This window comes from Georgenia halophila (genome assembly GCF_039541595.1).
Genome location: NZ_BAABGN010000013.1, coordinates 167,194 through 223,698, shown reverse-complemented (window position 1 = coordinate 223,698; position 56,505 = coordinate 167,194). Strand labels below are relative to the sequence as shown.

Genomic DNA, 56,505 nt, shown 5'->3' with positions numbered 1-56,505 from the left:
CGACCGGCCGGTCCTGGCCGTGGCCGATGGTGATCGGCGCGGCGGGATTCGTGCCGTTCTGCCAGGCCTCGGTGGTGTCGTAGACGTACAGCCGCCCACCCGGGTAGGTGCCGGCGACGAGATGGTCGCCGTGGGCCACCATGTCCTCGGTCTGGCTCGGCCCGCGCAGCAGCTCCGTCTCACCGGTCGCGGCGTCGACGCGCGCGATGCCCGGAGGCGAGGCGTATCCGCCGGCGTACACGTTCCCGTCCGGGCCCGTCCCGAGGGAACGGATCAGGAACGGCGTCGGGGCGGCGTCCGAGCGGACGTGCCGCGTCTGGCCCGTCTGCGGGTTCCAGACGTGGAAGACCGCCTTGCTCGTGGCGGTCACGAGCGAGGCACCCGGGAAGTCCGCCAGGTCGATCTCCTGCACGGACCACCCGCGGGCAGAGGCCCCACCGAGGTCGACGGAGACGCTGCGCCGCTCCCGGGTGTCGAGGTCGTAGGCGACCATGCCGCCGCCGATCTTCGGGACGAGCACCTCCTGACGCACGGTTCCGCTGTCGGAGGTCTGCACCACCGGTGAGACGTCCAGCCCCACGGCATCGGTGATGGTGTCCACCCACGCACCCTCCGTCACGGAGTACACGTGGATCGTGTTCGCCGGCGTGGTCCGGGCGAACACGGTGTCCCCGGCCACACTGACGTCGTAGACGAACTCCTCGTCGGTGTGCTCCGCGGGCAGCTCGATGCGGGTGGTCTCCCGCGTCGCGGTGTCCAGGTGCACGAGGGAGGCGGTGGTGCCGCCGCCCACGTAGACGTCGTCACCGTCGACCGCGAGGCTGCGGGCGTACTGATTGCCCTCGACCATCGTGCCGAAGTCCTGCCACTCGTCGGTCACCGGGTCGTAGCCGAGGATCTTCCCGCCGGGATAGGTGGCGAAGAAGACCTCGCCCTCGGCGTTGGACCCCGCCTCCCAGAAGTATCGCTCCCCGAACGGCTTGTCGGCGATGCGGGTCAGGGTCAGGGCGTCGGGGTCGAATCGAAAGACCTGCCCCGAGGCGGTGGCGAGATACACCTGGCGATCCGGGGTGGTGGCGTAGGCCCAGGTGAGCGTGCTGCCCTCGATCGTCTCCGTCATCAGGCGCTCGCCGGTGACCAGGTCGACGGCGCTGAACTTCGACGGCGAGCCGCCGGCGACCACCACGCCGATGTCGCGGCCCTCGGCGTTCTGCGTGTATCCGGCGCCCGCGTTGGTGATGCCCCCGATGGGCTCCCCCAGGCTCTCCTCGACGCCCGGGGCCTCCTCCGGCAGCTCCGCGCCGAACCGGACGTTGTCCACCAGCCCGTCGGCGGTCGCCGAGATGCTGGAGTACACCAACGGCTGTGCCTCGACCGCTCCCGCTGGCGCGACCATCGTGAAGGACGAGGACTCCCACGAACCCGGGTCCGGCGAGAGGGTGGTGGACTCCTGCCCGACACGCTCCCCGTTCGCGTCGAGGAAGTAGACCGTGGGCTGCAGGGTGCCGCCGGAGAAGTTCAGGTCGAGCCCGTAGGCGTAGGACTGGCCGGCCTCGACCGGGACCGGCTCGGCAGCGAGCCCGTACCCGGCGCCGCTGCTGTCGTCCAGGATCCGCAGGCTGCGCTCACCGTCGCTCGCGTCGCCGTCGTCCGTGGAGAACGCGACGGCCGAGGACGCCCAGACCGGCGACCAGTCCAGCGGCTGACCCTGGTCGTCCACCTGCTCGAAGCTGTGGTTGGCTAGCAGATTCCCCGGCTCGCTCTCGGCGTCCGCAGCCCCGGTCGCGGCAGTCGACGGCAGCAGGGCGAGCACCCCGGCAACCGCCGCTGCCACCGGTATCGATAGTGGTGAGGTCATCACCGCTCCTCCTCGTGGTCGGGTCGAGGCCGCGGCGCCCGGCGCCACAGAGGGACAACCGTTGTCCCCCTGCCCACGGGTCGGCGGCTCCGCGCGATCCGCAGGCTTGCCTGCAACCGCTTGCACCGTATCGTCGTTGTCAACCCCGTTGACCGGAGCAACCGGTTGCAATACGTTCCCGCCACGGCGGCGGACTGCCGTCGCTCCGATCGAAGCAGAGGAGAATCCGTGAACACCTCACCACCACGCCGAGCCTTCTCACCTCCAGGGGCCGTCCTGTGCTCCCTGCTGGTGAGCAGCACGCTCGCGCTCGCCCCCACCGCGCTCGCCGCCGGCGACGCCGCGCCGTCCGAGCAGGACCCGGCAAGCCGCATCACCGATCTCGGCGTGGCGATGCACGCCCCGAACGTCCGCCTCTCCGACGTCGACGTCCTGGCGGACGGCACCCCAGTGGGCTACCTGTTCTCCGACGGCGAGCCGGTCAGCTTCAACGTGGTCGACCTGCGCACCGGGGAACTCATCGACACCCATGACATGGCGCCCTACTCCGTGGCAGCTTCGATCGACGTCGCCGAGGACGACACGGTCTACCTCAGTGTCCGCAGCCCCAACGACGGGACGCTGTGGCGCTACGACCCCGCCGCCGGGAGCATGACGCAGGTCGCCACCGGTATCGCGGGCGAGCAGATGCTGCGCACCCTCGACATCGATGGACGCACGCTCTACGGCACGACCTATCCTGGCGCGAGCGTCTACAAGATGGACCTCGACACCGAGGAGATCACCACGTTCGGCTCCATCGCGCCCGAAAGCGACTACGCCTGGGGCCTGGAGGCGCACCAGGGTCAGCTCTGGGCGGGGGCGGGACTGCCGGCCCAGCTGTACTCGGTGGACCCCGACACGGGCAGCACGGACCCGATCGAGCTGCCGACGGGAGTTCCCGAGAACGGGGGCTTCGTCCAGCGGATCGAGACGTACGAGGACGTCAAGGTCGTCACCCACCGGGAGGTCGACGGCGCGACCGCCCACGTCCACGACGGCAGCGGATGGGTGGACTCCCTCGCGATCTCGGGCATGTGGCACTACACCGAGCAGATGGCCGACGGCGCGTTCTACTACCTGGGCAGCGACGGCCGGCCCCGGGCCTACGACGTCGGCGCACGGGAGTCCGCGCCCGTCGACGTCAGCGGCTCCGGCATCGCCGGGGAGATCGCCGGCACCACCCGGCTCTTCCTCACCAAGCTGGGCACGGAGGAGTTCCCCGGGCAGACCCTGCTCGGCGTGCGCACCGACGGCCGGCTCTGGCGGTACAACCTCGCCACCGGCCACGCCGACGTCATCCTCACGCAGGCCCACGGGGCGCCCGTGACGACCATGTCCATCGCCGAAGGAGGCGACGGCGACGTCTACGTCGGCGCGTATCTCAGCCCCGGCGTCATGGCACGCGTGGACGTGGAGACCGGCGAGGTCGAGCAGCTCGACGGCCCGGAGCAGGCCGACTCGATCGCCGCGCACGGCGACCGGACGGTCGTCGGCACCTATCCCGGCGCCGGCTTCCACGTGGCCGACCACGACCGGCCGTGGGCGTGGGGAGAGAACCCACGTCACCTGTTCACGCTCGGTCGGGAGGAGACCGGCCAGGACCGGCCCCGCCACCTCATCAGCGCCGGAGACCTGATGGCGGCCGGCACGATCTCCACCTATGGCGAGCTCGGTGGCGCGCTCACCCTCTTCGATCCGGACACCGGTGAGCACGAGGTGCATCGCGACGTCGTTCCCGACCAGAGCGTGACCGACCTTGCCTATATCGACGGCGTCGTCTACGGCGGCACGACGATCCACGGCGGGTTGGACTCCACCCCGACCCAGGACACGGCCGAGCTGTTCGCCTGGGACATCGAGGACGGCCTGCTCGGCAGCGCCCCGGTGGTCGAGGGCGCGGAGGTCATCCACTCGCTGGCGGTCGACGGCCAGGGCCGCCTGTGGGGCATGGCCGACACCGGCGCGCTCTTCGAGTACGACACCGAGACCGGCGACGTGGTGCGCACGGTCGAGACGGGCATCGTGCACGCCAACACCTGGGGCACGAACAACGAGCTGGACCACAACCCCGCCGACGGTCACCTCTACGGCTCGGCCGCCGGACAGCTCTACCGCGTCGACCCGGAGGACGCGAGCGTCGAGGTGCTCGTCTCGTCGGGGGTGCGCAAGTCCACCGTGGCCGGCGGCGACGTGTACTACACCGACCAGACGCACGTCTTCCGCTACGACGTGACACCGGCCCCTCGGTGCGACGACGAGGTGACCGGCGCCCACGACGGTCCGCTCGCCGTGGACGAGGGGACCACGTGCCTCGACGACGCGACCGTCCGGGGACCGGTGAACGTGACCGGGGGCGCCTCCGTCGTCGTGACGGGATCGGACCTCACGGGCCCGTTCCGGGTCGACGGGGCGGCGTCCGTGACGGTTCGGGACACCACCGTGACGGGGCCGGTGTCCGTCACGGACTCGACCGGCCCGGTCCTACTCGCCGGCAACGAGATCGACGGGCCGCTGGTGTGCCACGGCAACGCCGAGCCGCCCGCCGACGGTGGTGAGCCCAACAGGGTCAGCGGTCCGGCGCGTGGGCAGTGCGCCGGCCTCGTGAGCGACTGACGGTCGCCCGCAGCGCGAGGGCCCGCCTCCGGCACGGAGGCGGGCCCTCTGCCGTACTGACTACAGCTGCGGGTCGACGATGTTCCCGTTGCCGCGGATGGCCTCGGGGCAGCGCTCCAGCCCCGCCTCGGCGCCGGAGCCGATCAGCCGCTGACCGGGCTCACCGGTGTACTGCCGACCGTCGGAGACGTTGTCGTCCATGCGGTTGTCCGTGCCGCACACCTCGCCTGCGTTGAAGCGCCAGAACGATGCCATCGCCCGGTGCGGCCAGCGCGAGCCGCCGCTGAGGTAGCTGCCGGACTCGCTGAACGTGTTCCGGGTGAAGACGTTGCGGTGGGTGTCGTGGCGAAGCCGCACCGGGTCGCCGGTGATCCGGTCGAAGACGCTGCGGGTGACCGTGTTGTCGCTGCTGCCGTTCGCGGCGTAGACGCCGTGCATGCACCCCGGGCAGTCCACGTTCTCCAGGTCGCGGAAGACCGTGTCACTGATCTCGTTGCCCGAGGAGCCCAGCAGGTGCAGGGCGGCGTATCCGGGCCCGTCGGGGACGTGAGCGTTGCCGATCTGCTCGAAGACCACGTCGCGCACGACGTTGTTGTCGGTGTCCATCCGGATGCCGCCGGTGCGGTAGTTGCGCACCCGCAGTCCGTCGACCTCGAGGCTCGGTCCCCCGGCGGTGTTCATCCAGTAGTGGAAGCTGCCCGTCGCCTGGCTGCCGTCGAAGACGGGCCGCTGGCGCTCGCTCGTGGACCGCAGTGCCACCGTGCTCTGGGGGACGCGGTTCCAGGCCACTACCGCGGGCTCGTGGTACGTGCCGGGCTCGATCCACACCGTCGCCCGCTCGGTGTCGCTCGCGGCGAGCAGCGACGCCGCCCGGGTCAGCGTCCGCACCGGCTCGTCGGCGGTGCCGCCGTTGTCGTCGTTGCCGGCGGGGCTCAGGTGCACCACCGCCGCACCGCTGCCGGCGGTGGCAGCGCCCGCCGCCACGCCGGCGGCCGCGGGACTTGTCGCCGTCAGCGCGAGCGCGGCCATGCTCACGCTCGCCAATATGTGTCGAATCCTCATCTGTGTCCTCCTGTGTTGGTGTCGGTGTGCTGCCCGCTCGGCGAGCTCCACGCGGCTCAGTCGAGCCGGTAGACGTCGACGTCGGTGGCGTAGTACACGCGGCCCTGGCCGTCGAGAGCTGCCCGCCGGACCCCGGAGGGCACGAGGACGTCGTGCTCGGCCGCCCCTCGTTGCACGGTGAACAGGGCGCCACCCGCCACGCCGTAGAAGGCGTCGTCGGCCTGGCGATAGTGCAAGGCGGTGCCCAGGCCCCAGGCGTTGCTCGTCGCCAACCCGGTCTCGACCTCACCGAGGACGGCGCGCGTCCCGGGGTCGAAGGTGAAGACCACGCCCGTGTCGGTCAGGCCACGGAGCAGACCGTCCGGGCCGAAGGCGAGCTCACCGATGACCTCGGCGCCCGGCACGACCACGTCGCTGAAGACCCGGGTGCCGGAGGACACGTCCCAGACGAAGAGCTCCGCCTCGTCCCGGGAGGGTTCGGTGGAGAGACCGCCGTGCACGGACGTGCCGCCGTAGACGAAGCCGTCGCGGTAGGCCAGCGACACGACGCTCTGGTCGGTCACGACGTCCCGGTGGAACTCGTGGGCTCCGGTCTGCGGGTCCACGATCGTCAGTGCGCCGCCGAGCTGGCCGTAGTCGGGGACGCTGCCAACCGCCACCCGATCGCCCACGGAGGCCATCGCGACGATCCGGTCCTGGTAGTTCGGGGCGCCGCGCCCGAGCTCGAGCACCTGGTCGAAGGCCTTCCACTCGGTCCCCGGCTCGCCGACGTGCACGACGGCGCCGGGGTAGGAGCTCACGACGAGCTGGTCGCCGTGGCTGATGATCGTGTCGCCCTGCTTCGGCCCACGCAGCTGCTCGATCTGCTGGGTCAGCGGGTCGATCCTGCTCAGGGCGCCGCTGCTGAGGTACGCGCCCATGTACACCGCGCCGTCGGGGCCGACGCCCATGCTGTGCGCGCCGGCCGGGGAGCCGAGAACGTCGGCGGGAACGAGCTCGCCGCGCTTCGTGGCCATGTTGTAGCGCCACAGGTTGCCGTCGGTGTTGATGCCGACGACGGTGTCTGCCGGGTACCCGGGCAGGTCGAGCACCGCGATGCCGTAGGTGCCCACCGCGTCGGACATGGCCCGGTGCAGCTCGGAGCCCTCGAACCCGGTGGCGAAGACGCGTTCGTCGCGCAGGTGGTAGCCGGTGAGCACGTCTCCCTGGAGGAAGTAGGCCCTGTTCCCGCGAGCCGGCTCGGTCAGCGCGGTGTCGAACGTCCCCTCGACCACCCCGTCGAGCCACCGGCCCTCCGCGCGGTGGTAGACCGCCATGTCGTACCTGCCGCGCGGTGACAGCCTGACGAACACCAGGTCGTCACGCGGCTCGATCGAGATGAACCAGTCCGCTCCCTCCATCACGTGCTCCGGCGGATGCATCTCGGTGCGCTCACCGGTGTCCGGATCGATGCGGTAGAGGTGCGGGACCGGCCCGGTCCCTGCCCAGATCTCTCCGTCCACGATGCCGAGGCCGAAGACGTAGGCCGCCTCCTCGGTCTGGGTGCCGTAGTCGCGCAGCTCGCCCGTGCCGGGGTCGTAGGAGACGACCTTGGCGTCGGGGTAGGTACCGAAGTAGAGCGTGCCGTCGTCGTCGAAGGTGCCGTCGTAGAGCACCCGCTGGCCGAAGAGGTCGTCCGCGATGTGCGTGACCTCGTGGCTGTGCGGGTCGAAGGAGAACAACCCGCCGTTCATCGGCGACCGGGCCGTGAAGTACACCGTGCCGTCCGGAGCCACCGCGATGAACCCACCGAGCGTCGCCCGCTCGATCGTGGTCGCGAACAACCGCTCACCGGTGAGCACATCGATCATGTTGAAGCTCGCGGGCTCACCGTTCGAGGTGGCGTAGACGACCTGCCTGCCGTCGGGCAGCTCGGCGAAGGCGGCGCTGCGCACGTTTACCGTCTGCAGCGCCGGTCCCAGGTTGGTGGCAGGGATGTCCGCGCGTGCCGTGGGTGCGGACACCGTTGCGCCCAGCAGTGCCGCGAGCGTCATGGCGGCGGCCGCGAGCAGCGCCACCGCTCGGTGTGGGACTGTCCCGCTGGATCGGGCGGTCGCGGTCATCTCGAACTCCTTCTCGGGCTCGCCGTGTCGTCGACGGCGCTCATCGTGATCGGCGCGGTAGCGGGAAGCGGGCCAGATCGGTCCCGTACATGCCCCAGGTGGCCCTGCCGGCGGGGCTCAGGTTGAACGCCGGGTCGTTGTACCAACCGATGGGGACGTCGTCGTACAGAGTTCTGGTGCCCTCGTCGGTGCCGGTCAGCTCGCAGATGTCGCCGCTCCAGTGGACCCAGGAGAAGACCCGGTGGCCGTCACCGGCGAGCTGCCCGTAGCCGCCGAGATCACCCTGGGCGACCATCTCCCCGTCGTGGAGGTCGTAGGCGTACCAGAAGCCACGGGGTCGGCGGGCCATGGCGTAGAGCCGGGATCCGACGACGTGGACGCTCTCGTAGGAGGCCCAGTCCTCGATCTCCTCGCGCCACAGCAGCTCACGGCTGTCGATGTCCACGGCGGCGACCTGTGCCACGGGCCGCAGCGGCCCGCTGGTGGCCTCGCCGTGCGTGTCACCGACGAGGTAGGCGATTCGACCGGCGACGGCGATGTCCATCACGCTCTGCTCCGGCAGGTAGTCGCGGCGGACGTCGACCTCGCCCGTTCGCAGGTCGAGGAACGTCAGGGCACCGGTGTGCTTGGTCGCTGCCGGGCCGGAGGCGACGAGCAGCTGGCGACGTCGCGGGTCCACGTGCATGGCGCGGATGCGCAGCTGTTCGTGCCCCAGGGTCGCCAGCACCGTGATCTCGTAGCGCTTCGGGTCGATGGAGACCACCTGGGTGCTGGGATACAGCCCCGCGTAGATCTCGCCGCCTGGCCCCTCGGCCAGCGCCTTCGGTTCACCGTTGATGTCGAACCGGTCGCTGGTGCCCCGTGCGGGGTGGTGGACCGTCATGGCGTAGTGCCCGCCGATCCAGACCCGCTGCCGGCCGGACAGCAGCATGGACTGCACGACCTCCGGGTAGCCGAAGCCGCGGGTGGCGGTGTGCCATACGTCAACGGTCCCGTCGGCGACCATCGTCCAGACGTGGCCGAGGCCGCTGACCCCTGCGAGGCCGCCGGAGGCGTCGGGGGCAAGCAGCTGGTTCTCCACGTCGTCGAGAGGACGGGCAATCTTCCGCAGGCCAGTCGCGGTGACCTCGTAGAGATTGGTCGTCAGCCTGGCGAGGGCGTAGACCTTGCCGTCCGCCCCCAGCGTGAGCCGGTCGATGTAGCGGTCCTCCCTGGGAATCTGCCGGGAGACGCGCCCCGAACCGTCACGCTCGAAGCTGATGACTTCCCGACCGCTGGCCGCGTAGACCGTGCCGCCGCTGACGACCAGGTCGAGGATGCCGACCGGCGAGTCGCTGAGATGGGCCGAGAGGTCCGTGGGCTCGCCCCCGTCCTTGGGCCAGCGCAGCAGCGTGCCCGGCGCGCCGGAGCCGCCATAGACGTCGTCGCCGTCGACCGCCACCGCGGTGGCGTAGCGCGAGCTGGAGACCCGGCCGTAGGTGGAGACGCTCGCGTCCGAGAGCCGGATGCGTCTGATCGCGCAGTCGGGGTAGGTCCCGACGTACAAGGAGTCACCCGCGACGACCATGTCGTAGTACCAGGTGGTGCTCGAGCCGGCGAGGGCCCAGGTCCGCAGCTCCTTGGTGGAAGGATCGAATCGCCACACGTGCGGGCTCCCCGCGGGCCCGATGTAGAGGTAGCGCCCGTCACCGGCGAGCGTGTGTCCGCCGCTGCTGTCGATGTCGAGGTCGTCGACAGCACGCGCCTGGCCCGTGCTGAGATCGAACTCGCCGAGACGGAGCTTGCCCTCGGGCGTGTTGTAGCGGGAGCTCAGGAAGACGCTGCCACCCTGCACCGCGGCTCCACGCACGGCCGCCGTGAGCGAGGCCGGGCCGAACAGCTCGACATCCGGGCCAGGACCGCCGAGCAGGCAGGCGTCGTCGAAGGAGGCCGCACCGGTGTTCGAGGCGCCCTGGTACATCAGCACGGTGGCACTGACGGCGTCGTCGGGTGCCACTGCTCCCACGTCGATGCGCTGCCAGGTGCCTAGCTGGGTGCTCACCCGGAACTCGAACCGGGTACGGGCCCCGCCGGCATCCCAGAACTCCAGGTACAGGCTGGCCTGGCCGTCCTCGACGAAGGCGAACACGGAGGCCTCGTACATCCGTCCGGGCGTGACGGGGACCTCGGAGCTGCGCATCCCGACCCCGAGGCTGGTGCTCGGGTCCTCGATGCGCATGCTGCGCCGCCCGCTTCGCACCGGGTCCAGCGCGGACGTGACCCCCGAGGCCGAAGCGGTGCTGAAGGGATGCCAGCGGGCCGGCAGGGCCCCGTTCAGCTCTTCGAAGCCCGGGTTCGGGATGAGGTTCTCGCTGCTGCCGGACGGTGCGGCCTGCGCCCGGGTGCCGAGCACCCCGACGGCAAAGCCCGCGCCGAGGGCTCCGGACAGCAGCGCGCGGCGGCTGACGCCGCGGCCGGTTCCGGCGACCTCGGCGGTCACCGGGCGGGGGGTATCACGGTCGATGGTCATGCTCGTCCTCCTCGACGGCGAGACACGGCTGCGGTGGTAGACTGGTTTGCAACCGCTTGCATGCTAGCGGTTGCAGATTCTCCTGTCACGACCCCTGGCTCCCCGGCGCGTCCCGGGACCGCCGCCGGAGGAGCCGCCGAGCTCTCGTGCCCTACACCTGCGCGGACCACTCCCGCGGTGCGCCGCCGGTGCGCGCGCTCTCCTGGGCCAGCAGCGCCACCCGCGTCGCCAGGAAGCTGGCGTCGTTGGTGATCTCCGGCTCCCTGCCGGCGAGGAGCGCGTCGAAGAAGTACTGCGCCGGCCGTCGCGGTGGCCCGAGCGGCTCGTCCCACGTCCCCCGGTCGTGCGTCGCGACCCGAAGCTGGTGGTAGGCCCAGTCCAGCTCGGCGGTGCCGTTGGAGCCGGTCAGCCGCATGCGGTAGTGACCGTGCACGTCGGCCGCCTCGGGAGCGAGCCAGCTCGCCTCGATCGTGGCGGTCACCCCTCCCGCCCTTAGCAGCACCGCCACGTGGTCGTCGAAGTCGGGGTGGTCGCCCGAGCGGGCGTTGCCCGTCAGCGCGCTGACGGTGCCGCCGTCGGCGCCGCTGAGCCGCAGCACGAGGTCGATGTCGTGGACCGGCAGGTCGGCGGCGATCCCGCCGTACGCGCCTTCCCGGAGGAACCACGGCGGCCGGGTCTCCTGCTTGAGCTTGTGCGGCCCGGTGCTCGCCACGAGCGCCAGCTCGCCCAGCACGCCGTCGGCGAGCAGCCGCCGCAGCGCGATCGTCGCGGGGTAGAAGCGTTTCTCGAAGACGACGGAGACGTGCCGGCCGGCGTCGCGAGCTGCCGGCTCGATCATCGTCAGCTGGTCCAGCGAGGTGCACAGCGGCTTGTCGGCCAGCACGTGGGCGCCGGCTCCCAGCGCGGCGAGGACGGCTTCCGCGCGCTCGGCATAGATGCCGGCCACCAGGGCGACGTCGACGTCGTGCTCGGCCAGCAGCTCCTCCACGGCCGGGTAGACCGGGACGTCGTCGAGCTCGCCGAGGTACTGGCGCCGCATCTGCGGGTCCGGCTCGGCGCCGGCCACGAGCTCCAGCTCCTCGCGCTGGGCGACCTCGTCCAGCGCGTACTGCACGTGCGGATGGGCCGCGCCGAGGATCGCGACCTTCATGCGAGCTCTTCGGGCCGCACGGCACGTCCGCTCTCCGCGGCCTCGTAGACCGCGCACATGAGCCGCACGACGGCGGCCCCGTCCTCTGCGGAGATCTTGGGCGTCCGTCCCTGGTGCAGGGACTCGAGGATGTTCTGCCACTGAGCCACGTGCCCGCGATGACCGATCGCTGCCGGATCGGCGGCGCCGCTCGCAGCTCCCGATCCGGCCTCGCTCGGCGCCGGCAGGCCGTCGACGTCCCAGCGCAGAACCTGCCCCTGCCCGAGCTCGATGGCGCCTCTCGCGGTGTGCAGCGCGACGGTGGCCGACGAACCGGGAGGGGTGGCCGTGCTGGTGCTGAGCAGGCCGAGGGCGCCGGAGGCGAAGCGCAGCGTCGCGACCGTGGTGTCTTCGGCGTCCATCCGGTGCGCGAGGGTGCCGTACTGGGCGGTCACCTCCGCAACGGGCCCGCACAACCAGAGCAGCAGGTCGACGTTGTGTGCCCCCTGATTCATCAGCGAGCCGCCGCCGGCGGCCATGCGGGCGCGCCAGGGGGCGCTCGCGTAGTAGGTCTCGTCGCGCCACCAGTGCACGTGGGTCGTCGCGAGGCGGAGCGCGCCCAGGTCGCCGTCGCTCACCAGTCGCTCGACGGTGGCGTACTCCGGCTCGAACCGGCGCTGCGAGATCACCGAGGCGCTCAGGCCGCGGGCCCGGGCCGCCTCGACCACACGTTCTGCCGCGCCGACCTCGAGCGCCATCGGCTTCTCCACCACCACGTGCCGACCGGCCTCGAGCGCGGCCAGCGCCTGGTCGGCGTGCTGGTCGCTGGGCGAGCACACGGCCACCAGGTCGATGTCCGGCCGGCGAGCCACCGCCTCGGGTGCGACCTGGACGGCCTCCGGCCAGCCGGCCTCGGCCGCCTGCTGCCGGGAGCCGCCGCTGAAGGCACGCAACTCGGCCAGGTCACCGAGCTCACGAAGCGCTCGGGCATGGGTGATCCCGATGCTGCCCAGGCCGAGGACGCCGATACCGAGGCGTGCGGGCACTCTTCATCCTCCTTGGGGACGGAAGGGAACGACAACCGACAACCTAGGCCACGGACCCTTGACCTGCAACCGCTTGCATAGCAAGGTGGGACCGCAACCCAGCCACGACCGAAGGACGCGCCCAGTGCACCGGATCGGCTTCATCGGGACCGAGAACTCCCATACCGACCACTTCATCCGCTTCCTCAACACCGAGGGCCGACACCCGGGCTTGCGCGCCGCCGCACTCGCCGGCGGTCGGAACCAACGCAACGAGACGCTGGCGCAGCAGGGCGACGTCGGTCTCGTCGTCGATCGTCCGGAGGACCTGCTGGGCCAGGTCGACGCGGCCATCATCTCGAGCCGCGACGGCGCGCGGCACCGCGGCGAGGCCGAGCCGCTGCTGCGTGCCGGCATGCCGGTGCTGGTGGACAAGCCGTTGGCGACGAGCGTGCGCGACGCCGAGGCCATCCTCGCTGCGGCGCAGGAGGGCGGCGCACCCCTGGTGTCCGCCTCTGCGCTGCGCTTCGTCCCCGAGGTCGCCGAGCTCGCCGACCCGCAGGACCGTGGGGACCTGAGAGCTCTCCACATCGTCGGGCCGGCCGACCCGGACAGCGAGTACTCCGGTCTGTTCTTCTACGGGGTCCACCACGTCGAGACGGCGCTGGAGCTGCTGGGCAACCCGGCGGTCGAGCCCGGCTCTGTCACGGTCACCGCGCGCCGCGACGGAGACACCGTGACCGCGCTGCTGCGCATCGGCCACGTCGACGTGCATCTGACCTTCATCACCCCCGACGGCGACACGCGCGTCCCGTTCTTCGCGCTGGCCGTCGGCACGTCCGGGGTGGTGGCCCGTGAGCTCACCCTCGGCCCCGACTACAACGCGCCGGCGCTGGAGCGTTTCGCCGTCGCCGTGGAATCTGGCACCACGCCGATGGACGCGGCCCAGCTGCTCTCCCCAGTGGTCGTCATGACCGCCATCACCGAGGCACTCGGGAAGGACCATCGATGAGTACCGCAAGCTTGCGCATGGGCGTGATCGGCGTCGGCGTGATCGGCAAGGCCCACGTGACGCGCCTGAGCTCGGCGAGCTCCCCCGCCCGGCTCGTCGCCGTCGCCGACGCCTCTGCGGAGGCTGCTGCGGCGGTCGCGGCCGAGCACGGTGTGGAGTCGGCCGCCTCGGTGGACGACCTGCTGGCCCGGACGGACGTGGACGCCGTCGTCGTCGCCGTGCCCTCCGGGCTGCATGCCGACGTCGCCGTCGCGGCCCTGGATGCGGGCAAGCACGTGCTGCTGGAGAAGCCCATCGAGATCTCCGTGGCCGCCGCCGACCGGATCCTGGCCGCCGAGCGGCGAACGGGGCGCACCCTCTCGGTGGCGAGCCAGCGCCGGTTCGCCGCCGAGAACCAGTTCCTCCACCGAGCCGTCCGTGAGGGGGCCTTCGGCACCGTCACCGCGACCACGGTCGAGGTGGCACTCTGGCGCAGCCAGGAGTATTTCGACTCCGGCGCCTGGCGCGGGACCTGGGAGCTCGACGGTGGCGGCGCCCTGATGAACCAGGGCGTGCACCTGGTGGACCTGGCCCTGTGGTTGCTGGGTGAGGTCGAGGAGGTCTACGCGCACGCCGGCACCCTGGCGCACGAGCGCATCGACGTCGAGGATGCGGTCACCATCACAGCCCGCCTGCGCAGCGGAGCGCTGATGACGTTCCTGGCCACGACGGCCGCGTACGGGGACCTACCCATCCGCATGGCGGTCATGGGCGACGGCGGTGCGGTGGTGACCGAGTCCGAACGGATCACCCGCTTCACCACCCGCTCCGAGATCGAGCTGCCGGAGCTCGAGCCTGTGGACCAGCCGCTCGCCCAGCTGCGTGACTTCGTCACCGCCGTCGAGACCGGTGGCCGCCCGTTGGTCACCGGTGCCGAGGCACGGGCAGCGGTGGCCTTCATCGAAGCCGTCTACGAGTCCGGGCGCACCGGCCGCCCGGTCCGGCCCGCCGGCCTACCGGCTGCAGTGCGGTGACCGACGCGCCCGGGCTCGCTCGCGACGAGCGGGCCGGCGGCGCCGTGCTCGCCCAGGCTCCCCTGGCGTGGTCGTTCATCGGTGACAGCGTCACGGCCGGCAGCTGGCACACCTGGGGCGCGCGCGGATACCCCGAGCTGTTCCAGGAGCGGCTGCGCGAGATCGAGCGCCGGCGTGACGGCGTCGTCAACACGGCGGTCAGCGGCTGGCGGGTGGAGAACCTGCGCGACGAGCTGGACCAGGTCTGCCTGCGCTACTCCCCCGACGTGGTCGTCATCGGCACCGGCCTGAACGACACCAGGGGCGGGGCAGAAGGCGTCGGCGCCTTCGGCGAAACCTACCGCGACCTGGTGGATCGTGTCCGCTCGGAGAGCGGCGCGATGGTCGTGACCCAGACGCCCAACGGCACCCTGCCGACGGCCCCTCAGCACGTGGTGTCACACACCGGCGCCTACGCGCAGGAGATCCGCGAGATCTCGGCCGAGCTGGGCACCGTGCTGGTGGACCACCTGTGGGTGTGGGAGAACACGGGGTCGGACACCGTCTACCACTGGCTCGGGCACGGGTGCCACCCGAACGCCTTCGGACACCGCGCGATGGCGCGGAGCCTGCTGCAGGTCTTCGGCCTGTGGGACCCGGCCGGCTCCCGCACCTGCCGGCTCACGCTTCCCTGACGACGGCGTCCCGGCGTCCTTCCTCGGTCAGGTCCCCAGATCTCCCGGGACCTGCCTGCCCTCCCCGGGCACGTCCGGCACGCCGTACAGACCGGTGTCCGTGATCCCCGGGACCGTGACCGCACCGGCACGCACCGTCGTCAGGGCGGGGTGCCGCCGCGCGAGCTCCGCCTGGCCGTCGGGAGCGTACTGGCGGCTGTTGTACTCCAGGTGTGACGAGGACAGCCGGAGGGTGCCGACCAGCCGGGCGGAGTGGAGGAAGGCCAGCCCCACGGTCGTCAGGTCCTGGACCGTAATCCAGCCGCCGGTGGCCCGCGCCCAGGCGTGGGCCAGGAGGGTCGGGGTCTGCCCCTTCCCGGCCTTGACGACGACGCCGGACCAGCCCCGGTCGGCGAGGTCGTGCAGGGCGGAAAGGTCGGTGAACCCCTCGTCGAGCAAGGTCGGTACCTCCTGAGCAAGGGCGCGCATCTGGCGCTGCCCGCCATCGTGTCCGCGCGGCACCGGCTGCTCGAGGTAGGTGACGGCCGACCGGGCTGCCGGCCAGCGACCGGCCAGCTCGGTCAGCATCTCCCGGGCGACGTCACCGTCGGCGTAGCCCTCGTTGGGGTCGATCGCCAGCTCCGGCCGGCCGACGTGCCGGGTCGCCAGCTCGTGGACGTCGGCGACTCGCCGGGCGTCCGCGGACGGGTCCGCGCCGGTGAGCTTGATCTTGAGGTGACGCACCTGCTCGTGGTCCAGCCATCCGGCCAGCCCATCGGCCCCGTCGAGGGGGTCGGTGACGCCGACGACGTGCTGGACGGGCAGGCGCCGCCGGTCGTCGAACCCGAAGGAACCGGGGTAGGCGCCGCGCAGGGTGCTCGTGAGCCAGCCCAGGTCGGAGCTCAGGAAGGACTCGTCGTACATGCTCCAGGCGGGGCGGCCGGCCGCCCGGGACCAGGCGTCGTGGAGGGCGTTGTCGAGGGCGCCCAGCGCCAACGACCCGGCCAGGGCGGGGATCGGTCCGGCCTCCTCGGCCTGGCCGCCGAGGTGCACCGGCAGGTGCGCGTGCTGCTCTCGCCACAGCGCGACGGGATCGGCAGGTCCGGATCCGACCGCCCCCTGCGCGATCTCCTCGGTCAGCCGGCGCAGGACGACGTCGCGCGCAGCCACGTCGGCGCTCTCCCCGGGCCAGGCCCAGGGCACGGACAGCACGCTCGCCCCACTGCCGTCGGCGACCTGCCCCGATCGTGACCGGACGCGGACGCCGACCTCGGCAACCGTGAAGCCGTCGATCAGACGTCCGCTGATCGACAGCGGATGGGCCAGCCGGACGGTGCGGAAGTCGACCCGTGCGGCTCGTACCTCGATGTCGGTGTCGCGCATCAGGCCAGCCGGTCGTACCGCTCGGCGGTGACCTCGTGCTCGAGCGTGCCGTCGTCGAGGAAACGGGAGACCTCGCCGGCGACGACCCGGCCCTGCGTCCACCGTGCCTCTCGGGTGCCTCCGGCGACGTGGGGGGTGAGGATGACGTTCTCCAACCCGAAGAACGCGCTGTCGGACGGCAGGGGTTCGGTGTCGAAGACGTCCAGCCCGGCGCGGAGACGGCCCGAGGAGAGCTCGGCCAGCAGTGCGGCCTCGTCGACGATCGCCGAGCGGGCCGTGTTGACCAGCACCGCGCCGTCCGGGATCCGCGCCAGCTCCGCCGGGCCGAGCATCCCGGCCGTCTCGGGTGTCGCGGGGGCGGTCACGGAGATGACGTCGCTGCCGGCGAGCACCTGCTCCAGGGGCAGCAGCTCGACGCCGAGCTCGTCGGCCAGCTCGGGCGAGACGTACGGGTCGAAGGCCGTCAGATGCTGCGCTCCGACGCCGCGGACCATCCGGGCGTAGTCGGCCCCGACGCGGCTGAGGCCGACGATGCCCACGCGGCGCGCGTGCAGGGCCTGCCCGAGCATGCCGTGGCCGCCGGCCTGCCAGTCGTGCGTCGCCTGCAGGCCCCGGTCGTGGATGTGCAGGTTGCGCAGCACGGCCAGGGTCAGCGTCAGTGCCATCTCCGCCACCGCCGTCGCCATGGCGCCGGCGCCGCCCTGGGCCAGGCGGATGTCCTCGAGCACCTGCCGCGGGTAGAGCCCGCGGATCGAGCCGGCGCAGTGCACCGCGAGCCGGAGGCGGTCTCCCCGCAGGGTCTCCGGTTCGAACGGCGCGGTGCTCCAGGAGGTGATGAGGACGTCGTAGTCCTGCCCGACGCCCGGCGGAACCGGCACCTTGCCCGTGCCGCTTGGTGCGAAGTCCACCTCGGCGGCGTCGCGGAGCCGGGCCGCGACCTCGGGCTCGAAGAGCAGGTCGAACTCTTGCGGCTGGACGGCGACGTAGATGCGAGGCGTCATCGGTTCCTCTCGAGCGTGTGCGGGGCGGGTGGTGCGGGCGGACCGGCTCGGTCAGGGCGTGAACCGGTAGATGTTCGTCTCGTCCGCGAGGTAGATGGCGCCGTCGGACCCGACCATCGAGTGGCGCGCGCCGTCGGCCGCCAGGGTCACGAACTGCTGCGTGTCCGGGTCGAAGCGGAAGAGCCGACCGTCGGCGTTCCCGTACAGGCGGCCGTCGGGGTGCAGGTACAGCTCGCTGAGCCGGCCCCAGTCGTTGCCCGCACGCGCCGGCGTCGCCACGGTCGTGGCGACCTCCCCGGTGTCGGTGTCGTACTGGAAGAAGACGCCGTTGTCGGCGAAGCCCCACAGCCGCCCGCGGTCGTCGAAGGCGAGGGCATGGATGACCTCGGCACCGGGTACGACGACCTCGGAGGTGACCAGCTCGTCGCGCCGCGTGTCCCAGACGAACAGCTCGGCCTCGTCCTGCGTCGGGTCGCTCGAGAGGCCGCCGTGGATGCCCGTGCCGCCGTAGACCAGGCCGTCGCGGTAGGCGAGGGTGGTCACGCTCTGGTCCGCGACGACGTTGCGGTGCACCTCGTAGTGGCCGCTGTCGGGGTGGAACAGTGTCAGCGCCCCGCCGAGCTCGCCATAGTTGGGGATGGTGCCGGCGGCGATGCGGGGGCCGGCGGAGACCATGGTCAGCGGGCGGTCCTGACCCAGGTCTCCGCGTCCGAGGCTGAAGAGGTGGCGCGGGTTGGTGCCCCACTGCCAGTCCTTGTTGGCCTGTCCGACGTAGAACTCGGCGCCCGGGTAGGTACCGACGACCGTCCGGTTGCGATGGGCGACGACGGCGTCGGCCTGCTTGGGACCGTCGAGCTGCTCGAGCGTGCCGGTGGACATGTCCACCCGCGCCATGACTCCCGCACTGAGGTAGGCACCGAAGTAGACGTCGCCGTCGCCGCCCGTCCCCACCGAGTGCACGGTGGCCGGGGCGCCGGTGATCTCGGGGTCGATGACGTCGCCGTGGCCGGTGGCCGGGTCGTAGCGCCACAGCATGCCGTCGTTGCGGGCGCCCACGACCGCCGCGCCGGGGAAGTCCTCGGTGCCGAGCTCGACGAGGCCGAGATCGTAGGTGTTGTCGAGCTCACCGACGAGCGGGCTGGACCCGAAGCCGACGTCGACGCTCTGCCGCGCCGCCACGTCGTAGGCCTCGACGGACCCATCGGCGAGGTAGAACAGGTTCCCGTCGAGCCGGGCGGAGGTCCGCTGGGTCATGCTGAGGTTGCCCAGCCACTGCTCGGCGGTCAGGTCGTAGATCACCGTGTTGCCACCGGCTGCCGGCGAGTAGGTGACGAAGACCAGGTCTTCGTGCTGCTCGACGCCCGTGATGAAGTCGGCGTCCTGCTGCACGTCCGCGGGCAGCGCCCGCTCGATCGTCTCGCCGGTGACCGGGTCGAGCTCGATGAGGTGGGGGGTGGTGCCGGTCCCCACCCAGAGCGAGTCCTCGACCATCTCGAAGCCCCAGGCGTACGAGCTGCCGTCCTCGACCACGCTGCCGTAGTCACGGACGTTGCCGGTCGCGATGTCGTAGGAGAACACCTTGGCGTTCGGGTAGGTGCTGCCGTAGAGGACGCCGTCGTCGATGACCAGCGTGCGCAGCATCCGCTCGCCGACGACGCGGCCGGCCAGGCGCTCCACCTCTTCGGCGGCGGGGTCGTAGCGCCACAGGGTGCCGTCGTTCGGGCCGCGGACGCTGAAGTACACGCGGTCGTCCTCGTCGACGGCGATGGAGGCCCCGATCGAGTAACCCGTCATGTCGTGGCTGTCCAGCAGCTCACCGGTGCGCAGGTCCACGGCGTTGAAGCTGACCGGCTGGCCGTCGGAGAAGACGTACGCCACCGGGGTGCCGTCGGCGCGGACGTCGACCTCGGCCATCCGCACGTTCGGGCTGTAGAACGCGGCGCCGAGATCGGTCGTCTCCAGCGGCCCGTGCGTGTGGGTGAGGGTGACGTCGTCGACGTAGTAGGTCGAGATCCGGGCGATGTTGGAGTACAGGTAGATCGCCGCGGTGGCGGCTCCTTCGGGGGCGGTCGCCTCGAGCACGATCTCGGACCACTGGTCGTGGGGCTGCTCGGTGAAGTGGGCGAACTCGATGTCGAGCTGGGTGCCGGCCTCGTCGTAGAAGTAGACGTAGACGGTCGGAGCTCCGCGCTCGACCCGCACCTGCATGCTGGCCTGGTAGGAGTGGCCCGCCTGGACGGGCATGGTGTCGCTCATCAGCCCGTAGGAGCGCACGTCCTCGGGGTCCTCGAGGCGCACCGCCTGTGTGCCGGCGTAGACGGGCTCGTCGACCACGCTCGAGCCGCCGAGCGTGCCGCCGCGCTGGGTCCAGCCCGGGATCTGACCGTCGGCGGGCTCCTCGAAGCCGCCGTTGACCGGGCCGACCACGTCGCCCGCACCCGCGCCCGTGGCGCCCGTCGCGCTCGTCGTGGGCAGCAGGGGCACGAGCAGGGCGAGCGTGGCGAGCGCCGCGATCAGACCCCGCCGGGTGGGCACGTGTGGTGGAACTCGGACATCCATGGCCGGGCCTCTTCGGATCGATGTGCGTGAGCGGGTGCCGCTCGAGGTGCGTGAGTGGGTGTCGCGACCGTATTGCAACCGCTTGCACTCGTCAAGGACCCGGGAAGCCTGTCACGGCTAGCGGAGCCACTCGTCGCGGTGAGACGCCACGAACTCCTCGTCCATCGGCCCGGGATGACGCTCGCGGGCCCGGGCGATCGCCTCCGACTGGCCAGGGGAGAGCAGGTCGGCCGCTCCCAGGCATGTCGCGGTGGCGAGGAGCCCTTGTTGGCGGAGCACCTCGTTGACCCCGGGAACGGCACCGGCGAAGTCGTGGTCGACGTCGAAGACGGCGGCATTGACGTCGACCAGGTCAGCGCCCTGGCGCAGCAGCTCCAGCGGGACGGAGCCGGCCGCGGCCGCCTCCTGCGCGGCGGTCTGGGCCTCGACGGCGGCGCGCGTGCCCACGGCCCACTGCCCCAGCAGGCCGCCGGTCGCTCGTACCTCGCGGGTCCGACCGCCCACGGTGCGGCGGTAGGGAGTGATCAGGTCCTGGACGATGGTGTCGTCGTTGCCCGTCATCAGGGCGACCTGGTCCCATCGGTCGTGCTCGAGCAACGTCTGCGCGACGTCGTTGGTGCGGTACCGGTCGAAGGGAGCGGCCTTGACGCCGATCACCGACTCCAGGTCGAACAGCCGCTGCCAGTACGTGCGGCCGAGCCGTCGACCGCCGACGCTCTCCTGGAGGTAGAAGCCGATGGTGGGCAGCACCTCACCGACCGCGCGGGCGCGGTCCAGGAGCGCCTCCTCCGTGACCTCGGTCATGCCCCACGGGCAGAGCAGGGCCGCCTGGTACCCGGCCGCGCGCGCCATCGCTGCCTCGGCCACCGCGTCGGCGGTGTCGCCGGTCAGCCCCGCGACGAGCATCGGCTCGGGGCGACCCGCGCGGGACTCGGAAGCCGTGGTCGCCGCCAGCGACCACACCTCCTGCAGCATGCCGCGATCCTCGTGGAGCTCGAACTGGGTGGTGTGCACGCCGATGGCGAGGCCGTCGGCCCCCGCCGAGAGGTAGTAGCGGGTCAGGGCGCGCTGAGCACGCAGGTCGATCCCGCCGTCGGCGTCCAGCGCCAGGGGGTGGGCGGGGATGACCATGCCCGAGCGCAGGCGGGCTGCGGCGTCGTCCGTCATCAGAACTTCCCCTCCCGCTGCTGGAACTTGGTGGCCTTGTCGAGCTGGCGGCCGCCTCCGGCGACCCACTGGCCGACCCACCGCACCAGGCGGCGCAGGGGCACCGTGGGATAGCCGTAACGCTCGTGGCACTCGCCGGCGTCGTTGAGCAGGGCGTCGTCGGCCTCGGTGCCGACGATCTGCACCTCCAGGCCCATCTCGTCGGCGAGCAGGGTGGCCAGGCGCCGCACCGAGACGGTCTCGGGGCCGGTGGCGTTGAGGATGTGCGGGGGCACGGAGGCCAGCTCCAGGCTCCGCAACGCCCAAGCCGTCACGTCGCCCTGCCAGGCGACGTTCACGGCGGGCATCGAGACGTCCACCGGCTCTCCGCGTGCGATCTTCACGGCGATGTCCGCCACGACGCCGTAGCGCAGCTCGCACGCGTAGTTCAGCCGGAAGATCGTGGTGGGGCTGGCCCAGGTGTGTGCGGCGTTGGTGAAGATGCGCTCGCGAGCGAGGCAGGACTGGGCGTACTCCCCCACCGGCTCGGGCGCCTCGTTCTCGATCGAGCCACCGTGGCTCAGCGGCGTCAGGGGGTAGACGTTGCCCGTCGAGTAGACCACCGCCGGCACGCCGCGATAACGGTCGGCGACCATGGTGGGCATCGCCGCGTTGGACCACCAGGTGCGGTGCTCGGCCCCGGTGGTGCCGAACTTCATGGCGGCCAGGTAGAACATCGCGGCGGCGTCCGGCAGCTCCCGGTAGGAGGCCGGGTCGGCCAGATCCGCGGCCTGGACCTCGATGCCCTGCTCCCTCAGCTCGTCCCGGACCGCGGCGTCGGAGAAGCGCGAGACGGCGATGACACGGGCCGAAGAGCCCACCTCGTCCAGCGCCCGGCGGGCCATGCGGGCCATGGTGGGGCCGATCTTGCCGCCGGCGCCGAGCAGGACGATGTCGCCGCCGGCCGCCGAGAGCGCCTCCCCTACGCCCGGCACCGGACGCGACTGGAGCTCGTCGAGAGCCGCCTCGTCGGTCGGGGCCTCCAGGGACGCGGCGGACGATACGGAAGTGGGGGTCACAGCAGGTTCCTCACGTAGGTGATGGCGAGCACGAGCAGGAAGAGCAGGCCCAGGCACGCCAGGACCAGCTCGGGCCAGGAGATGAGCAGACGGCCGCGGTTGCGGTGACGGGCGAGCACGACGACCGCCAGCCCGATCAGCGGCACCAAGAGGATCGTCACCGCCTGGGCGGTGATGATGAGTTCGATGGGGATGCCGCCGAAGCTCACGGCGACCACACCGCCCAGGATCATGACGACGGTGATGCAGACCTTGACCCGTACCGATCGCAGCCCGCCGCGTTCGATGCCCAGAGCCCCCGCCAGCATGGAGCCGCCGATGGTGGAGTTGCCGACGAGGGAGGAGAAGGCGGCGGCCCACAGCCCGACCGCGAAGAGCACCGACGCCCACTGGCCCACGCTGGGGCCGAGCACGGAGGCCATGTCCGCCGGGGAGGACACCTCGATCCCGGCGGGCTGCAGGACCGCTGCGCCGGCGATCATGATGACGAAGGAGAGCCCACCGAGGATCAGCGAGCCGGCCATCGCGTCCCGCCGCGCCACCGAGTAGTCCTGCGGTCCCCAGCCCTTCTCCCGCACGAGCTGGATCTGGAAGAAGGCCCCGACCACCGAGAACGTGGTGGCGGCCAGACCCACCACGAGCGCGGACGAGCCGCTCGGGAAGGAGGGCACGAGACCGGCCAGCATGGCGCCCACGTCGGGCCGGGCGACCACCGCCGTGATGACGAAGATGACGAACATCGTCAGGATGATGACGATCATGACCCGTTCGAGGTGCCGGTAGAAGGACGGCAGCCACAGGAACCCGATCGCCAGCGCGGTGAACAGGGCGGCGAAGACCGCGACGTCGCCGTCGAAGAGGACCTGGCTGGCAGCGCCCGTTCCCACGGAGTTGCCCGCCTGGAAAGAGCTGGCCACCAGGAAGGCCCCGAGCCCCACGAGCACGCCGATCACACGGCCGAGGCGCGCACTGACGGTGGCCACGGGACCTCGGTCGCTCGTCAGGCCGATGCGTACCGCGAGGTCGACGAAGCACAGCATGAGCACGGTCGCGATCACCGGCACCCACAGCAGCGTGTAGCCGAACTGCGCCCCCATGGCACTGGCGGTCGTGATGCTGCCCGGGCCGAAGACGAGCGCCGCCGTGACGAAGGCGGGGCCGATGCGCCCGCCGACCCGCGTCGATGCGTTACCCATGGAGAAACCCTTTTCTTGGAGGCTGTGAGAGACGAAACTAGGGCATGGGTCACAATCGGTCAACGCAGCAGAGAGGAGACGTCCATGGCGGTCAACCTTCGTGACGTCGCCCGTCTGGCCGGAGTCTCGGTGCCGACCGCCTCCCGGGTCCTCTCGGGCAGCGACTACCCCGTGGCCGAGGACCTGCGCGCACGGGTGGCGGAGGCGGCCGAGAAGCTTGACTACGTCCCGAACGCCCAGGCCCAGGCCCTGCTCCACGGCAACCGCAGCACCGTCGGCGTCCTCGTCGGCGACGTGGGCGACCCGTACTTCTCGGAGATCGTCAACGGCGTGCACACCGCGGCGGCCGAGCAGCGGCTGCTGGTGACGATCTGCAACACCGAGCGCGACGTTGACCGCGAGCTGGAGTACTTCAGGATGCTGCAGGCCCACCGCACGGGCGCAGTCATCGTGGCCGGATCGGATCTGCTCGATGAGCGCTATCGATCCGGCATGAGGGCACGGATCGATTCCTTCTGTTCCGGTGGTGGTCGAGTGGCGGCGATCGGCGCACCGTCGTTGGGCGCCGACCGGGTCGAGGTGGCCAATGCCGCGGGCGGCCGGAGACTGGCGGAGCATCTGGTGGGCCTGGGGCACCGCCGGATCGGCGTGCTGGCGGCGCCGGCCACCGTGGCCTCCACCCGCGAACGCGTCGCCGGGCTCCGCGAGGTGGTCGAGGCGGCCGGGGGTGTGCTGCACGTCCGCCACGGCGCTCCCAGCCGGGAGGAGGGCCATGCCGGTACGCCGGAGCTGATGGCGTACGGAGTCACCGCCCTCGTGGGCACGGCCGACCAGATGGCGCTCGGCGCCCTGGCCCGGCTGCGGGAGCAGGGCCTGACGGTGCCGGGCGAGGTGTCGGTCGCCGGCTTCAACGACATCACGGCGGCCCAGGACGCCTGGCCGGCCCTGACGAGCGTTCGTCTGCCGCTGCGTGAGATGGGCGCCGCCGCCCTACGCCTGGCGACCAGTCTCCAGGCGGACGCGGGGCCTCGGGTCCGCCGGCTGGGCACCGAGCTGGTCGTACGGGCGTCGACCGGCCCGCTCCCCCGCGATCAGTCTCCCGACGGCGGCGATGCAGCCGGGTCGGCGGCGCGCACGGATTCATGAAGGGCGTGCAACGTCCGGACGAACGCCTGCCGATCACCCGGAGACAACACCTCCAGCAGGCGCTCCTCGGCACGCTGGATCGAGGCCTGGGTGCGGTCCCGAAGCCGCCGCCCCTCGGGGGTGATGCGCACCAGGCGCACGCGGCGGTCCGCCGGGTCAGGACGCCGGGTGATCAGGCCACGGTCCTGCAGGTCGTCCAGCACCGGGATCAGCCGGGACTTGTCCGCGCCGATCGCCGACGCCAGCGCGGCCTGGGTCCGCACCGGCTCGTCGCCGAGGCCCAGCAGCACCGCATAGGCCCACATGCTCAGGCCGTTCGTGGTGAGGATCGGCTCCTCGATCGCGATCAGGGCTCGGCCCAGCGGGAACAACATCGCCGCCAGGTCCGGCCTCCGGGACTTATCCATGCGCCAAACATATCGACCCGTATCCGATGCTATCCCGCTTACCGTAGGCGCCATCTTATGGTATGCTCATGCACATGGAGACCCTTCAGAACGCCCACGTCCGCGCAGTCGACCTCACCGTCGATGCCGTGCGCCCGATCACGACCGACCAGCTCGCCCGACGGACTCCCTGCGCGGACTGGAATCTCGCCGAGCTCCTCGACCACATGACCGTGCAGAACCACGGCTTCGCCGCCGCGGCCGCCGGTGCCGGCGCGGACGAGGACCTCTGGCGCACCGGGGCGGCACGCGAAGACCCGGTGTCCGACTACCTGAAGTCGGCGAGGGTCGTCACCGCGGCGTTCGCCGCGCCCGACGTGGCCGACCGCTCCTTCTCGCTCCCCGAGCTCTCCCGCGACCAGGAGTTCGCCGGCTCGCAGGCGATGACCATGCACATGGTCGACTCGTTCGTCCACGCCTGGGACGTCGCCCGCGCCGCCGGCCGGGGGCTCGACCCCGACCCCGAGCTCATCGATCGGACGCTCAGCATCGCCGAGCAGATCCCCGACGACGAAGCCCGCCGCCGGCCAGGCGCCCCGTTCGGGCCGCCGCTCGCCGTCCCGGCCGGCGCCCCGCCGCTGGACCGGCTGCTTGCCCTGTTCGGCCGCTCCCCCGCCTGGCCGAACGAGGACCCTCGTACATGACGGTCACTCGCGCGCGAGCAGGCTGCGTGCCTGCACGCCGTCGAGGATGACGTCGAGCCCCTCGTCGAACCAGTCGCGCTCACGGTCCCGCAGCGGTTGATCGATCAGCTGACGCAGCCGTGGGAACTCCGTCAGATCCACCTCGCCCAGACGCTGCTGCCAGCTGCGGCCGGGATCGTCGTCGGCGCCGGGCCGCCGGGCCCCGAGGACGACGCGCGCGCTGCCCTGCACGTAGTTGTTCATCGTCATGACCGCCCTGGCCGCCTCCTGCTGCGGCAGGCCGAGCGGTTCCAGCGCGGTCAGCGCCCACTCCATGGCGGCCAACGAGGCGGTGCCGAACGGAGGCGTCACGGTCGCCGTCGCCGTCAGCATCCACGGATGGGCGAGGTACGCCGACCAGTCATACCTGGCCAGGGTGTGCATGGACTCGCGCCAGGTCATCTCCGCAGCATCGGGATAGACGTGCCCGGCATTGACCTGCTCGACCATCGCCACGACGAGCTCGTCCTTGTCTGCCACGTGCCGATACAGGGACATCGCCCCGGCACCGAGGCGCTGGGCCACGCGGCGCATCGACACGGCGTCGAGCCCGTTCTCGTCGGCGATCTCGATCGCCGCGGCGACGATCCGCTCGCGCGAGAGCGGCCCCGACGGGCCGGTTCTGGGACTCACTCGGCCACCTCCTGGCAGCCATCCTAGCGGACCGTTGGGTACAGTGTACGCTCGGAACGTTGCGTACGCCGTACCCAAGGAGGAGGGGCCATGCCGTTGTCACCCCGCTCAGGAGGGTCGCGCTCGAGGTGGCTCGGGCTCGCCGTGCTGACCCTGCCCGTCGTGCTGACGTCGATGGACATCACGATCCTGCACATCGCGATCCCGACGATCACCCGGGAGCTGGCTCCCGGGCCGAGCCAGACGCTGTGGATTCTCGACGCCTACGGCTTCCTGCTCGCCGGTCTGCTGATCGTCATGGGCAACGTCGGGGACCGCATCGGCCGCCGGCGCCTGCTGGTGGTCGGCGCCGGGTTGTTCGGCGCCGCCTCGACGCTGGCCCCATTCGCCCCGTCTCCGGAGGTGCTCATCGCCGCGAGGGCACTGATGGGGACCGGCGGCGCGACGTTGATGCCGTCGACTCTCTCGCTGATCCGCAACATGTTCACCGACCCTGCCGAGCGGACCCGCGCGATCGGGGTCTGGACCGCGAGCCTCTCCGGTGGGATCGCGCTCGGACCCATCGTCGGCGGCCTGCTCCTCGAGGCCTTCTGGTGGGGCTCGGTGTTCCTCATCAACGTGCCGGTCGTCGGGCTGCTCCTGGCGATCGCGCCGCGGCTAGTCCCGGAGTTCAAGAATCCGGTGACGGCACGGCTGGATCTGCTGAGCGTGGTGCTGTCCTTCGCCGCGATCCTGCCGACCGTGTGGGCGATCAAGACGACGGCGGAAGAGCTTGCCGTCACACCGCCCGCGGCGGCCGGGGTGGGTGCCGGCGCCATCGCCGGCGTGGTGTTCCTCGTGCGCCAGCGACGGCTTTCCGCGCCGCTGGTCGACACCGGCTGTTCACCAACCCCCGCTTCAGCGGCGCCGTCCTCGGCTCCGGGCTGGCGATGTTCTCGCTCGTCGGCGTGATGCTGTACAACGCGCAGTACCTGCAGCTCGTCGTGGGACTCTCCGCGCTCGTCGCCGCCGTGGCGATGCTGCCCGTCATGCTGGCCGTCGGTGCTATGGCGGTTGTCGCATCCGTGCTGGTGCGCCGCCTCGGCCACCCCGTCGTCTTCGGCGCCGGAGCCGCCGTGGCCGCAGTCGGCATGCTGGCGTTCAGCCGGGTCCCGATCGACGACGGGCTGGTCCTGTCCGTGACGGCGTCCGCGTTCATCGGGGCCGGGATCGCACCGATGATGACACTGGCGACCGATGTGGTGGTCGGTTCGGTGCAACCGGCCCGTTCCGGTGCGGCGTCCGCGTTGTCCGAGACGGCCAGCGAGCTGGGGGCCGCTCTGGGCATCGCCGTGCTCGGCTCGATCGGCACCGTCCTCTATCGCTCACGGATGATCGACGGCGTGCCTGCCGACGTCCCGGCCGAGGCCACCGAGACGCTGAGCTCGAGCCTGGGCGCCGCCCTCGGCATGGCCGAGCAGCTACCGGACGAGATCGCCGCCCACCTGGGCGACCTCGCACGGTCGGCCTTCGTGGACGGTCTGAGCCTGGGCACGTCGGTCGGAGGATGCATTCTCCTCGCGGCCGCGATCGTCTGCCCGCTGCTGCTCCACCGCGGCGAGACGCACACGCCGTGCGCCCCGGATCTCGCCCGGGACTCCTCGGACGCCTGAGAGCTGATGCTCGGCACGTGGGCGCAAGCACTCGAGTACTCCCAGACAGTCGGTGGCCCGGGCATGATGGGACGCCGTCGGACTTTCAGCCGTCGGGGAGAAGCTGGCTGACGACCGGAGCAGACAGGAGCGACAGATGCGGGTCTTCACGGAGACGGTCGGCACCAACGGTGCTCAGCTGACCGGTTACGTCCAGAGCGACTCGGAACAGCTGAGCAACGCCGCCGTCCGACCAGCAGTGCTTGTCCTGCCCGGCGGCGGATACCAGCACTGCTCGGACCGGGAGGCGGAGCCGGTCGCGCTGGCCTACCTCGCCGAGGGCTTCAACGCGTTCGTGCTGCGGTACTCCGTCGGCCCGGACGCCACCTTCGACGACGCCCTCGCAGATGCGCGCGCGGCACTGATGACCCTGCAGGAGCGGGCCGCCGAGCTCCGGGCCGACCCGGTACGAGTCGCCGCCGTCGGATTCTCGGCCGGTGGGCACCTCGCCGCCGCGCTCGGAACCACCGGCGACCTCCAGCCGGGCGCGCTCGTGCTCGGCTACCCGGTCACCCTGGCCGACATGGGTCCGAAGATGGGTACCCAGATCCCGGAGATCGGGGAACGGGTCACGGCCGAGACGCCCCCGACCTTCGTGTTCTCCACCCGGGACGACGCCGTGGTCCCGATCGAGAACAGCCTCGCCCTCGCGGTGGCCCTGGACCGGGCAGGCGTCGACTTCGAGCTGCACGTCTACGCCTCCGGCGTGCACGGCCTGAGCCTCGCGAAGCCCTTGACCGCCAACGGCCGCGCCGACTACGTCAACGAGCCGGTGCAGGCGTGGCTCGCGCAGAGCGTGGCGTTCCTGCGGCGCCTGTGGGGAGACTTCCCGGTCCCCGTCGAGACGGCGGACTTCCGCTAGCCGCCCTGCCCGAAACCCATCAGCTCGGGCGGCGGCGCGCCAGCACACGAGCAAGGCTCCCGACGACCCCGATGGCCGCGGCCAGCAACACGTACTCCAGCGTGACGCCTGCCGGCCCGACCGCTTGGAAGAACACCTCTACCGCGACGGCGCCCATCTCCTCGAGGTCTCCTGCCAGCACCCGGGACCCGGCGGCATGGCTGACGGCGGTCAGCGCAGCTGGAACCATCCAGAGCAGCGCGAGGTCGACCAGCCACGCCGCGACCTTCCCGACGCCGCCCGTCCCGCACCAGACCAGGGCCGCACCCACCAGCACCGCGGGGACCCAGCGGGCGTAGCCGAGCACGGCGATCTGGACGGCGGACGCGACGTCCCCGAACGGGACGATCAGCGCGTTGAGCCAGATGCCACCGGCGAGCGCGGCCACTGTCGCACCCGCCGATGCCGCGGCCCGTGGTGCGCGAGCGAGCAGAATCAGCACGCCGAGGCCCACGGCGACGGACCCCACGATCACAGCCAGCACGCCGCCGAGGTACAGATCGGCGCGGGGGTCGTCGGGGCGCAGCCCGTCGGAGACCACCACCGCGCTCTGTGCCGTGGCGGCGCCGGTGACCAGGAGGGTGCCGAGGGCGGCGAAGGACGCCGCTCTGCCGCGGGACTCCAGCGGGGCTCGGCGTGCGAGCAGCCCAGCCACGGCGGGACCCCAGACGAGCATGCCGAGGAGGAGCGTGAGGGCGTACTGGTTGAACGGCAGCAGCGCGAGCGGCATCTCCTCCGGCATCACCTCTGCCGCCCAGAGGTTCTGCAGTGGCAGCCGCAGGCCGGTGATCAGCCACGGCAGCAGCCCGAGGAGGCCGGCGCCGAGACCTCCGGCCACAAGCTGCCAGGCAGGTCGTCGGGTAGCAGCCAGTACGGCAGTCCGTGTGGTCACTCGCGGCATCCTGCCACGGTGGCCGCGCCTCAGTACGTCACAATGGTGCGCGCCCGCACCCCGAACAAGGAATCCTGCCGTGACCCCGAGCGAACCCGCCGTCGTGGCCCGGTTCGACGATCTGCGGTCCGGGCAGGCCCTGCAGTTCGACGCGTTCGAGGGCGAGATCGTCGCGCGCACGCCGGAGGAGGTGCTGCCCGCCCTGGCCGAGGTCGAGCGCGCCACGTCCGACGGGATGTGGGCGTACGGGTTCGTGGCCTACGAGGCGGCGGCCGGTCTGGACGACGCGTTCCCCCGGCGCGATCCGCCGTCGGGCCTGCCGCTGGTGTGGTTCGGGCTGGCGCAGCACCCCGGCGATGCCGGCGGGCCGGACGCCGCCCGGCTCCCCTACCGAGCGGAGCCGTGGACGCTCGAGTGGTCCGAGGCGGAGCACGCCGAACGCGTCGGTACGGTACGTCGCGCCATCGCCGACGGCGAGACCTACCAGTGCAACCTGACGACCCGGATGACCTCCACGGTCACGGGAGACCTGTTCACCTTCTACCGCGACCTCGCCGCACGCCAGCGCGGCGGCTACAACGCGTTCCTCGACCTCGGCCGGTGGGTGATCGCGAGCGCCAGCCCGGAGTGCTTCTTCGAGTGGTCCGGCGGCACGCTCGCCAGCGTGCCCATGAAGGGCACAGCACCGCGCGGGTTGAGCACCGCCGCCGATGTCGAGGCGCGGCGGCTCCTGCGTGCGAGCGGCAAGGACCGCGCCGAGAACGTCATGATCGTCGATCTCATCCGCAACGACCTCGCACGAGTCGCCGATCCCGACTCCGTCCGGGTCACCGACCTGATGGCCGTCGAGCGCTACCCGACGGTCTGGCAGCTGACCTCGACCGTGTCTGGTGAGACTCCGCCTGACACCACCGTGCCGGACATCTTCCGGGCGATGTTCCCCTGTGGTTCGGTCACGGGTGCGCCGAAGATCCGCACCATGGAGCTCATCGACGAGCTCGAGACGAGCCCTCGCGGGGTCTACTGCGGCGCGATCGGCTATGTCGCGCCCGTCGGCAGCCCCACGCGTGCCCGTTTCAACGTCGCCATCCGCACCGTCGTGGTCGACCGGTCGGACGACTCGGCCGTGTACGGCGTGGGCGGCGGCATCACGTGGGGATCCGCCGCGGACGACGAGTATCGCGAGATCCGGGCCAAGTCCCGGGTGCTCGATCCGTCCGGCGAGGCGGTCTTCGGTCTGATCGAGACCTTCGCGGTCACCCCGGACGGCCCGGTGAACCTGGACCGGCACCTGGATCGGCTGCAGACATCGGCGGAGTACTTCCACTTCCGTCTCGACCGTTCGGCCGTCCTCGACCGCGTCCGTGCCGTGACGGGGCCGGTTCCCAGCACGTGCCTGGTCCGCGTGGAGCTGGCCCGTGACGGCACCGCGGACGTGCGGACCCGTGATCTCCCACCCGACGACGGAACGCCCGTCGGCGTCGTCATCGACACGACGCCGGTCGAGGTGTCGAGGTTCGTCTATCACAAGACGACGATCCGCGACGCCTACACCGATGCCCGGCGGCGCCACCCGGCGGCCGACGACGTGCTCCTGGTCAACGCGGACGGCCGTGTCACCGAGTCGACGATCGCCAATCTCGCCGCCCGGATCGACGGGACGTGGTTCACGCCGCCCGTGGAGGACGGGTGCCTGCCGGGCGTGGGACGGCAGCTGCTGCTCGAACGCGGCGCACTGGCCGAGCGCTCGCTGAGCGTCGAGGACGTCCGCACCGCGGAGGAGCTCGCGCTCGTCAGCTCGGCACGAGGGTGGCGCCCGGCCCGGGTCATGGCCTGACTGGACCGCGCTCCCGGCGGACGGCACCGGCGGCGGCGCGGACTGCGAAGAAGCCCGCGAACTTCCCCAGCGCCGCGATCCGCCGCCCCGCCGTGAACCCCTCGCCCCGCAGTGACAGACCCAGCCGGCGGACGTCGTGGGCGTCGAGCACGAGGACGGCTCGCCGCGATTCCCGTCCCGGGCTGCTGAGCTGGAGGTGCAGTCTGGTCAGCGCGCGGAGGCGCGCGGTCGGTCCCCGGCGCAGTTGTCGCTTCGTGCCCGTCACGGTCCAGGGCCGCCCGTCGTGATCAGTCAGTGCGAGCTCGTAACGCATGAGCACGGCGTCCTCGTGCGGGAACAGGGCGAGCGTGCCGTCCACGCCGTGCGCACCGCCGAGCACGTCGAGCTCGAGCGTCCCACGTACGGGGATGCGGTGCTGCGGATCGGCACGAAACCGGTCCAAGCTGCGGATGTGGCCGTCCAGTCGCAGGGCCGGACCGCCCACGTCCAGAGGCCTCATCCGCTCGGCGAAGCGCACTCCGTCCCCGGCCGTGGCAGTGCGGCGCTCGGCCATCCACGCGAAGGCGGCGTCCTCGGGCACCGGGCGGGGGCGCACGTCGGGCCACTCCGGTGCCCGCCAATCGGGATCGCCCGTCATGTCTCGCACGATCCTCTCGATCGAACGTTCCGCGGACGCGAGAATCGTCGCGGACGGATTGACGCCGGTCGATGCCGGAATGACCGAGCCATCCATCACGTACAGACCGGGATAGCCATGCACCTGCCGCTTGCCGTCGACGACGGCGCTCTCGGCATCCGGACCCGACGGCACGCCGCCGAGCGGATGGACGGTCACCGCACGTCGCAGCAGCGACCAGGTGAGCGCCGACCGGACGGGTGAGCCGAAGAACCGCGCGACGGCGGGACCGACCCGCTCCTCGGCCCGATACAGCCGCGCCTGGCGGCGGTTCCGCCACCGCAGGTTGACCCGATTGCGCTCGTCGAGCGCCAGCACACCCTCACCCGCGTCGTGCCCCATCGACAGCAGGGCCATGTTCTTGCGCACGTCGTACCGACGCACCGCACGCAACCACCGTCGGAGACGCGGAAACGGCAGCAGGACGTCGAGCAGGCCCAGGACGGCGGGTGGCACAGCGCCGTCCTGCACCTGGAACCACACCGGTCGGGACCGCTCGAACACGTCCAGCACCGTGGTGGTGGTGATCGTCGGGCCGGTCGTGAGGTCGCCCGTGGCGCCGCGGATGTTGCTCAGGGCGAGGAAGTCTCCGTTTCCCGAGAACCCGTGCCCGAGCCGCCGGGAAAGCAACGGCATGGTGCCCTCCGTATCGCGGGCCTGCAGCAGCAGCTCGGTGGTGGCCACCGCGCCGGCAGCCAGGAAGAGGTGCCGCGCCGTGTGTCGGACGAGCGGACGACCTGGCTCCGCGGGGTCGCCCACCAGCACGGCCCAGCCGTCGCCGTCGGATTCGATGCGGCGGACCTCGGCGTCGGTGACGGCCTGCGTACCGGCGCGCTCCGCGACCGCGAGGTAGTTGAGGTCGAGCGAGGCCTTCGCGCCGTGGTTGCAGCCGAGCACGCATTCACCGACGAACGCGCAGCCCCGCTGCTGTACTCCGTGGCGGTTCGGCGCCCAGGTCTCCGGGTCACCGAACCGGACCGCCACGTTTGGACGCACGGTGGAGGGCGAGATCTCCATCTGCTCCACGACGGAGTCCCACAGACGGGTCCGATCGGGCAGTCGCCCCGTGCCGGGATCTTCGGGCACCGGACGGACGTCGAGCATGTGGGCGGCGAGGTCGTAGTAGGGATCGAGCTCGTCGCGGCGCAGCTCAGGCGGCCACCGTCCGGCGAGCGACGACTCGGCCGGCCGGGCGAACACGTTCGCGTAGACCAGCGACCCGCCGCCCCACCCCGCGCCTTGGACCGTGCCCATCCGGTCGAGCCAACGGATGTCGTACAGACCGCCGTCGACCTGCCACAGCCAACCGGTCTTGAGGTCGGGCTTGCGGGGGAACTCTCCCGGCCGCCAACGCCGGCCGCGCTCGAGCACCGTGACCGAGAATCCGGCCTGGGCGAGTCGTGCGGCGGTGACCGCGCCACCGAACCCGCTGCCGACGACGATGGCGTCGACCCGGTCAGGTGTGGCGTTCACCCGGCCGACGATACTCACACGACAACCCGGCACCTCGGCGTCCTATGTCCTTGTCCGCGCACGCGAACCCGACAAAGTGGCCGTTGCCAGCGGCCCACGGGACCTACTCACCTCCTCCCTGAGGAGGAGGCGGACGGCGCCCGATCTCGTCGTCGGGGACGTTCTGTCCGCCACCGAACGCTCCTAGCGTCGTCGACGTCGCCGGCCCGACCGTCGGCGGGAACTGGAGCTGGACTCATGATCGAGGTGACACACCTGTCCAAGCGCTACGGCGCCACGGCAGCGGTGGACGACCTGACCTTCGCCGTCCGACCAGGCGCCGTCACCGGGTTCCTGGGGCCCAACGGCGCCGGCAAGTCGACGACGATCCGTGCGATCGTCGGGCTGGATAGGCCCACGTCCGGCACGGCGACGGTGAACGGGCGCCGGTACGCCGACCTGAAGGCACCGCTGCAGGAGGTCGGCACGATGCTCGACGGCCGCAACGCCCATCCGGGCCGGACGGCGTTCGGGCATCTGATGGGGCTCGCCCGCACCCACGGCATGCGGCGGGCGCGCGTCGAGCAGGTCATCGGCCTCGCCGGCCTGGAGTCGGTCGCTCGGCGGCGCGTCGGCGGCTTCTCCCTGGGCATGGGTCAGCGGCTCGGAATTGCCGCCGCCCTGCTGGGCGACCCACCCACCCTCATCCTGGACGAGCCCGTCAACGGGCTCGACCCGGACGGTGTGCGCTGGATCCGGCACCTGCTCCGCGCGCTGGCCGAGGAGGGCCGCACCGTCTTCCTCTCCTCGCACCTGATGAGCGAGCTGGCCGAGACGGCCGGCCGGGTCGTCGTGATCGGGAGGGGAAAGCTGCTCGCCGACGAAGACGTGGCGACCCTGGTGGCGGAGACCGCCCGCGCGGGCTCGGTCCGCGTACGCGCGACCGATCCCGGGCGGCTGGCCCAGGCGCTCAGGACCGCCGGAGCCGCCGTCGCCGTGCCCGAGCCGGGGACGCTCGAGGTCGCCGGCAGCACCGCGGGCGAGATCGGCGCGCTCGCCTCCCGGCTGGGGGTCACCCTGTTGGAGCTGTCGACCACATCGGGAACGCTGGAGGACGCCTACCTGAATCTGACCGCCGACGCCGTGCAGTACCGGGCCAGCACGACGACCGACCAGGCGGACGCCCGATGACCGCCGCGGCCCTTCCCGTCCCGGTCGGGCTGCCGGCTCGTCGAGGTGCCACCTTCGGGCGCGTGCTGACATCGGAGTGGTTCAAGGCCTGGGGGCTGCGCTCGGTCCGCTGGACGGTCGCCTGCATGGTGCTGCTCGGCACCGGCATGGCCTTCCTCAGCGGCAACGACCCGCTCGTCGGGGCCGATGGCTACGGCAGCATCGCCTACTTCGTCACGAGCACGCTGCCGATCACGCAGTTCCCGCTGCTGCTGCTCGGGGTGCTGCTGGGAAGCGGGGAGTTCTCGAGCCGCAGCGCCGGGTCCACGTTCGTCGCCGTCCCGGACCGGACGCTGGTGCTCGTCGCCAAGACCGCCGTGACCACCGCCATCGCGGCGGTCACCGCGGTCACGGCGCTCGGGCTGTCGGCCGCCGCCACGCTTGTCAGTGGGATCGGCCCGGCACTGTCGGTCACGCTGACGGCGGAGACGACGCGCATGTGGGTCGGCAGCGCCCTGTACCTGGTCGCCGCGACCGTGTTCTGCTTCGGCCTCGGGATGCTGCTGCGCCGAAGCACGGCCGCCATCCTGGTGGCCTTCATCATCTACGTCCTGGACTTCGCCCTCCTCGCCGCGCCTGATGGGGTCGGCATGGTTGCCGACCTACTGCCCGGACACACCGGTCAGGTGGTCACCGCGACCGATGAGCAGATCGCCCTGATGCAAGAAGTCGGCTCGCTCGCTGCGGACCCGTGGACAAGCCTCGCCGTGGCGGCGACGTGGGCGGTCGCCATGACGCTGGTAGCCGGACTTCGGCTGCGTCGCCATGACATCTGAGTGTCGGCCGGAGGATCGAATGCCGAGTCGGACAGTGCGCACGACGTTGGCCGCACCGGTGGGCCTGCCCGGCCGCCGTGGCGTGACGTTCGCACGGGTGCTGAGCGCCGAGTGGGGCAAGACCGCGTCCCTGTCCTCGACGTGGTGCAGCGTGCTGGCGGCAGTCGTCGTCAACGCCGCGGTCGCCTGCTTCGTCGCCTACGACGCGGGCTACGACCTGTCGGCGGAACCGCCCGGCCTGCTGCACCTGCTGACCATGGCCCTCGTGGCCACTCAGCTGCCGGTGATCTACGTCGGTGTGCTCGTCAGCTCCTCGGAGTACTTCACCGGCAGCATCCGCGCGACGCTGCTCGCGGTGCCCCGCCGGCTCCAGGTCATCGCCGCCAAGACCATCACGGTCGGCGTGGTCGCGGCGCTGAGCGGGATCGCGGCCCTCACCGTCACCTACCTGGCCGTGCTGCCGTTCCGGCACCGGGTGGACCTGACGCTGGACTTCTCCGACGGGGAGACGACGCGGGTGCTGGGGGGCTTCGTCCTCTACCTCGTGGCGGTGGCGCTGCTCTGCACCGGAGTCGGCACCCTCGCACGCCGTCCGGCCGCGGGCCTCGTCGTGGCCGTGGGGCTGCTGTTCCTGCTGGAGCAGGCGCTCACCATGATCGGGTCGACGGCCGCGCTCGCGGTCCTCCCAGGATGGGCGGGTCGGTTGGTCGCGACACCCGACGTGGGCGTCGCCGCGACGGTGGCACCGCTCGGCACCGGCCTGACACCGTGGCAGGGCTACGGCGTGCTGCTGGGCTGGACCGCCCTCGCACTCACGGCCGCCGCGGTCAGGTTGCACCGCAGCGATGCCTGACCGCGGCCTGGCAGTATTCACGGGTGGCACCCGAGCGCGTCGAGCATCGCACAGGATCGTGCGGGAACGGCTGAGGCGGGTCCGCCTGGCGCTCGCCGCCAGGCCGGAGCTGGCCGACCGGATCGTCTGCCTCACGTACCTCACGATCGCGGCCTTCATGACCGGCGCCTACCTGGTGCCGACGGTCATCTGGTACACGCATCCGCCGGGCTCCCCCACGGCGTTGCTGGTCGCACTCGTCTCGGCCGTCACCGGCGTGCTGGGCACGATCGCCCTGTGGTGGCGACGACGTCGACCGGTCCTCGTGGTGGGGGTGATGACGGCGCTCGCCATCGCTGCGCTCGCCGTGACCGGCGCGCCCGGCGCCACCCTGGTCGGCCTGGCACTGGCGCTCTATGCGCTCGCCGCCGGCTGGCCACCGGCGCCCACCTGGCCCACCGTCGTCGCCGCGGTCACCGCCATCACCGTCACCCTGATGTCGTTGCTGAGCCTCGACGCGTTCGATGTGGTCGCGGGCCTGAGCCAGTTCGGCACGGCGCCCGATCATCCACCCGGCTCGTGGCCGACCTCGACGTGGACCGGCCACGACAGGGCACGGCTCGCCTCCGACGCCTCCCGTGTGCTCGATTCGACCATGGCCGCAGTGCTGCAGCTCGGCGCAGTCGCGATCGGGCTGGGTGTGCGCAGTCGGCGTCAGACGCGAGCCGCGCTGGCGTCCCAGGCACGAGCGCACGCTCGTGAGCGCGAGCAGGGCATCCTGATGGCCCGGGTCAGCGAGCGCACCAGCATCGCCCGTGAGGTGCACGACGTCGTCGCGCACAGCATCTCGGTGATGGTGGCCCTCTCCGACGGCGCGGCCGTGGTCGCGGCCCGGTCGCCCGAGCAGGCGCAGACCGCCATGCGGGAGGCGTCGGAGACGGGGCGGGCCGCACTGGCTGACATGCAGCGTGTGCTCTCTGCACTGGAAGAGCCGGTGCCGGACCCGAGCGACAGGACGGCGGATCTGACCGCGCTGGTGAGCCGGTTCCGTACCGCGGGTCTACCGGTGACGGCCTCGGGTCTCGACGTCGAGGCGCCGGGGCCCGTCGTCCTCGCGACGCAACGCATCGTCGCCGAGGCGCTGACCAACGCCCTGCGCCACGCCCCTGACGCCGGGCGGGTCCTGCTGCGCATCGCCCGCACCCGGGACGCGGTGGAGATCGAGGTGCTGGACGACGGTGCCGGTCAGGCAGCAGCGTCGGCGGTCGATCGGACCAGCGGCAGCGGCCGTGGCCTGATCGGGATCCACGAGCGTGCTGCGATCCTGGGCGGGCGTGCGGAGGTGGGCCCCATGGCGGCTGGCGGCTGGCGGGTGGCCGTGAGGTTGCCGGTCGATCGGTCCGCAGAGCAGCGGCGACGGGAGGGACAGTGACCAAGATCCTGCTGGTCGACGACCATGCGCTCCTGCGCAAGGGCTTCCGGATGGTGCTGGAGACGGAGCTGGAGCTGGAGGTCGTCGGCGAGGCCGCGGACGGCCGGATAGCGCTCGAGCAGGTGGCGTCCCTGTCGCCGGATGTGGTGCTCATGGACATCCGGATGCCGGGCGGCGACGGGATCGACGCCACCGAGCGGATCGTGCAGGCGCATCCGGCCACGCGGGTGCTCGTGCTGACGACCTTCGACCTGGACGAGTACGCCTTCGGTGCCCTGCGGGCCGGGGCCAGCGGATTCCTCCTCAAGAACGCCCAGCCCGCCGAGCTCGTCGCTGCCGTGCGCGCGGTCGCTGCCGGTGACGCCGTCGTGGAGCCCCGGATCACGCAGCGGATGCTGGAGATGTTCTCCGGACGGCTGCCGGCCGCCGGAACGGCACCGGGTCCCGACGGGAGCGACCCGCGGTTGACCAGCCTGACCCCGCGCGAGCTCGAGGTGCTGCGGTTGGTCGCCGAGGGGCTGTCGAACGTCGAGATCGCGGAGCGCCTGTTCCTGTCGACCACGACGATCAAGACCCACACCGGCAACCTGCTGGCCAAGCTCGCCCTACGGGACCGCGTGCAAGCGGTGATCTTCGCCTATGAGAGCGGCGTCGTCCGTCCCGGCAGCATCGACTGAAGGGAAGCTCGACCTCGGGCGTCGCCGGTGAAGACGCTAGGGGGCGGCGGTCGCTCCGCGGTCGGTGACGCCGAGACCGGCGGCTGTGCGGACGAGCGCTGCAACGTCCCTGGTGCGGTTGCCGGGAGCCGAGGCGAGCACCGTGGTGACCGGTGGTGCGTCGGCGACCGGCACCGCGACGTGCTCAGGCCATTGCCACGCGCGGCTGGAGGCCGGGATGACGAGCAGGGTCCGGCCGAGGGCCACCAGCTGCGCGAGCTGGGACTGGGTTCGGACCTCCGGTCCGGGGCCGTCGGGATAGGTGCCGTCCAGTCGCGGCCATCGTGCGATCGGCAGGTCCGGAACGTTCTCGACCTCCGCGCGAGTCAGCTGATCGTGGGAGGCCAGCGGATGCGCTGCGGGAAGGATCGCCACCTGTCCTTCCGTGAGAAGGTCCTCGGTGTCGAATCCGGCGAGGTCGTCGAACGGACGATGCATGAGTGCCACGTCAGCGTCTCCTGTGCGCAGGAGACGTGCCTGCTCGCCGACCTCGCACAGGAGCACCTGAACCGATGCCGTACCGGCTGCGTCGGCATGTGCATCGAGCAGGGCTCGCAGCAGCTCGTGGGATGCTCCCGCCTTCGTCGCGAGCACAAGCGGCCGCCGCGAATCACCGGCACGCCGCGTGCGGCGCGCGGCTGCAGTGACCGCGTCGAGAGCCGCTGCGGCCTCTCGGCGCAGGACCTCACCCGGTTCCGTGAGTGCGACGCCGCGACGGTTCCGATCGAAGAGCCGGACGCCGAGACGACGCTCCAGCTGGCGGATCGCCCGCGACAGCGGCGGTTGCGCAATCCCGAGTCGCTCGGCGGCCCGTCCGAAGTGCAGCTCCTCGGCCACCGCGAGGTAATAGCGCAGCTCCCGAGTCTCCAGCTCCCGCATCAGTCGAGCCAACCGGTCATACCCCATGGGTATCACAGCTGATCGAATCGGTGTTGGATCCCGGGGACGTGTCTGGTCGAGCATGGACGGCATGAGCGACAGAAGAACGGCGCTGGTGACCGGCGCCAACAAGGGCATCGGTTTCGCTATCGCCGAGGGCCTCGGAGCAGCCGGGTTCCAGGTCGCCGTGGGCGCCCGTGACGATGCCCGGCGGGAAGTAGCTGTCGAGCGCCTGCGAGCGGCAGGTGTCGACGCGTTCGGGGTCGCCCTCGACGTCACGACCGACGACAGTCCGGCCGCTGCGGCGAGGTCGATCGAGCAGGAGACCGGGCGGCTGGACGTGCTCGTCAACAACGCCGGCATCGCTGGTCGGATCGAGGACGACGCACAGGATCCAACCACGCTCGACCTCGACGTCGTCCGCACCGTCCTGGAGACCAACGTGCTCGGCGTCGTCCGGGTCACCAATGCGATGCTCCCGCTGCTGCAGCGGGCGGAGTCACCACGGATCGTCAACATCTCCAGCGACATGGGCTCGCTGACGCTGCGGACCGGCCCGATCCTGGCGGCGTACGCACCGTCGAAGACCATGCTCAACGCCCTCACCGTCCAGTACGCGCGCCGCTTGGCCGAGACGAAGGTCATCATCAACGCCGCCTGCCCCGGCTACGTCGCGACCGACTTCACCGGCCACGACGCGCCCCGCACGCCCGCGGAGGGTGCCGCGATCGCGGTCCGACTCGCCACACTGCCCGACGACGGACCCCGAGGCGGCTTCTTCAACGAGGACGGCCCGATCCCCTGGTGAACCGAGCCGTCGCAGGGCAGCGCGGACGGCACGCTTCGCACGACGACGCAGCACGCGACCCGGCTGACGCGACGCCGGCCGCCTGCTGCACATGGGCGTCGGACGACACATCGGCGTCGGACGGTTCACGGGCTCGCGGAGGGATGCTGCAGTCCTCACCGTGCGGAAGTCTGTCCGATGGTGCCGAGGTGGGTATGTGTGAACGGGCCGAGCTTCAGCCCAAAGCCCAAGGCGCGATCGACAGCGACGTGGAATCCCCAGCAGGCGGCGAGCATCATCAGCCAGTCGACAGTGGCGCCGCTGATCTGCACAACTGCCCATCCTGTGATCAGCGCGGCGGGAGCGGTGTAGTTATGGACAAGGTTGTAGCAGAACGCCCCCGCCCGCTGGTTGGCCAGGTAGCCCAATGCGGAGAGGTCGAAGGCGAGGAAGGTGAGGAGCAGCACCCACCACGGCTGCCCCCAGGCGATGACTGCGGTGATGATGCCGACGGCTATCAGCGCGTTCTCTGCGCGCTGCCACCCGGATGCCTGGCCGTGCGGCCCTGAAGCAGACATGCTGACTCCTCGTGTCAGGTCTGGTGACGGCGGGAGGGCGAGCTCAGGCGACCGCACTGACGTTGGCACGCCAGTCCCGGATGATCTGCACAACCTCGTCCAGATGAGATTCGAGCAGGAAATGGCCGCCGTCGAGCAGTTCGACGCGTGCATCAGGGGCGTCGCGGCGGAACGCTGTGGCACCGTCAGGACCGAAGATTTCATCGTTCTTCCCCCAGATGGCCAGCACAGGCACCCCGGAGCTCCGCAGCCACCGGTGGACCTCCGGGTAGAGGAGCCGATTGCTGGCGTAGTCCGCGAACAGGGACAGTTGCGCACGGTCGATGCCGGGGCGGGCCATCAGAGCGATGTCATGCTCCCAGGCTTCGGGGGCGACGGTGGTCGTGTCCGGAACTCCGTGGGTGTACTGCCATTCGATGGCCTCGCGTCCGAGTGCAGGCCGGAGGCCCTCTGCATTGGCCTTCGAGGGCGCCGCGCCGTAGGTCCAGATCGGTTCCCAGAACTCCGGGACGAATCCGTCTTCATAGGCGTTCCCGTTCTGTGAGATGACGCCGTCGACCGATCCGGGATCCGCCAGCGCTAGGCGCCAGGCGATTGGGGCTCCGTAGTCCTGGACATACACCGTGTATCTGCTGATCCCCATGGTCTGGAGGAAGGCTGCGGTGACCTCTGCGAGAGCGTCAAAGGTGTAGGCGAAGTCCTCAGCCGAGGGGGCTGAGGAGCGGCCGAAGCCGATGTGATCAGGAGCGACGATGCGGTACTGATCGGCGAGGGCCGGGATCAGGTGCCGGAACATGTGAGAGCTCGTGGGGTACCCGTGCAGCAGCAGGATCACGGGTGCATCCCGCGGCCCGGCGTCACGGTAGAACACATCCAGCCCGTCGACGGTCGTGGTGCGATGATGGACAACTCCCATGACTAACCCCTAACAATGGTTTATACGGTTAGGTGACGTTAGCATGGAGGTCGGGCAGACAACAGGCCCATGGGTCGACGATGCGGAGGGTGACAGTGGTCGAGGATGAAGAACTGCTGCTGGCAGTGCTTAACAGTGCCCCCCTCGTCGGCGGCGTGCCCACCGAGCAGCTGAGGGGCTCCACCGGCAGGGAGCTCGTCGAGCAGTTCGGCGGCACCGGCACAGAGACTGAAGCTCTGCATCTGAGGCGGACGCGCGATGCTCTGCAGGGAATGATCCGTGAAGAAGGTGACGCCATCGAGGGCCTCGCCGCTGCCCTCGACAACGCTGTCCTGCTGCCGGAGGCCACTCGAGAGGGCATCCGGTGGCGGCTCGACGTCCCGCCCGAGGAGCAGCTCGCCGCGCGCGCGGTGCTTGCGTGGTCCCAGGTGCTGAAAGAGCTTCCCGGGCGTCTGCGTGCGTGCGCCAATACCGAGTGCAATCTGTTTCTGCTCGACCACAGCCGCCCCGGGACAGCGAGGTGGTGTTCCATGGCCACCTGCGGGAACAGGATGAAGGTGCGCGCCCACGCCCAGCGCGCGCGACGCTCATGAGCTCCTATTCCGCCATGGACGCCGATGCGCGACGATGCTGACTCGGGCGGATGCCGTACTCCCGATGGAATGCGGTACTCAGAGAGTAGGCGCTGGAATAGCCGACCTGGCGGGCTACGGACGCGATGGTTGCTTCGTTGCTCTCAAGCAGCTCGGCGGCCATGCACAACCGCCAGCTGGTTTAAGTAGGACATCGGAGTTTCTCCCAGCAAGGCCGTGAATCGTCGCGCGAGCGTGGCGCGCGAGACATGTGCTTCACGGTCGGGGAGGGCGAACCAGTCTCGCAACGCGCCGGCCAGCACAAGATCCAGCAGTCGGTCCAGAATCGCCTGCTGACCGGGCTCCTCGCGAAGGACCTCGGCTTCCAGGAGTTGCAGCACTGTGGTGCGGTGCGCGGCTCGTGGCACGACGAATAGCCGTGGCAGGGTGCTCAGTAGCCGGTCGGCCACACGTCCCGTGACGGTGAAGGGGTCCGTCAGCATGGTGTCGTCAGCGGCGCATTGCGTTCCGCAGGCGCGGGTGCCCGAGGCGACTGTGAGAACGAACAAGAACGAAGCGATCGTCTACGCGATCACCGAAGCCGGTATGCCGATCAACGAGGCCGCGGGCCGGTTCGCCGTCTCCGCCCGCTGGATCAGGGTCCTGCTCGCCCGTTACCGCGAAGGCGGGATCGAGGCACTCGCTCCCAGGTCCCGACGCCCGCACACGAACCCGAACGCCACCACCGAAGCGGTCCGCGCGAAGATCCTCGCGCTGCGTCAGGAGCTTGCCGGCGCGGGCCTGGACGCGGGAGCCGAGTCCATCCACGACCGTCTCCGCGGCCCGGACAAGCCCTCGGTATCGACGATCTGGCGGATCCTGCGAGGCGAGGGCAAGGTCGACCCCCAGCCTCAGAAACGGCCACGCTCGTCCTGGCGACGCTTCCAAGCCGAGGTCCCGAACGAGACCTGGCAGTCCGACTTCACCCACTGGCCACTAGCCGACGGGACAGACACCGAGATCATCTCCTGGCTCGATGACCACTCCCGCTACCTGCTCCACATCAGCGCGTATGCCCGCATCACCGGCGAGACCGTCACCACCACGTTCACCCACGCCACCGCCGAGCACGGCTATCCCGCCTCCACCCTGACCGACAACGGCATGGTCTACACCACCCGCCTAGCCCGCGGCGCCGACGGTGACCGAGCCCAGCCCAACGGGTTCGAAACCCTGCTCGCTCAACTCGGCATCACCCAGAAGAACGGCGCCGTCGCCCACCCGACGACCCAGGGCAAAATCGAGCGATTCCACCAGACTCTCAAACGCTGGCTGGCCGCTCTGGACCCGCCCGAGGACATCGACGCGTTGAACGCGCTGCTTCAGACCTTTGTCCCGATCTACAACACCGAGCGGCCCTACCGAGGGATCGGCCGGCGCACCCCGGCGCAGGCCTACACCGCCCGCCCGAAAACACACCCCACCGTCACGATCGGCGAGCACGCCTGGCGGACCCGGCACGACATCGTCGACGCCACCGGACGCATCACCCTGCGCTACGCAGGAAAACTCCGCCACCTCGGCATCGGCAGGGCACAAGCACACCCCGGTCCTCGTTCTCGTCCACGGCCCCAACACCATGGTCATCGCACGCGAGACCGGCGAGATCCTCGCCGAACACCACATCGACCCAGCCAAGGACTACCAGAGCAAACTCGCCCCGCCACCTGAACCATCACCCGACACATCCCACCCACAAGCGGAACGATGACCCGACACACACAGGCACCGAACACAAAGAAATGTCGGGACACCGAGTGAACGATGTCCCGACACTTCACAATTGTGGAGCTAGAGGGATTCGAACCCTCGACCTCTTCCATGCCATGGAAGCGCGCTACCAACTGCGCCATAGCCCCGCGTGACCAGCAGGCCGAGGACCACGATAAGCCATCACGAACCCCGAGAGCCAATCTTGGCGGCCGCCGTTACGGGTGAACCTCGCCACTCTCCCATCATGGGCACCCGGTGCGCCGGTGTGGGCGCCAGGGGAGAGACTGTCGGCATGTGCGGCCGCTATGCCAACGCCCGACGGGACGCCGACCTCATCGACGCGTTCGACGTCGACGACGTCGTCGGCGAGGAGTTGCCGCCGTCGTGGAACATCGCGCCGACGCAGGACGTGCGCACGGTGCTGGAACGTACACCCCGCGGCGCGCCCGAGGCGCCGCCCGCCCGACAGCTGCGCACCGTCCGCTGGGGCCTGGTGCCGTCCTGGTCGAAGGACCCGAGCAGCGGGGCGCGACTGATCAACGCCCGCTCGGAGTCCGTGACGGAGAAGCCCTCGTTCAAGAAGGCCGCCTCGAGGCGCCGCTGCGTCGTCGCCGCCGACGGTTACTTCGAGTGGGAGAAGCTGCCCGACGGCGGCAAACAGCCGTACTTCCTCCACGGCGACGGGCTGCTGGCCTTCGCCGGACTTTACGAGCTGTGGCCCGACCCGGAGCTGCCGGACGACCACCCGGACAAGTGGCTGTGGACCATGACGATCATGACCACGACGGCGACGGACACCCTCGGCGAGATCCACGACCGATGCCCCGTCGTCGTGCCGGCGGACATGGTGCCGGACTGGCTCGACCCGAGCGTCACCCACCTCGGCGACGTCCGCTCGATGATCGACGCCATGCCATCGCCGCAGCTCGACCCGCGGCCGGTGGGGCGCGCCGTGGGGAACGTCAACAACGACGGTCCGGAGCTGGTCAAGCCCGTCGAGTGAACGGCACGCTCGGCGTGCGCACGTGCGACGCCGTCGGGATCGTAGTGGTGGCATCGTCCCCGCAGGCACCTGGAGCGATCATGTCTCACCCGACAACGGCTCGTCGCACGGCCGCCCACCAGTGGCTCGCCCTCGTGGTCGGCGTCCTGTACCTCGCGGTCGGCATCCTCGGATTCTTCGACACCGGGTTCACCGGCTCGACAGGATTCAACGAGGACGACCCGTCGCAGACCCTGTGGGTGTTCGGCATCAACCCGCTGCACAACATCGTGCACGTGGTGGTCGGTGGGCTGGGCATGGTCTTGTGGTCGAGGCCCCGCAGCGCCCGCGTCTTCGGGTGGATCCTCGTCGTCGGCTACGGCGCGACGGCGGTCTACGGCTTCCTGGTGGTCGACTCCTCGGGCGCCAATCTCCTCAACATCAACATGGCCGACAACTGGCTCCACGTCGGCAGCGTCGTCGTCGGGCTCCTGATCGCGCTGTGGCCCCGTCCGGCCGCGACCGAGGTGCCCGGGCACACCGAGGCCTGACCCTGGACGCACGAGAAGGCCCCGGGTGCCGAACGGCACCCGGGGCTTCCTCAGTACCGGTCAGGCGGGGCCGGTCTTGGGCTCGGTGTTGGCGGTGCCGCCGAGCTGGCGCAGGAACTCGTGGCACTGCTTCGCCCGTGCCGAGTCCTCGGCCATCACCTGCTCGAAGAAGGCGGCGACGTCGTCCAGACCCGCATTGCGGGCGTCACGGACGTACTGGCCGTAGTCGTGTCCTCCCTTGAGCGCGTGGTACTGGACCGAGATGAGGTCGTAGTGGACGTCGTCGAAACCGGTCTCTCCAGTTGCCATGGTGTTCTCCTTCTCTGTCGGTTGTTGTGCTTTGGTCGGTCTTGGTGTTGCCGTGCTACTCGCGGTTCAGCTTGTCCTGCACGGCACCGGAGGCCTTCTCCACGGCGTTCGGCAGCTCGGTGGTTCCGTAGAACCTCGAGTCAGGGTGGGTCGGCGGCGGCATCGGAGCCGACGTCGTCGGGCCGTCGTGGTACGAGAACTCGCCCTTGCCGTCGACGCTCTTGCCACGCGCCCACCCCCCGTCGCCGGCCTGCTGGCCGTCGGAGAAGTTGAGGTACTCGTAGGAGGAGGCGGTGTGCTCCTTCTGCTGCGGGAAGTTGCCCGGCACGGGGAGCTCCTCGAGGCCGTCCGCCTTGAGCTCCTCGATGGCACGCAGCCACTGGTTCTGGTGCATCGTGTCCCGTGCCAGCAGGAACGAGAGCATCTCCCGGATGCCAGGGTCGTCCGTCATCTGGTAGAGCCGTGACACCTGCAGGCGGCCCTGCATCTCGGCATTCGCGTTGGCGGTGAAGTCGGCGAGCAGGTTGCCGCTGGCCGTGACGTAGGCCCCGGTCCACGGGTTGCCGTTCGAGTCCACCGGTCGGGCCCCGGCACCCGCGACGATCCCCTGCTGGACGTCGGTGCCGCCCACGATCGCGGCGATCGTCGGGTCGTCCTGTACCGCCTTCTCCGTGACCCCGAGCGGTGACTTCTCGAGCAGCTGAGAGATCATCGTGGCGAGCATCTCCACGTGACCGAACTCCTCGGCGCCGATGCCGAACACCAGGTCCCGGTACTTGCCGGGCAGGTGCATGTTCCAGGCCTGGAAGCTGTACTGCATGGCGACAGTGATCTCGCCGTACTGGCCGCCGAGGACCTCCTGCAGCTTCCGCGCGTAGACGGCGTCGGGCTTCTCCGGAGTCGACTTGAACTGCAGCTCTTGCCGGTGGAAGAACATTCACTACTCCTCTCCCGCCGCGAGGCGGGTCGGTGACGCGTCAGGTTCGTCCGGGGCCCTGGACTTCGAGACATGTCGATATCGAGTTCTCTGTACGAGGCGGCAGGGACCTCCGTGCTCTCCGGTGGTCGTCGGCCACGTTTCCCCACTATCGGGGCCGCCCCTGCCCCTCGCATCTCGAAGGCGACGGCGGACCTCACCGGCCCGCGTCATGCCTCGAAGACCGCTGCCGGCGCACCTCGGGCAGTATCTTTCCGGGCAGCTGCTCGACCGGGACGCCCACCACTGGGGCGAGCCCGGGTCAGAGCGGATTCCTGGTCCTCCAGCTGCTCGGTGTGGCCGTAACCGGGCGTGCGGTGCGTCCTCGGACCTGCTCATACGGGCAGGTCTTGGTCGAACAGGAGCCTCTCTAGCTCGGCCTGGAACGCGTTCTCACCCATCGGTACCGCCATGACGTGCTGCTCTTCCTGGCCGTACACGTTCGTCGTCACCGTGTACCGATAGGTCAGCGCCACCTTGCTGGACCACGGCGAGCGCGCGGTCAGGCCACCGATGACCATGTCCAGGTAACCGTGCTCGAGCTCGGTGATGAGTTCCTCCTCGCCGCCGGGCACCCAGACGATCTCCGCGTCGAGGGTCTCGGCGAACTCCTGGACGAGCTCGACCTCGATGCCCACCGGGTCGGCGTCAGTGCCTTTGGGCAGGTCCGTCCACGGGGAGTTCGGTGAGACACCGACCCGCAGGGTGCCGCCCCGTACGCGGTCGAGCGTGCCATCCGGATCGGTCGGGATCGTCACGCCGCACGCGCCGACCGCGAGCAGCACCACGAGTGCGATGACGAGGCGTCTCACTGTGTCGAGTCAACGCCGGTTGCGGCGTTCCCGCACGTCGAGACGGTGCGGCCGCCGACCTAGGGTGGTGCCCGTGAGCACACCAGAGGAGGGCGCCGTCGCGCTGGCGCAGAAGATGTTCGATCTCGCCCGCGAGGGTCGCACGGCCGAGCTCACCGGCTATCTCGACGCCGGTGCCCCGGTGAACCTGACGGACGCCAAGGGCGACACGCTGCTGATCCTGGCCGCCTACCACCAGCAGCCCGACGCCGTCGCGGCGCTGCTCGAGCGCGGCGCCGACGTCGAGCGGCTGAACGACCGCGGCCAGAACGCGCTGGTCTGTGCCGTCTTCCGGCAGGACGGCGCGATCGTGCGGCAACTGATCGCGGCCGGCGCGGACCCCGACGGCGGCCGGCCGAGCGCCCGTGCGACGGCGGAGTACTTTCAGCTCCCGGACATGTCGGCACTCATGGCCCCCGCACCGCCCGGGTCGCCGAAGAAGCCCGGGTCGCCGAACAAGCCCTGATTGCCCATCGCGGGCACCACACGGGGACGTAGGGCTTGTTCGGCGGGGGTCGTGACCGCTCAGACCCGGTCGAGGGCCTCCGGGACCTCAGCCATCCACTCGTCCGGGGCCTCCGCCGCGGGCGCCTCCGGGAGAGATCCCCGGCCGTCGGCGTGCGGGATCGCGGCGAGCAGTGCCCGGGTGTACGGGTGGACCGGGTCGGCCCAGACCCGGGCCGTGCGGCCCGACTCCACGATGCGGCCGCGGTACATCACGGCCACCCGGTCGGCCATGATCCGCACCACCGACAGGTCGTGGGAGATGAACAGCATCCCGGCGCCGCTCCGCAGGCCGAGCCGGCGCATCATGGCCGCGACGTCCGCCTGGCTGGAGGCGTCGAGCGCCGAGATCGGCTCGTCCGCGACGAGCAGCTCCGGCCGGGCGGCCAGCGCCCGGGCGATGGCGATGCGCTGACGCTGGCCGCCGGAGAACTGGTGCGGGTAGCGCGACACCATCGCCGGGTCCAGACCGACGGCTTCGAGCCAGACCGGCGGCGGCTCGGAGGTGAGCCCGCGAGCTCGCGCGGCGCGGTTGCCGTCGGCGATCTGGTCACCGATGCGCTTGCGGGGGTTGAGCGAGGAGTTCGGGTCCTGGAACACCATCTGGATGGCGGTCAGCGCCGCGGCCCGGCGCCGCAGCCCCAGCGGCGGGACACGCTCGCCGTGGAACCGCACCTCGCCGGCCGCCGGGCGTTCCATTCCGACAACGGCGCGGGCCGTGGACGACTTGCCGCACCCGCTCTCCCCCACCAGGGCGAGCACCTCGCCCGCCCCGATGGACAGCGAGACACCGTCGACGGCGCGCAACCCGTGGTACTCGACGGCGACGTCGTCGACCCTCAGCAGCTCGGTCATGACGCCTCCGGAGGATCGACGAGGCTGTCCTGCGCGTCCGGCATGGCCTCGAGGAGCTGTCGGGTGTAGGCGTGCCGGGGCGCGGTGAACAGCTGCTCCTTGGTCCCCGCCTCGACGATGACGCCGTCACGCATGACCGCCATGTCGTCGGCGAGCGCGCTCATCACGCCGAGGTCGTGGGTGACCAGCAGGACGGCAAGACGGCGCTCGTCCACCAGGTCGCGGAGCAGGTGAAGGATGCCGGCCTGCACGGTGACGTCCAGGGCGGTGGTCGGTTCGTCGGCCAGCAGCACGTCCGGCTCGCAGGCGAGCGCCATCGCGATGGAGACGCGTTGGCGCTGTCCTCCGGAGAACTGGTGCGGGTAGCGCCCCAGCGCCTCCTCGGGCGCCGACACCTGGACCCGTGTGAGCATCTCGACCGCCCGACGACGGGCCTCGGCCTTGGAGAGCCCGAGGTGGTGACGGACGTGGTCCGTGAGCTGCGTGCCCACGGTGAGCTGCGGGTGCAGGCTGGAGGAGGGGTCCTGGAAGATCATGGCGACCCGGCGGCCGCGCACGTCGTTCATCTCGCGGGGCCGGAGTCCCACCAGCTCCTGGTCAACGAGCCGGACGGACCCGCTGACCCGCGCCGTCGTCGGGAGCAGTCCGAGCACTGCCATCGCCGTGACCGTCTTGCCGGAACCGGACTCGCCGGCCAGGCCCTGGATCCTGCCGGCCGTGAGATCGAGGGAGAGGTCGCGCACCACGGGCCGGCGGGCGCCGCGCGGCCCGAGCTCGATGGTGAGGTCCCGCACGGTCAGGACACTCATGACGTGCTCCTCGTCTCGGGGCGGTGGCCGGTGCCGGCGTCCTCGGCGGCGGTGTCGCCGTCGTCGTCGGCCGAGGTCTCCGTCGACGTCGGCGGCGGGCTCGCCCCGGCGCCCGTCCGCTCGGCCGAGGACAGCGGGTCCAGCGCGTCGCGGAGCGAGTCGCCGATGAAGTTGAACGCCATGACCACGGTCAGGATGGCGATGCCCGGGAAGACACCGAGCCACCACGCGTCGATGTTCTGCATCGCCCCGGAGATCATCGATCCCCACTCCGGGGTCGGCGGCTGGGCGCCGAGCCCGAGGAAGGACAGGCCGGTCAGCAGCAGGATCGCCGTGCCGACGTCCAGCGAGGCGAGGACCAGGACGGAGCCGGCGATGTTCGGCAGGATGTCCGTGCCCAACGTCCGCCACGGGGAGTAGCCGAGCAGGCGCCCGGCGACGACGTAGTTCTGCGTGCGCAGGCTGAGCACCAGGGACCGGGTCACCCGGGCGTACATCGGCCAGGCGACGACGATCCCCGCGAGCACCGCGTTGAACAGGGACGGGCCCAGCGAGGCCGCGATCACCATCGCAAGGATGACGGTCGGGAACGCCATGAACAGGTCGGTCAGCCGCATGAGCACCTCGTCGACCCATCCGCCGACGTAGCCGGCGACCGCACCGATCGTGGTGCCCAGGACGGCGGCGCACGCGACCAGCATGCCCGCGAGCGGGAGGGTGACGCGGGCACCGCTGAGGAGCCGGGAGAACACGTCCCGGCCGACCACGTCGGTGCCCAGGACGGTGGCCTCGCCGGGCGCCTGCAGCCGGGGCAGCTCCTGCGCCAGCGGGTCGTGCGGGACCACCCACGGCGCGACGACGGCGACGATGACCCAGCAAACGGCGACGACGGCGCCGACCACGGCCAGCGGCGTGCGCCAGGCGGCGGGCAGCCGCCGGCGGCGACGGCGCTCGAGGCGGGCGCCGGCCAGGCGGCCGGCCGGCCTGGTCTCGCGCGCGCTCATCCGAGCCTCACCCTCGGGTCGAGGACGCCGTAGAGCAGATCGACGACGAAGTTGATACCCAGGTAGATGACGCCGACGACGAGCCCCACCCCCATCACGGCGGGCAGGTCGAGGCCGATGGCGGCGTTGTAGGCGTAGGTGCCCAGACCGGGCCAGGCGAAGACGGCCTCCACCAGCACGGTGCCGGACAGCAGCGCACCGAAGGCGATGCCGATCATGGTCAGGATCGGCAGCGAGGCGCTGCGCAGCACGTACGCGAAGATGACGCGGCGCCGCGGCAGGCCCTTCGCGCGGGCCGCGCGGATGTAGTCCGTGCCCAGCACCTCGAGCACGGAGGTGCGGATGAACCGGGTCAGCAGCCCGATCGTGAACAGCGAGAGCACGGTGACCGGAAGCGTCAGGTGGGCCACCGCGTCGATGAAGCCGACCGGGTCGCCGTTGAGGATGAAGTCGACCGTGTAGAGCCCGGTGATGCGCGGCGGCGGGGTCAGCGCGGGCGAGAGCCGGCCGGAGCCCGGGACCAGCCCCAGGTTGAGGAAGAACAGGTGGTAGGCGGTGATCGCGAGCCAGAACGTCGGGACGCTGAGCCCCAGCAGGGAGAAGACCCGCACCGCCTGGTCGCTCAGGCGGCCGGCGCGGTGGGCGGCCACCGTACCGAGCGTCAGGCCGACTGCGAGGCTCACCACGATCGCGCCGAGCGCGATCTCCACGGTGGCGGGGACGGCGACCGCGAGGTCCTCGAGCACCGGCCTTCCCGTCTGGAGGGAGGTGCCCAGATCACCCTGGAGCAGGTGGCCGAGGTAGATGACGTAGCGCTCGGGCAGCGACCGGTCCAGGCCGTACCGCTCGCGGTAGGCCTCGACGGTGGCCGGGTTGCTCGCGGCCCCCTCGCCGAGGGCCGCGGCGATCGGGTCGCCCGGCACCAGGGTGGTCAGGACGAACGTCACCACCGTCACGCCGACGAGCAGCAGGACGGAGGTGCCGAACCTGCGCAGCAGGTACCCCGGCAGGGGCGCGCCGCCACCTGCTCGCCGGGACCGTGCCGTCGGCGTCGCCGTCGACGTCACCGGGTCAGCCCGCCGGCGACAGCGACGGGATGTCCAGGGTCCAGGTGGAGTTATAGGTGGCGCCGGCGACGTCGCTGCTGGTGGCGATGTTGTTGCCGGGCACGATCAGCGGGACGAACGGCCCGGACTCCTGCATCTGGGTGGCGTACTCCGTGAACGCCTGCTCGCGCTCCTGGACGTCAGTCGCGAGCGAGGCGGCGCTGACCAGCTCCGCCAGGTCCGGCGCCATCTCCGCCGTCCAGCCGGCGCGCAGGCCGACCTTCTCGCCGGGACCGAACGGCAGGAAGGAAGACGAGTCGGCGAAGTCTGGACCCCAGAACCACATGGAGAACGCCTCGTTGCCGTTGACGTACGGGTCGATCTCGGTGGCGAACGGGGCGGGCGCGAGCTCCAGGTTGATCCCGGCGGCCTTGAGCTGGGACTGCACGCGCGAGGCGAGCGGGGTGAACTCGACGCCGCCGACCGGGTAGTCGTTCGGGAACTGCAGCGTCAGCGTCTCGCCGTCGTACCCGGACTCGGCAAGCGCGTCGGCGGAGCGATCGAGGTCCTGCTCGACCCCCGAGCCGAGCGCACCGAGGAAGGTCGGCGGGATGACACCGGTCGCCTGCACCGAGCCGGCCCCGGCGAGTTCGAGCAGCGCGTCGTAGTCGAGGGCGTAGCGCACCGCCTCGGCGAAGTGGGGGTTCGCGGTCACTCCGCCGACGTCGGCGTTCTGGTTGACCAGCAGGAAGATGGTCTCGGCCGAGGGCACCGAGTTCAGCTGGAAGCCGTCCCCGAGCTCGGCCACCTGGTCGCCGCTGAGGTCGACGGCGACGTCGGAGTCCCCGCCCTGGAGGTTGATGAGCTGGGTGGCGCTCTCGCTGACGTTGCGGAGCACGATGCGCTCGTACTGCGGCGGCTTCTCGCCGTTGTACTCCGGGTTGGGCTCCAGGACGACCCGGCTGGTCAGGTCCAAGGTCTGAAGCAGGTACGGCCCGGAGCCGGCGGAGTTGCCGTCGAGGTAGCCCTTGGCGGAGTCGTCGGTGCCGGTGGTGCCGCCGTTGTCCTGCACCACCTCGGCGTTGAGGATGGACAGCGCGGGGTTCGTCACGATCGCCGGCAGCTGGAGCGAGGGCTCCTCGGTCGTCAGGCGGACCGTGAGGTCGTCGACCTTCTCGACCGTGATCCCGTTCATCAGGAAGTTCGCCTTCGAGTCGGTCATGCCCTGCAGGCGCTCGAGGGAGTAGACGACGTCGTCGGCCTCGACGGGGCTGCCGTCGGAGAACACCCGGTCACCGTCGAGCGTGAAGGTGAACTCGGTGGCGTCCTCGTTCTTCTCCATGGTCGCCAGCGACGGCACGGGCTCCGACTCGTCTCCGCCCTCGTAGGTGAGCAGCGTGTCGTAGACCGCGTGCAGCACCATGTTCCCGGTCGGCACGTAGTTGTGCCCGGGGTCGCCGGTCTCCAGGGAGAACGCCGTGTCGATGACCAGGGTGGCGGGCTCGGCGTCGGTCGCGCCATCGGATCCCTGCGGGTCGGCCGAGTTCCCGCCGGAGCAGCCGGCGAGCGCGAGGCTTGCGGCGACGCCGAGCGTGGCCACGGTGCGGACGAGAGAGCGAGACACGTGAGCCTCCGTCTGGAAGGGGCAGCACCACCTGGACGGGTGGAACGGCATAGGTGATCGCGAGCACTATATGTCCACCGATCGGCGCCCTTGTCGAGACAGTCATCCTTCGGACCCTGCGAGCCGACAGAATGTCCGGCATGAACCCGACGAGTCCCGTCCCTGCTGGACGATCCACCTTCCAGATCGACGAGATCGGCTATCGCATCCTCGAAGTGCTCCGAGATAACGGTCGGATCTCGATCGCCGCGCTCGCTCAGGAGATCGGCATCTCGCGCTCGAGCGCGTACTCGCGGGTGGACGCCCTCGCCCGTGCGGGGGTGATCACCGGCTACTCGGCCCGGATCGACCCTGCGCGTGCGGGACTCGGCATCTGTGCCCTCGTCTTCGTCACGGTGCACCCGCAGACGTGGCCGGCGTTCCTCGAGGCGATCCGCGAGATGCCGGAGATCGAGTCCGCGAAGATCACCACCGGCGAGCACGACGTCATGATGCTGATCCGTGCCCGCGGGGTGGAGACCATCCACACCTTCGTCGTCGACGTCATTGCGGCGCTGCCCCAGGTCAAGAGCGTCGAGACGGTCCTCGTGCTCGACGAGATCTTCGACCGCGGATCCCTGCTGCCGACGGACCTGGCCGAGCGGGACGGCGCCGTCGTCGAGCGAGGCCTGATGCGCTACACCCGGACCAACCCGGACCGGCCGAGCCGGGCCTAGCGGCTCGGTGCTCGGGCGTGCGGGCTCAGACCTGGACGCACACGCTCTCGTGGTCCACACCGTCGACGGCGAAGGACTCCACGAGGTAGAGCAGCCCGTCCGTCCGCCGTTCGACCCGGCTGATCGCCTCGCCGCGCACGACCGTGCCGTCGGTGCGCAGAGCGTGCGCGAAGGAGATGCTGAGCCGCTCGCGCTGCAGCTCGCCGACGAACCGCCCCTGGGTGACCGTGTCGCCGAGGTAGCTGCCCCAGACCAGCGCGCCGTCCTGGCGGTATGCGAACCGGGTGGGCGCCTCCGGATCTACCCGGGAGGCGGTGGAGGAGACCATGCGGAACTGGAGACCGTCGAGGTCATGGGCGAGGGCGGCGTCGTGAGTCACCGGACGAGTATGCCGCCGACCAGCGGGTTCGCGAACACGGCCCTCGCCGGATTGCCGGAGTCCCCGGCGGCACGCAGGGTGAGCAGGTGAACCCCGTGCCGATCTCCCCGTCGACTCCGCGCCCGCCGCGCCCGCGCCCGTCGCACCCGGAGCCGTGCGGACCTCGACTGCCCGACGACGCCGCGACGCCCGGCGGGCAGGCCGGATGAGCGCCGCTCGGCTGCGTGACGTCGCACGCGACGCCTTCGGCTGGGCCAAGCTCCGGCCCGGTCAGGAGGAGGCGATGCTCGCGGCGTCCGAGGGGCGTGACGTCCTCGCGGTGATGCCCACCGGGTACGGCAAGTCGGCGATCTACCAGGTGCCGGCGGTTGTGCGCGGAGGTCCCACGGTGGTGGTCTCACCCCTGATCTCCCTGCAGACCGACCAGGTGACCGGGCTGAAGGCCGCCGACGCCCCGGAGGCCGTCGCGGTGAACTCGGCCCACGACACCGCGGAGAACACCCAGGCGTGGCGCTCGATCGAGCAGGAGGGAGCGGAGTTCCTCTTCCTCTCCCCCGAGCAGCTGGCGAAGGACGAAGTGGTCGAGAAGGTGCGGCAGCTGCGGCCGTCGCTGTTCGTGGTCGACGAGGCGCACTGCATCTCGTCGTGGGGCCACGACTTCCGCCCGGACTACCTGATGCTGGGGTCGGTGCGCGAGCGTCTCGGCGGGCCGGTGGCCGTAGCCCTGACCGCGATCGCGGCCACACCGGTGCAGACGGAGATCGTCGAACGGCTGGGCATGCGCGATCCGCTCGTCGTCTCGCGGGGTTTCGACCGGCCGAACCTCGAGCTGTCGGTGGTGCGCCATCGCGACGCCGAGGCCAAGTGGCGAGCCGTGATCGGGGGCGTGCGCGAGCTGCGGGGCCCGGGACTGGTGTACGTCTCGACCCGCAAGGACACCGAGCGCTACGCGGACGAGCTGACCGCCGGGGGACGTGCCGTGGCGGCCTACCACGCCGGCCTGCCGGCCCGTTTCCGCGAGGAGGTGCACCACGCGTTCCTCGACGGCGACCTCGACGTGGTCGTGGCCACCTCGGCGTTCGGGATGGGCATCGACAAGCCGGACGTGCGCTTCGTGGTCCACGTGGACGCCCCCGGTTCCCTCGACAGCTACTACCAGGAGATCGGGCGAGCCGGGCGGGACGGCGACCCCGCCGCCGTCGTGCTGCACTACCGGCCGCAGGACCTGGGGCTGCGGCGGTTCTTCGCCAGCGGGTCGGTCGACGAGGACGCCGTCCGGGCGGTGCTGACGGCCGTGCGCCGGGCCCGTGCGCCCATCCGGATCCGCGCCCTGCGCGAACGGACCGGCCTGGCCGCTCGGAAGGTCACCGGCACCGTGAACCTGCTGCAGGAGGCGGGCGCGGTGCGTCGTACCAGCAAGGGCGTGGTGGCCGAGGGCACCGCGCAGCCACGCCGGGTCGTGGCCGACGTCGTGGAGCTGTCGGAGTCACGTGAACGGATCGAGCGCTCGCGCGTAGACATGATGCGCGGCTACGCGGAGGCACGGGGCTGCCGACGTCAGTTCCTGCTGGGTTACCTCGGGGAGCCGCACCCCGGCTCCTGCGGAGCCTGCGACATCTGCCTCGGCGACGGCGATCCGGACCTCGGACCGACGGCCACGCCTGCCACG

At 71.0% G+C, this 56,505-nt stretch carries 50 protein-coding genes, 1 tRNA gene and 2 pseudogenes (2 of these 53 cut by a window edge); 23 read left to right on the top strand and 30 right to left on the bottom strand.

Translation table 11 applies throughout. From position 1 onward, the window contains the following. Window positions 1–1,858 carry the 5' portion of a ligand-binding sensor domain-containing protein gene (locus tag ABD907_RS17195; RefSeq protein WP_345217789.1) on the bottom strand. It extends 992 nt beyond the left edge of the window, so only the first 1,858 of its 2,850 coding nucleotides appear in the window; it begins with the start codon at window positions 1,856–1,858; its stop codon lies beyond the left edge, outside the window. A 228-nt stretch (window positions 1,859–2,086) separates the two neighbouring features. On the opposite strand from ABD907_RS17195, the gene ABD907_RS17190 reads away from it, so the two are divergent. Beyond that, window positions 2,087–4,513 (top strand): hypothetical protein, encoded by a 2,427-nt coding sequence (locus ABD907_RS17190; RefSeq protein ID WP_345217787.1) that lies wholly within the window; start codon window positions 2,087–2,089, stop codon window positions 4,511–4,513. 60 nt (window positions 4,514–4,573) lie between these two features. Here the strand turns inward: ABD907_RS17190 and ABD907_RS17185 are convergent, their stop codons facing one another. The 5 genes from ABD907_RS17185 to ABD907_RS17165 form a co-directional block, all read right to left on the bottom strand. Next, window positions 4,574–5,575: a right-handed parallel beta-helix repeat-containing protein gene (locus ABD907_RS17185; protein ID WP_345217786.1), complete on the bottom strand. Its 1,002-nt coding sequence runs from the start codon at window positions 5,573–5,575 to the stop codon at window positions 4,574–4,576. A gap of 56 nt (window positions 5,576–5,631) precedes the next feature. Continuing rightward, on the bottom strand, window positions 5,632–7,677 hold the full coding sequence (locus tag ABD907_RS17180; RefSeq protein WP_345217784.1) for an NHL repeat-containing protein: 2,046 nt from the start codon (window positions 7,675–7,677) through the stop codon (window positions 5,632–5,634). 40 nt (window positions 7,678–7,717) lie between these two features. Further along, window positions 7,718–10,186 carry a hypothetical protein gene (locus tag ABD907_RS17175; RefSeq protein ID WP_345217782.1) on the bottom strand — a complete coding sequence of 823 codons (2,469 nt, stop codon included), beginning with the start codon at window positions 10,184–10,186 and terminating at the stop codon, window positions 7,718–7,720. Between the two features lie 151 nt (window positions 10,187–10,337). Continuing rightward, window positions 10,338–11,336 carry a Gfo/Idh/MocA family protein gene (locus tag ABD907_RS17170; protein ID WP_345217781.1) on the bottom strand — a complete coding sequence of 333 codons (999 nt, stop codon included), beginning with the start codon at window positions 11,334–11,336 and terminating at the stop codon, window positions 10,338–10,340. Further along, a complete protein-coding gene (locus ABD907_RS17165) occupies window positions 11,333–12,361 on the bottom strand; it encodes a Gfo/Idh/MocA family protein (protein ID WP_345217778.1) in 1,029 nt (342 codons plus the stop codon). Before ABD907_RS17165 ends, ABD907_RS17170 begins: the two co-directional genes overlap by 4 nt. A gap of 124 nt (window positions 12,362–12,485) precedes the next feature. Between ABD907_RS17165 and ABD907_RS17160 the strand changes: the two genes are divergently transcribed. From ABD907_RS17160 to ABD907_RS17150, 3 genes are read left to right on the top strand one after another with little or no spacing between them, the layout of a single operon-like run. Then, complete coding sequence (locus tag ABD907_RS17160) at window positions 12,486–13,352, top strand: Gfo/Idh/MocA family protein (protein ID WP_345217775.1); 867 nt, start codon at window positions 12,486–12,488, stop codon at window positions 13,350–13,352. After that, window positions 13,349–14,365, top strand: a complete 1,017-nt coding sequence (locus ABD907_RS17155; RefSeq protein WP_345217773.1) for a Gfo/Idh/MocA family protein — start codon at window positions 13,349–13,351, stop codon at window positions 14,363–14,365. The genes ABD907_RS17160 and ABD907_RS17155 overlap by 4 nt, the downstream gene beginning before the upstream one ends. Then, window positions 14,362–15,039: an SGNH/GDSL hydrolase family protein gene (locus ABD907_RS17150; protein WP_345217771.1), complete on the top strand. Its 678-nt coding sequence runs from the start codon at window positions 14,362–14,364 to the stop codon at window positions 15,037–15,039. Before ABD907_RS17155 ends, ABD907_RS17150 begins: the two co-directional genes overlap by 4 nt. A 27-nt stretch (window positions 15,040–15,066) precedes the next feature. Here the strand turns inward: ABD907_RS17150 and ABD907_RS17145 are convergent, their stop codons facing one another. The 6 genes from ABD907_RS17145 to ABD907_RS17120 all read right to left on the bottom strand — a co-directional run bounded on the left by ABD907_RS17145 (window position 15,067) and on the right by ABD907_RS17120 (window position 23,382). Then, the gene (locus ABD907_RS17145; protein WP_345217770.1) at window positions 15,067–16,401 is read right to left on the bottom strand and encodes an enolase C-terminal domain-like protein; all 1,335 of its coding nucleotides are present in this window, start codon (window positions 16,399–16,401) and stop codon (window positions 15,067–15,069) included. Beyond that, on the bottom strand, window positions 16,401–17,402 hold the full coding sequence (locus ABD907_RS17140) for a hydroxyacid dehydrogenase (protein ID WP_345217767.1): 1,002 nt from the start codon (window positions 17,400–17,402) through the stop codon (window positions 16,401–16,403). Before ABD907_RS17140 ends, ABD907_RS17145 begins: the two co-directional genes overlap by 1 nt. A gap of 51 nt (window positions 17,403–17,453) precedes the next feature. After that, complete coding sequence (locus ABD907_RS17135; RefSeq protein WP_345217766.1) at window positions 17,454–19,937, bottom strand: carbohydrate binding domain-containing protein; 2,484 nt, start codon at window positions 19,935–19,937, stop codon at window positions 17,454–17,456. A 141-nt stretch (window positions 19,938–20,078) separates the two neighbouring features. Beyond that, a complete protein-coding gene (locus ABD907_RS17130; protein WP_345217764.1) occupies window positions 20,079–21,128 on the bottom strand; it encodes a dihydrodipicolinate synthase family protein in 1,050 nt (349 codons plus the stop codon). Further along, the gene (locus ABD907_RS17125; RefSeq protein ID WP_345217762.1) at window positions 21,128–22,186 is read right to left on the bottom strand and encodes an NAD-dependent epimerase/dehydratase family protein; all 1,059 of its coding nucleotides are present in this window, start codon (window positions 22,184–22,186) and stop codon (window positions 21,128–21,130) included. Before ABD907_RS17125 ends, ABD907_RS17130 begins: the two co-directional genes overlap by 1 nt. Then, window positions 22,183–23,382 carry an Nramp family divalent metal transporter gene (locus tag ABD907_RS17120; protein ID WP_345217760.1) on the bottom strand — a complete coding sequence of 400 codons (1,200 nt, stop codon included), beginning with the start codon at window positions 23,380–23,382 and terminating at the stop codon, window positions 22,183–22,185. Before ABD907_RS17120 ends, ABD907_RS17125 begins: the two co-directional genes overlap by 4 nt. A gap of 84 nt (window positions 23,383–23,466) precedes the next feature. Between ABD907_RS17120 and ABD907_RS17115 the strand changes: the two genes are divergently transcribed. Next, window positions 23,467–24,528 (top strand): LacI family DNA-binding transcriptional regulator, encoded by a 1,062-nt coding sequence (locus ABD907_RS17115; protein ID WP_345217758.1) that lies wholly within the window; start codon window positions 23,467–23,469, stop codon window positions 24,526–24,528. Here the strand turns inward: ABD907_RS17115 and ABD907_RS17110 are convergent. Continuing rightward, window positions 24,474–24,935 (bottom strand): MarR family winged helix-turn-helix transcriptional regulator, encoded by a 462-nt coding sequence (locus ABD907_RS17110; RefSeq protein WP_345217756.1) that lies wholly within the window; start codon window positions 24,933–24,935, stop codon window positions 24,474–24,476. The two genes, ABD907_RS17115 and ABD907_RS17110, sit on opposite strands and share 55 nt — an antisense overlap. A 74-nt stretch (window positions 24,936–25,009) precedes the next feature. On the opposite strand from ABD907_RS17110, the gene ABD907_RS17105 reads away from it, so the two are divergent. After that, a complete protein-coding gene (locus ABD907_RS17105) occupies window positions 25,010–25,618 on the top strand; it encodes a TIGR03086 family metal-binding protein (protein ID WP_345217755.1) in 609 nt (202 codons plus the stop codon). A gap of 3 nt (window positions 25,619–25,621) precedes the next feature. Here the strand turns inward: ABD907_RS17105 and ABD907_RS17100 are convergent, their stop codons facing one another. Further along, window positions 25,622–26,290 carry a TetR/AcrR family transcriptional regulator gene (locus tag ABD907_RS17100; protein ID WP_345217753.1) on the bottom strand — a complete coding sequence of 223 codons (669 nt, stop codon included), beginning with the start codon at window positions 26,288–26,290 and terminating at the stop codon, window positions 25,622–25,624. A gap of 90 nt (window positions 26,291–26,380) precedes the next feature. On the opposite strand from ABD907_RS17100, the gene ABD907_RS17095 reads away from it, so the two are divergent. The 3 genes from ABD907_RS17095 (at window position 26,381) to ABD907_RS17085 (ending at window position 28,843) form a co-directional block, all read left to right on the top strand. Continuing rightward, window positions 26,381–27,241, top strand: coding sequence for an MFS transporter (locus ABD907_RS17095; RefSeq protein WP_345217751.1), 861 nt, complete (start codon window positions 26,381–26,383; stop codon window positions 27,239–27,241). Continuing rightward, the gene (locus ABD907_RS17090) at window positions 27,220–27,942 is read left to right on the top strand and encodes an MFS transporter (protein ID WP_425555788.1); all 723 of its coding nucleotides are present in this window, start codon (window positions 27,220–27,222) and stop codon (window positions 27,940–27,942) included. Before ABD907_RS17095 ends, ABD907_RS17090 begins: the two co-directional genes overlap by 22 nt. 136 nt (window positions 27,943–28,078) lie before the next feature. Beyond that, window positions 28,079–28,843 (top strand): alpha/beta hydrolase, encoded by a 765-nt coding sequence (locus ABD907_RS17085; RefSeq protein ID WP_345217749.1) that lies wholly within the window; start codon window positions 28,079–28,081, stop codon window positions 28,841–28,843. Between the two features lie 19 nt (window positions 28,844–28,862). Here the strand turns inward: ABD907_RS17085 and ABD907_RS17080 are convergent, their stop codons facing one another. Then, a complete protein-coding gene (locus tag ABD907_RS17080) occupies window positions 28,863–29,774 on the bottom strand; it encodes a hypothetical protein (RefSeq protein ID WP_345217747.1) in 912 nt (303 codons plus the stop codon). Window positions 29,775–29,853: 79 nt separating this feature from the next. Here ABD907_RS17080 and pabB point away from each other — a divergent pair, with 79 nt between their 5' ends. Further along, a complete protein-coding gene (gene pabB, locus ABD907_RS17075) occupies window positions 29,854–31,611 on the top strand; it encodes an aminodeoxychorismate synthase component I (protein WP_345217744.1) in 1,758 nt (585 codons plus the stop codon). On the opposite strand, the gene ABD907_RS17070 is transcribed toward pabB, so the two are convergent. Continuing rightward, window positions 31,601–33,760, bottom strand: a complete 2,160-nt coding sequence (locus ABD907_RS17070) for a GMC oxidoreductase (RefSeq protein ID WP_345217743.1) — start codon at window positions 33,758–33,760, stop codon at window positions 31,601–31,603. The genes pabB and ABD907_RS17070 overlap by 11 nt on opposite strands. A gap of 237 nt (window positions 33,761–33,997) precedes the next feature. Between ABD907_RS17070 and ABD907_RS17065 the strand changes: the two genes are divergently transcribed. The 5 genes from ABD907_RS17065 (at window position 33,998) to ABD907_RS17045 (ending at window position 38,686) form a co-directional block, all read left to right on the top strand. Then, a complete protein-coding gene (locus tag ABD907_RS17065) occupies window positions 33,998–34,930 on the top strand; it encodes an ABC transporter ATP-binding protein (RefSeq protein ID WP_345217741.1) in 933 nt (310 codons plus the stop codon). 62 nt (window positions 34,931–34,992) lie between these two features. Continuing rightward, the gene (locus ABD907_RS17060; protein ID WP_345217739.1) at window positions 34,993–35,745 is read left to right on the top strand and encodes a hypothetical protein; all 753 of its coding nucleotides are present in this window, start codon (window positions 34,993–34,995) and stop codon (window positions 35,743–35,745) included. 19 nt (window positions 35,746–35,764) lie between these two features. Continuing rightward, entirely contained in the window at window positions 35,765–36,598 is an 834-nt protein-coding gene (locus ABD907_RS17055; RefSeq protein ID WP_345217737.1) for a hypothetical protein, read from the top strand. A 58-nt stretch (window positions 36,599–36,656) separates the two neighbouring features. Beyond that, window positions 36,657–38,009 (top strand): sensor histidine kinase, encoded by a 1,353-nt coding sequence (locus tag ABD907_RS17050; protein WP_345217735.1) that lies wholly within the window; start codon window positions 36,657–36,659, stop codon window positions 38,007–38,009. Next, window positions 38,006–38,686: a response regulator gene (locus ABD907_RS17045; protein ID WP_345217733.1), complete on the top strand. Its 681-nt coding sequence runs from the start codon at window positions 38,006–38,008 to the stop codon at window positions 38,684–38,686. The genes ABD907_RS17050 and ABD907_RS17045 overlap by 4 nt, the downstream gene beginning before the upstream one ends. A gap of 36 nt (window positions 38,687–38,722) precedes the next feature. Here the strand turns inward: ABD907_RS17045 and ABD907_RS17040 are convergent, their stop codons facing one another. After that, the gene (locus ABD907_RS17040) at window positions 38,723–39,604 is read right to left on the bottom strand and encodes a LysR family transcriptional regulator (protein WP_345217731.1); all 882 of its coding nucleotides are present in this window, start codon (window positions 39,602–39,604) and stop codon (window positions 38,723–38,725) included. An 82-nt stretch (window positions 39,605–39,686) separates the two neighbouring features. On the opposite strand from ABD907_RS17040, the gene ABD907_RS17035 reads away from it, so the two are divergent. After that, window positions 39,687–40,412, top strand: a complete 726-nt coding sequence (locus ABD907_RS17035; RefSeq protein ID WP_486334115.1) for an SDR family oxidoreductase — start codon at window positions 39,687–39,689, stop codon at window positions 40,410–40,412. 155 nt (window positions 40,413–40,567) lie between these two features. Here the strand turns inward: ABD907_RS17035 and ABD907_RS17030 are convergent, their stop codons facing one another. Beyond that, entirely contained in the window at window positions 40,568–40,969 is a 402-nt protein-coding gene (locus ABD907_RS17030) for a DUF4260 family protein (RefSeq protein WP_345217728.1), read from the bottom strand. A gap of 43 nt (window positions 40,970–41,012) precedes the next feature. Continuing rightward, a complete protein-coding gene (locus ABD907_RS17025) occupies window positions 41,013–41,885 on the bottom strand; it encodes an alpha/beta fold hydrolase (RefSeq protein WP_345217726.1) in 873 nt (290 codons plus the stop codon). Between the two features lie 89 nt (window positions 41,886–41,974). Here ABD907_RS17025 and ABD907_RS17020 point away from each other — a divergent pair, with 89 nt between their 5' ends. Then, complete coding sequence (locus tag ABD907_RS17020) at window positions 41,975–42,478, top strand: CGNR zinc finger domain-containing protein (protein WP_345217724.1); 504 nt, start codon at window positions 41,975–41,977, stop codon at window positions 42,476–42,478. 4 nt (window positions 42,479–42,482) lie between these two features. On the opposite strand, the pseudogene ABD907_RS21295 reads toward ABD907_RS17020, so the two are convergent. Then, window positions 42,483–43,014, bottom strand: a pseudogene (locus tag ABD907_RS21295) (AraC family transcriptional regulator); the annotation flags it as partial. Between the two features lie 49 nt (window positions 43,015–43,063). Between ABD907_RS21295 and ABD907_RS17010 the strand changes: the two are divergent. Then, window positions 43,064–44,228, top strand: a pseudogene (locus ABD907_RS17010) (IS481 family transposase). 75 nt (window positions 44,229–44,303) lie between these two features. Here ABD907_RS17010 and ABD907_RS17005 read toward each other — a convergent pair. Next, a tRNA-Ala gene (locus ABD907_RS17005) sits at window positions 44,304–44,376 on the bottom strand. A 146-nt stretch (window positions 44,377–44,522) separates the two neighbouring features. Between ABD907_RS17005 and ABD907_RS17000 the strand changes: the two genes are divergently transcribed. Together ABD907_RS17000 and ABD907_RS16995 are read left to right on the top strand one after the other, a co-directional pair. Further along, a complete protein-coding gene (locus ABD907_RS17000; RefSeq protein WP_345217720.1) occupies window positions 44,523–45,233 on the top strand; it encodes an SOS response-associated peptidase in 711 nt (236 codons plus the stop codon). An 80-nt stretch (window positions 45,234–45,313) separates the two neighbouring features. Beyond that, entirely contained in the window at window positions 45,314–45,763 is a 450-nt protein-coding gene (locus tag ABD907_RS16995; RefSeq protein ID WP_345217718.1) for a DUF4383 domain-containing protein, read from the top strand. Between the two features lie 60 nt (window positions 45,764–45,823). Here ABD907_RS16995 and ABD907_RS16990 read toward each other — a convergent pair whose 3' ends face one another. The 3 genes from ABD907_RS16990 to ABD907_RS16980 all read right to left on the bottom strand — a co-directional run bounded on the left by ABD907_RS16990 (window position 45,824) and on the right by ABD907_RS16980 (window position 47,860). Beyond that, complete coding sequence (locus tag ABD907_RS16990; protein WP_345217716.1) at window positions 45,824–46,072, bottom strand: acyl carrier protein; 249 nt, start codon at window positions 46,070–46,072, stop codon at window positions 45,824–45,826. A gap of 55 nt (window positions 46,073–46,127) precedes the next feature. Further along, complete coding sequence (locus tag ABD907_RS16985) at window positions 46,128–47,009, bottom strand: manganese catalase (RefSeq protein WP_345217714.1); 882 nt, start codon at window positions 47,007–47,009, stop codon at window positions 46,128–46,130. Between the two features lie 374 nt (window positions 47,010–47,383). Continuing rightward, window positions 47,384–47,860 (bottom strand): transporter substrate-binding domain-containing protein, encoded by a 477-nt coding sequence (locus ABD907_RS16980; protein ID WP_345217711.1) that lies wholly within the window; start codon window positions 47,858–47,860, stop codon window positions 47,384–47,386. Window positions 47,861–47,975: 115 nt separating this feature from the next. Between ABD907_RS16980 and ABD907_RS16975 the strand changes: the two genes are divergently transcribed. Next, on the top strand, window positions 47,976–48,365 hold the full coding sequence (locus tag ABD907_RS16975) for an ankyrin repeat domain-containing protein (RefSeq protein ID WP_486334127.1): 390 nt from the start codon (window positions 47,976–47,978) through the stop codon (window positions 48,363–48,365). A gap of 59 nt (window positions 48,366–48,424) precedes the next feature. On the opposite strand, the gene ABD907_RS16970 is transcribed toward ABD907_RS16975, so the two are convergent. From ABD907_RS16970 to ABD907_RS16950, 5 genes are read right to left on the bottom strand one after another with little or no spacing between them, the layout of a single operon-like run. Continuing rightward, the gene (locus ABD907_RS16970) at window positions 48,425–49,258 is read right to left on the bottom strand and encodes an ABC transporter ATP-binding protein (RefSeq protein WP_345217707.1); all 834 of its coding nucleotides are present in this window, start codon (window positions 49,256–49,258) and stop codon (window positions 48,425–48,427) included. Next, window positions 49,255–50,067: an ABC transporter ATP-binding protein gene (locus tag ABD907_RS16965; RefSeq protein ID WP_345217704.1), complete on the bottom strand. Its 813-nt coding sequence runs from the start codon at window positions 50,065–50,067 to the stop codon at window positions 49,255–49,257. The genes ABD907_RS16970 and ABD907_RS16965 overlap by 4 nt, the downstream gene beginning before the upstream one ends. After that, complete coding sequence (locus ABD907_RS16960) at window positions 50,064–51,071, bottom strand: ABC transporter permease (RefSeq protein ID WP_345217701.1); 1,008 nt, start codon at window positions 51,069–51,071, stop codon at window positions 50,064–50,066. The genes ABD907_RS16965 and ABD907_RS16960 overlap by 4 nt, the downstream gene beginning before the upstream one ends. Next, entirely contained in the window at window positions 51,068–52,138 is a 1,071-nt protein-coding gene (locus ABD907_RS16955; RefSeq protein WP_345217699.1) for an ABC transporter permease, read from the bottom strand. Before ABD907_RS16955 ends, ABD907_RS16960 begins: the two co-directional genes overlap by 4 nt. 4 nt (window positions 52,139–52,142) lie before the next feature. After that, complete coding sequence (locus ABD907_RS16950; protein WP_345217697.1) at window positions 52,143–53,741, bottom strand: ABC transporter substrate-binding protein; 1,599 nt, start codon at window positions 53,739–53,741, stop codon at window positions 52,143–52,145. 140 nt (window positions 53,742–53,881) lie between these two features. Between ABD907_RS16950 and ABD907_RS16945 the strand changes: the two genes are divergently transcribed. Then, window positions 53,882–54,457: an Lrp/AsnC family transcriptional regulator gene (locus tag ABD907_RS16945; RefSeq protein WP_345217694.1), complete on the top strand. Its 576-nt coding sequence runs from the start codon at window positions 53,882–53,884 to the stop codon at window positions 54,455–54,457. A gap of 25 nt (window positions 54,458–54,482) precedes the next feature. Here ABD907_RS16945 and ABD907_RS16940 read toward each other — a convergent pair whose 3' ends face one another. Next, window positions 54,483–54,836, bottom strand: coding sequence for an avidin-fold protein (locus tag ABD907_RS16940; RefSeq protein WP_345217693.1), 354 nt, complete (start codon window positions 54,834–54,836; stop codon window positions 54,483–54,485). Between the two features lie 205 nt (window positions 54,837–55,041). On the opposite strand from ABD907_RS16940, the gene ABD907_RS16935 reads away from it, so the two are divergent. Next, window positions 55,042–56,505: the 5' portion of a RecQ family ATP-dependent DNA helicase gene (locus tag ABD907_RS16935; protein WP_345217691.1), read on the top strand. 390 nt of this gene lie beyond the right edge of the window; only the first 1,464 of its 1,854 coding nucleotides appear in the window; its start codon is at window positions 55,042–55,044; the stop codon falls past the right edge of the window.

Excerpts from the sequence above, each read along its gene's own strand:
- ABD907_RS17185 (WP_345217786.1), bottom strand. The coding sequence starts at position 5,575 with ATGAGGATTCGACACATATTGGCGAGCGTGAGCATGGCCGCGCTCGCG.
- ABD907_RS17120 (WP_345217760.1), bottom strand. The coding sequence starts at position 23,382 with ATGGGTAACGCATCGACGCGGGTCGGCGGGCGCATCGGCCCCGCCTTC.
- ABD907_RS17115 (WP_345217758.1), top strand. The coding sequence starts at position 23,467 with ATGGCGGTCAACCTTCGTGACGTCGCCCGTCTGGCCGGAGTCTCGGTG.
- ABD907_RS16970 (WP_345217707.1), bottom strand. The coding sequence starts at position 49,258 with ATGACCGAGCTGCTGAGGGTCGACGACGTCGCCGTCGAGTACCACGGG.
- ABD907_RS17175 (WP_345217782.1), bottom strand. The coding sequence starts at position 10,186 with ATGACCATCGACCGTGATACCCCCCGCCCGGTGACCGCCGAGGTCGCC.
- ABD907_RS16985 (WP_345217714.1), bottom strand. The coding sequence starts at position 47,009 with ATGTTCTTCCACCGGCAAGAGCTGCAGTTCAAGTCGACTCCGGAGAAG.
- ABD907_RS17065 (WP_345217741.1), top strand. The coding sequence starts at position 33,998 with ATGATCGAGGTGACACACCTGTCCAAGCGCTACGGCGCCACGGCAGCG.
- ABD907_RS17035 (WP_486334115.1), top strand. The coding sequence starts at position 39,687 with ATGGACGGCATGAGCGACAGAAGAACGGCGCTGGTGACCGGCGCCAAC.
- ABD907_RS17095 (WP_345217751.1), top strand. The coding sequence starts at position 26,381 with ATGCCGTTGTCACCCCGCTCAGGAGGGTCGCGCTCGAGGTGGCTCGGG.
- ABD907_RS17110 (WP_345217756.1), bottom strand. The coding sequence starts at position 24,935 with ATGGATAAGTCCCGGAGGCCGGACCTGGCGGCGATGTTGTTCCCGCTG.
- ABD907_RS17030 (WP_345217728.1), bottom strand. The coding sequence starts at position 40,969 with ATGTCTGCTTCAGGGCCGCACGGCCAGGCATCCGGGTGGCAGCGCGCA.
- ABD907_RS17105 (WP_345217755.1), top strand. The coding sequence starts at position 25,010 with ATGGAGACCCTTCAGAACGCCCACGTCCGCGCAGTCGACCTCACCGTC.
- ABD907_RS16965 (WP_345217704.1), bottom strand. The coding sequence starts at position 50,067 with ATGAGTGTCCTGACCGTGCGGGACCTCACCATCGAGCTCGGGCCGCGC.
- ABD907_RS16995 (WP_345217718.1), top strand. The coding sequence starts at position 45,314 with ATGTCTCACCCGACAACGGCTCGTCGCACGGCCGCCCACCAGTGGCTC.
- ABD907_RS17000 (WP_345217720.1), top strand. The coding sequence starts at position 44,523 with ATGTGCGGCCGCTATGCCAACGCCCGACGGGACGCCGACCTCATCGAC.
- ABD907_RS17180 (WP_345217784.1), bottom strand. The coding sequence starts at position 7,677 with ATGACCGCGACCGCCCGATCCAGCGGGACAGTCCCACACCGAGCGGTG.
- ABD907_RS17145 (WP_345217770.1), bottom strand. The coding sequence starts at position 16,401 with ATGCGCGACACCGACATCGAGGTACGAGCCGCACGGGTCGACTTCCGC.
- ABD907_RS17025 (WP_345217726.1), bottom strand. The coding sequence starts at position 41,885 with ATGGGAGTTGTCCATCATCGCACCACGACCGTCGACGGGCTGGATGTG.
- ABD907_RS17170 (WP_345217781.1), bottom strand. The coding sequence starts at position 11,336 with ATGAAGGTCGCGATCCTCGGCGCGGCCCATCCGCACGTGCAGTACGCG.
- ABD907_RS17155 (WP_345217773.1), top strand. The coding sequence starts at position 13,349 with ATGAGTACCGCAAGCTTGCGCATGGGCGTGATCGGCGTCGGCGTGATC.
- ABD907_RS17040 (WP_345217731.1), bottom strand. The coding sequence starts at position 39,604 with ATGCGGGAGCTGGAGACTCGGGAGCTGCGCTATTACCTCGCGGTGGCC.
- ABD907_RS16990 (WP_345217716.1), bottom strand. The coding sequence starts at position 46,072 with ATGGCAACTGGAGAGACCGGTTTCGACGACGTCCACTACGACCTCATC.
- ABD907_RS17055 (WP_345217737.1), top strand. The coding sequence starts at position 35,765 with ATGCCGAGTCGGACAGTGCGCACGACGTTGGCCGCACCGGTGGGCCTG.
- ABD907_RS17090 (WP_425555788.1), top strand. The coding sequence starts at position 27,220 with ATGTTCTCGCTCGTCGGCGTGATGCTGTACAACGCGCAGTACCTGCAG.
- ABD907_RS16960 (WP_345217701.1), bottom strand. The coding sequence starts at position 51,071 with ATGAGCGCGCGCGAGACCAGGCCGGCCGGCCGCCTGGCCGGCGCCCGC.
- ABD907_RS17130 (WP_345217764.1), bottom strand. The coding sequence starts at position 21,128 with ATGACGGACGACGCCGCAGCCCGCCTGCGCTCGGGCATGGTCATCCCC.
- ABD907_RS17140 (WP_345217767.1), bottom strand. The coding sequence starts at position 17,402 with ATGACGCCTCGCATCTACGTCGCCGTCCAGCCGCAAGAGTTCGACCTG.
- ABD907_RS17085 (WP_345217749.1), top strand. The coding sequence starts at position 28,079 with ATGCGGGTCTTCACGGAGACGGTCGGCACCAACGGTGCTCAGCTGACC.
- ABD907_RS16975 (WP_486334127.1), top strand. The coding sequence starts at position 47,976 with ATGTTCGATCTCGCCCGCGAGGGTCGCACGGCCGAGCTCACCGGCTAT.
- ABD907_RS16945 (WP_345217694.1), top strand. The coding sequence starts at position 53,882 with ATGAACCCGACGAGTCCCGTCCCTGCTGGACGATCCACCTTCCAGATC.